Here is a 57,671-nt window from a genome sequence, read left to right as displayed (position 1 = left end):
TTTTCTTAATCGCCTTAACCAGCGCTTCCCATTCACCCGCGTTTTCATCTGACTCATCAATGTATTTACCGGAAGTATCAACAAAGATAGCTTCATTGGTAAACCAGCATTCACAGTTAGCGGTCGGCGTGCTTTCTCTGGAAACGCGCAGTAATTGTTCCGGTAACGGGAACTCCTGACCTGATGACAGAACCGCTGTGGTTTTACCGGCATCCTTCGAACCCAGCATCATGTACCATGGCAGGTCATAAACGACTTTTTTCGGACGCCAGAAATGACTCCAGCGGGAGATCTTACGGCTGGTATGCGCCACATAACGGGCGGCATTATTAATAACCGCAACAACTTCCCGGTAATGTTCACCTGCACGGACAGGATCAACGTTACTTTTCTTAAAGAAACGATCGAGTTTTTCCGGGTTGAACCGCAGCATGGAGATCAGCAGCCAGACACAATACAGCAGTGTCACCAGCGTAATGACCCCGATAACAATCAGCCGGGGTGTGGTTTCCTCAAACGGATAGGATTCCCCGAGCAGCAAATAGGGCGAGAATACCCAGAATGTCACGCAGAGTGTCAGTACCCCGAGCAGAAAACAGGGAACACGGCACCAGAGCCCGATAAAAATAACAGCCAGCAGAACAATGAAGATGATCCGCGGTACTGCATCTTCAAGCGGACGAATCTCACCATAGCCGAATGTCGGTCCCAGGTACCATATGATGGCGGCTGCTAATAAAAAGAAAATAAAGATCAAAAATCTTTTTAAAAACCGCAGTGCAAATGTTCGATTCCAGAATGACATTTTATAACTCACAGATAGGTAACATAAACGACAACGCGACGGTTAAGCGCACGCCCTTGTTCATCTTTATTACTGCTGATCGGTTGTGAAGCCCCCATGCCTTTTGTCTCAATACCCTGCGCCGGGATACCTGCTTTCGCAAAGAAGTCCCCCACAGATTCAGCACGTTTCAGCGAGAGCTCCTCGTTACTGGCAAATTTAGCCCGTCCGATAGGCACGTTATCCGTATGTCCGGTAATCACGACCTTACCGTCAACACGTTTGACTTCATCTGCCACCCGGGTGAGGATTTTGTCCATTTCAGGTTTGACTTCCCTGCGTCCGGAAAGGAACATGGCATCGCCGCGGAACGTCACAATACTTTGCGGACCGGTTTCATCCACTTCAACCAGACCTTTGGCTATTTCATCTTTAAGCAGAACAGCCAGACGTAAGCGCGGCATACTGACCGCCAGCTGAGTATGTTTCAGCTCACCGCGCTTCAGTGCTGCGGCACGATCGGTAAATTCCCCGAGATCAACGGAGAGCCAGTATTTAAAGAGGGCGAACAGACTAATCAGAATAAACGTGCAGATAATCAGAGAAATACGGACAGGCAGGTAGATCCGGCGCACTTCATTATCTTCCTGGGTCACTGTCGCATTCGGCGATAATGCCGCCGGCACCGAGTCACGGGTACTCTGCTGTAACGACAGCAGACGCTGGCGGATTTTATTCAGCTGGCGATCGCCGTTTTCGATAATACTGTAACGACCTTCAAACCCGAGGCCGAGAATACGGGACAAAATGTCCAGCACATCGGTATATTCCTGCGGGTTCATGGACAAACGGCCGATCAGAAGGAAGAATTTGTTCCCCCCGTCGTTATCCCCTTCAAAGTGGTTCAGCAGGTTACTCTGCGACCAGCCGGAAGCCAGCCCCCAGGCTTTGGAGTGAATAGATTCATCAATCGCGGTACAAATGGCATAACGGATAATGGCCATTTTCTGCCACGGAATACTTACCGCATCACAGACCGCCGTAAAGGTGGATATTTCATTTTTCAGGCTCTTTTTGAGGATTTCCACCTGCTTCAGGTCGGAAACCTGCTCAGGCAGTTCACTGAGAGCCCGCAGAAGCGGCTGTACCGCCTCAAGCAACGGATCTTCCGCCCGGCTGACACGCTGTATCCGGGCCTGGATGCTTTCACTTTTAATCGCAAGATCACGGTAATCAATTTCGTCATTGCGCAGCGGGTCGCTGTCCAGCGGTGCGAAAAAACTACCGTCATCATGCAGAAAAGCCCCCATTGACTGGGGGGACTGCTCTTCCTGATGATCCGCTAATGCGCCGTCAGGACCTTTTTTGTCCTGATCGTCATCATCACCGTAATTGTCATTGAACAGGTTCATTAATCCCTCACGCCCCAAAGCTCAAGCCGTATCCCCGGGAAGTCCCCTGCAACGTGAAGGGCAAGAGAGCCGCTGTTGAGAATATTTTCCCAGTAAGGTCCCTGCTTCATCAGTTCAAAGTACAGATATCCGGAGGTATAAGGTATTTGTCTCGGCGGAACCGGCAGATTGCGTAAAATCAGACCCGGCAGGTGGGAACGAACCAGATCCTGGAGTTTATGCGGCGAGCTGATTTTGGTCTGTGCCACAAACTGGTGCTGCATAACATCCTGCGGCAACTGCGATGACGCCGCGAGTACCAGATTGGAGAAACCGCGCAGTTCGCTCGGAATGACCGATGCCGTCCAGACACCATGCTCCTGGCGCACCAGCGGAATGCTCTGGCCGGAACGCACCAGCATCTGGTTCAGCAGGCCGTGCACTTCATCCACCAGCGGGCGGATTGACGCATACAGGTTGGCGTGGTCATAACCCGGCGCCACATTCGGCCGGCGTGTTTTTGCCCGCAGGAAAGTGGATAATTCACCGGCAAACTTAGCCAGCTCCTCATAAATCACAATCGGTGCGGTTTCCGGGATATGACGCAAATGGTTTAAAATCGGCTCATATTTGTTGAAGATCTGCAGTAACAGATAGTCAACCACTTCCGCACTGGCGCTGGCTTTGCCGTCACTGGACGCCAGACGTGACGCCAGCATATCCGCACGCATTTTTACCAGGCCGTTTAAGTGCGTGATCCACTCCATCAGCAGGTAGTTAGCCGCATAACCGGTAACCGGCGGGATATGATCCTCCAGATGCAGCAGCACACTGCCGTCCGGCTGGATAGCTTTGACTTTCGCCAGTGCAATACCAATCCATGATTCCGTCATTTCCGTTTCCGGCATCAGGCGCAGACGCATACGGGCCAGCTGGATCGGTTTCGGTCCCTGGCGCACAGCGTTGGTATCATTAATCTCTTCTTCATACGAGGAGAAACGGGCTAATGAGCTGCTGTCAAACTCATCAAAAATCGTTTCATCACTGTTATCAAGACGTAATGGCACAGCCAGATAAATCATCTTTCCGAGATGCTCGGCTGTAATGGTTAAAGGTTCAGGCTGCTCATCGTGGCCTGGGATCCCGAATGGCGTACCATCAGGAAAAACCCCCTGCCCTGAACGTAAGACCAGCTTGCCATAAGACAATGCCTCACGATCAATCTCGTATTGTGCAAAACCCCAGAAGAACGGACTAATGGTCGCTGCACGTTTATGAGCAATATATTCAAAATAACGTTCTTGCTGTTGGAATAGCTGAGGGCGCAGGAACAGTCCCTCACTCCATACGACTTTATTTGTTCTCACAACTCATCCATTCTCTTTGATTGACACAACTGAATTTGAAAATAAGACTTTAATTTCATGTTCAGGCTCGGTAAATAAAATATACTTTTCAGTCCATGTTGCACCGCGTAAATTTGATAAAGGATATACGGCACTCCATTTGGCATTACTGATATCTTTGTAAGCTGCTATGACCCCAATATAGGGAAATTCCGAATTAATTTTGTAATCAATGATTTTTGTCTCACCTGGTCTGATAATATATTCCAGGATAAGCATTTCATTTTCAGGATTAGGCTTGTTTTTATATAAATAGGTTAAATAATCCGTACTTAAAAATGATTGCTTAGATTTAACAGCATAAACAAATACATTTAGTGGTGATGGCAGATGGTTTTTGTTTTTATTAATTTCAGCGCTGGCCACTAAACTAATTTTTAGTTCTGATGCGGACTTATCTTCAGAAGAGGTTGATTTTGATGTACTAAAAAAACTGCACCCTGTAATCAGAAAGGATATGACCAGGACACACAGGATATTCACTACCTTAAACAGGGTATATTTTCTTTCTGTATTATTGGACATATAACCATGCCTGGCATTATGAAAATGCTTATATGTATAAACAACTAAGAGTCATTAATAATATTGTCCGCCACCGTAAATTGCAAACAATTAAATATTTATAAAAAAACTTCCCGGAGATAAAAACCTGCTGCCTGAAAGCAGCAGGTTTTATTCCAACATAAAATACTATCAGCTGATAAGGTTAGCTTTAACATCGTAGGTAGCTGCGATAGTACCTGCTTTGTTACCTTCAGCATTCTGGATAACATATTCCTGAGTCATCTTAGTGAAAGAGAATTTAACCACTTCACGCGGACGGCTTTCGTCTTCGATAGAACCCTGCATTGCAACATCAGTGACGATAACATCAGTGAATTTAATGACCAGGTATTCCAGTGGGGTACCACCCGCTTTACGGACAGTAAACTGGATGTCTTTGATGTGTTTACCGGATAAGCAGTAGCTCAGCAGGTTAGGACTTGCTTTATCGGTATAGTGAACAAATGTGAAATCTTCCACAGTTGCTTTACCGGAACCGCCGCCTGAACCACTGTGCATGTTAGACTGCTGGTTTACACCCCAGCGCCATGACAGAACTTCAATTTCATCCTTGTGCGCGTGATCCTGAGCTTCACCATCGATGCCTGCGATTCTTAAAAACATATCTTGAGCCATCAGTATTTCCTCTTATTAATGCATTAATCAAATTGCTTTGACAGGTAACCACACCCTGTGGTGACCACTTTTGTTATGCCGGATATCGGACCTGATATCCTTATGGTTCTCACCGGCAATGAACTGCTATTCCCTTTGTGAAGCGAGAGAATATTGTGTCAGGACGCGATTACGCAGCACCTTTCAGTGACGGTAATTTAGCGACCATACGTAAAGAAACGGTCAGACCTTCCAGCTGGAAGTGCGGGCGCAGGAAGAATTTCGCCTGATAGTAACCAGGGTTCCCTTCCACATCCTCAACCACCACTTCCGCGGCAGCCAGCGGACGGCGTGCTTTTGTTTCCTGAGAAGAGTTAGCCGGATCCCCGTCAACATAGTTCATCAGCCAGTCGTTCAGCCATTTCTGCATGTCATCACGCTCTTTAAATGAACCGATCTTGTCACGGACGATACATTTCAGATAATGCGCGAAACGGGAGCAGGCGAACATGTACGGCAGACGTGCTGACAGGTTGGCGTTAGCCGTTGCATCCGGATCATAGTATTCCGCAGGTTTCTGCAGAGACTGAGCCCCGATAAACGCAGCGTAATCTGTGTTTTTACGGTGGATTAACGGAATGAAACCGTTTTTGGACAGTTCTGCTTCGCGACGGTCAGAAATCGCAATTTCTGTCGGACATTTCATGTCCACGCCGCCGTCATCGCTCGGGAAAGTATGGCAAGGCAGGTTTTCAACCACACCACCACTTTCCACACCGCGGATAAGCGTACACCAGCCAAAATGTTTGAATGAACGGTTGATATTCACAGCCATCGCATAGGCCGCGTTTGACCATGAATATTTGCTGTGGTCGGAACCGTCAGTGGTTTCTTCAAAATCAAACTCGTCAACCGGGTTCGTTGCGATACCGTACGGCAGACGCGCCAGGAAGCGCGGCATGGCCAGACCGATATAACGGGCATCGTCAGACTGGCGCAGTGAGTTCCATGCTGCATATTCCAGGTTCTGGGTAAAGATTTTGGTCAGATCACGCGGGTTGGACAGTTCCTGCCAGGAATCCATCTGCATAACAGACGGTGATGCACCGGTGATAAACGGTACGTGTGCAGAAGCAGCCACTTTCGCGATAGAACCCAGCAGGTCAACATCCGGCGGAGTATGATCGAAATAGTAGTCAGCAACCAGGCAGCCGTACGGCTCGCCACCTAACTGGCCATATTCTTCTTCATAAACCTGTTTGAACAGCGGACTCTGATCCCATGCCACGCCTTTATAACGTTTCATGTTACGGCGCAGTTCGTCCTTGGACATATCCATGAAACGTAACTTCAGCTTCTCATCCGTTTCGGTGTTATTGACCAGATAATGCAGGCCGCGCCATGCACTTTCCAGCTGCTGAAACTCTTTGTGATGCAGGATCAGGTTAATCTGTTCTGACATCTTCAGATCGATTTCCGCAATGATTGACTCGATATTTTTATACGCGTCATAGGAAATCGTAATTGAATTAGCCAGCGCCTGTTCAGCCAGTGTTTTAACTGCATTCTGAACCGCCGTTTTGGACTGTTCAGTTTTGGATTTAAACTCCTGTGCAAGCAGGGAGCTGAAATCACTTGTTTCCTGCGTCTGCGTCGCTTTCGCACCGGCATTTTTCTGAGTATTTTGAGCTAACATATCTCTGTCACCTACAATTCTTAATCGTCCTGAGACGGATCTGAAACTTTGTCTTCACGCTTAGGTGCAGACGCCAGGGTTTTCAGCAGTTCTTTATCCTGCAGAATTTGCATGATCAGACCTTCCGCCCCTGCCTTACCATCCATGTAGGTTTGCAGGTTAGTTAACTGAGTACGTGCTTCCAGCAGCTCAGCCAGTGGCTCGATTTTGCGGGCAATCGCATCCGGCGCAAAATCATCCATGCTTTCAAATGTGATATCGACCATCAGCTGACCGTCACCGGTTAAGGTATTAGGTACAGCAAAAGCCACGCGCGGCTTCATACCCTTCATGCGGTCATCGAAATTATCAATATCGATGCTCAGGAATTTTCTGTCTGTAACAGGCGGAAGCGGCTCCAGCGGCTTACCGGATAAATCAGCTAATACACCCATTACAAATGGCAATTCGATTTTTTTCTCACTACCGTAAATTTCGACATCATATTCAATCTGCACGCGGGGAGCGCGGTTTCTTGCTATGAACTTCTGAGCACTACCGTTATTAATTCTCATACCGTGTTTCTCTTTTTTGTTTAATTTGATTAGTAAATTTACTAATATTACTTCACTCAAATTAGCCGCTTTCATTAGCCAAAAACAATACCAGACTGATGAGCAAAGGCGTCATTACATATTAAACATTACTACTGAATATAAACCGGGATAAATCTGTTTGTTGTGAACATATTACTTTCAAAAACCCTGAATATTACTTATAAATAACTTCAAGGATTGACTTCGACACTACATTTCCCGGTGACACTGCATTATCACCAGCAAAATAAGACACATAATAATCTTTGCTTACTGAGGAGTTCGCATCGGAAATAAAATAAGACTGGCCAGACTGTGAGTCATCAATACCAATATGCTTAAATTTAGCATCCCGGATACGCAGTTCAACATTTTTTGCAAAATTTGCACCGACACTATTTTTCAGATTTTTATTTACCGGGCTAAGATTACTATCACTTTTAAAAAAAAGCACAGCTTCAACGTCTTTCGGACAGTTATCCAGAGCAATGGTGAACTTAGTCGCCCCTGCTTCATTTCCGGCTGATGATAATGTTTTGTACGATATCGTCGGTAGAAATACCGTTCCTTCCGATGATCCGCCATTGACTGAAATAATACATGTACCTTCTTTGTATATACCCTGAAACTCAACTTCAATATTCTTGAGATCACAATTATCACATATAACTTCAGCACGGGAGTATGTAAATATTCCTAAAAGAATAAATAAAACCATTGCCCCGGGAAATAATGATATTCCGTATTTTTTAATGATGTTCATTAAATACATTTGACCTCCACCTGAATCACTGAGTTATCTGCAGCCGCAATTTTCTGTGCAATACCGGGTTCCGGATTGATCACACACTCACCGGCTGTTCCTGATTTCACAGATAATGCTCCGCTGCTGCCATCCCAGCCGCGTAAATAAGCCATTCCGGCCTGGCCGATAATAGTCTGGTATTCACCACTGCCGTTATAGATATTCGTACCGATTGGCAGGAAGTCGCCGTTTTTGTCTCTGACAACCAGGACAACCGGTTTACCGACATTCGTTTTTATTTTTACAGCGAGAACAGCACCATCACGCGGAACCACCACCGCCAGGTCATCAATCAGATCAACATCCGGCCCCACTTTACTGGCATCAAGACCCACACGGTTTTCTCTGTATGAGTTCAGATAAGGTACGATAGCGTACCCTCTGCCATCAATTTTACTACCGCTTCCGCTCAGTACCGGCGCCCCTTCAGCACCTTCCGCTTCAATAATGGCAAAAGCGGCACTACCGACAGGAGGTCCCATAGTTACCCCGCCGGCATGTGCCACAATACTGCCGTTTGCGGAAATAGACCCCTGGCGGTTTGATCTGTTATCCATAGACCCGGTGATACCATAGGTTCCCAGCCTTGTTCTGACACTCGCCGAACCATTCAGGCTGTCACTGACATCAGAATGTGAGTTTGCCGTTGCACCAATACCATAGCTGAACTCATTCTGCTCACCCTGTGATCCTGAAGCAGAGGTCTTGAACGCCGTATTACCATCCGCATTACGGGTCGCCGTCAGTGACAGGTTATTAAATGCAGGCTGATAGTTATATCCGCGATACAACGGAATACTGACATTGATCATATAGGTATTGTCATACGTATTTTCGTTGGTTTTTGCGCGCTGATAAGCCAGGCTGTATGAAAAATAATCCAACGATTGCTGATAGGACATTGTCCACTGGGACGACGGATCTCTGCCATTCCAGTAATCATAATAGTTACCCATCACAGAAACAGAACTGTTACTCCATAAACGCTGACTGAATGTCAGTGCATATTGGTTTTTGGCACTGACTGCCAGATAACTGTTAATTAACCGGCCATTTTCATCCGTTCTGCTATCCCTGTAGTTTTCACCACGTTCTCTGATCATTGTCGCATCACGGAAATTCAGATAACCATTATTTGAGTAACGATAACTGGATACCACCACGTTACTGCCCGTATTTTCAAACAGACGGCTGTAACTGATACGGAAAGATTCACCGGATTGTGATGTATCTTTCAGTTCACTGCGGGCATGTGTCATATCAACAGAAATACCACCAAGCGGGGTATTCAGCGCATTACCGATAGCAACGGACTGATAATTTTCCGATACCTGAAAACCGGTGTACCAGGTCAGGAAGTTATTGATCCCCTGGAGGAATTCACCTTCCGCCACCACAGGTGACGCCCCAGCTGAACTATCCCGCAATTCACCGGCTGAAATCGCATACTGCATAGTACCCGGATGTAACATCATGGGTGGCGCAGAAAAGACGATATCCTGAACTTTTTCGCGTCCGTCAGCTTCAATAATCACCAACTGCAATGTACCGTTATTTCCCAGAGCGCCATAATCACGCAATTCAAACGGTCCCGGGGTGACAGTTGTTTCATAAATGGTGTAGTTATTCTGACGCAATAAAACGCGGGCATTACTGTCGGCGATACCGGTAATAACCGGAATAAAATTATTAAGAGAGTCCGGCCGCATCTTGGTGTTTGTACCAAGAATTGCGCCTCTGATGCCATAAGAATCAAAAATACGGCCGCTGGTAAAGGTTTCCCCCAGCGTCAGCCGGCTCTGCCATGGTGTGATATCGGTTTCCGCATAGAGCTGAATATTTTTATTGCTGAAATTATTATTTTTTGACCATACGGAATTGCTCCGGTTTCTGAAACGCCAGCCACCGTAGTTAAAACCTGCAATCCAGTTAATATTCGTATTGTAATACGTATTTTTATTGTTTCCGTTTTTATTACTGGATAAATAGCTATTCAGATTATAATCAACAAACAGTGCGGTGACCCCTTCATCCCAGCGGGCAGGGTCAATATAATCTGAATATCCCTGTGCCAGGCTTGCCTGAGGCACGGTAACATTCAGCATCAAATCAGCGGTGTTATAATAAACTTTTGCATAGCTGACGAAAAACGAAAGCGGATTACAAATTCCTGTTTCGCTACCACCGCTGTTATTATCAGCCCCGATTTCATTATCAGGGATAATGCCTAATTCCTTAATTTGTTCCAGAGTAAAACACGCTTCCGCCTGCTTATTGTTTTTTATATTCTTAAAAGGAATACTGCGTTTCCCTCTGTTATTACCATTAATTATCACATCTGTGGTATAGGTACCTTCAGGAACAGGGTTGCCATAACTGTAATCACTGACATCAACATTCAGCCCCTGAATAAAACCAGCGTTATATTCCACTTTTTCATTATCAGTACCTGCTTCATCTGCCGATGGAGTAATGTTACCGAATGATACGGCCGGAAATAAAAAAGAACAGAGCATTAATCTCCATTGATATTGTCTCATACTAATACTCCTGTTATCGGCAGTTACATTCCCTGTGAACTGCCTGAATTAAATCCCTTTAAACAGTATTATTTTGCTACAGCGAATCCGGTCCCTGACTTAACAAATTTTGTTTCAACCTGCCCGCCAAACTCATTCAGAATGACAAAAGTAAACTCAGATATAGTTCCGCTTAATTTCTGAGATTTTTCGGTTTGAGTGTATACAGCTGAGGACATAGGCGGAATCATATCGCCATCAAGAGTAACTAGCTTCCCGTTCATTTTTGTGTTTACTGCTGCAACTGAAATATAAAGTGGTGACGGGTTTTCTGCTTTCAGACCGGTGCCTTTCCCCGGAATATTCACAACACTCCATTTCACATTACCCGCTTCATCTGAAGCTGATAATTTACGAAGAGATTCAGGGCGGTAAAAAAGCTTAATTCTTGTTTTAAATGCAATATCCAGACGCTGCGCTGCATTTTTAGCTTCAGCGGTTTCCTGCGGAATTTCCAGAACATTAAAATAAAAAGCCGATTCCTTATCCTGCGGTAACGTCATACCATTATAAACGAGCCGGATACTCTGACCTTTCCCCGGTTCAATACGGGTTATGGGCGGCGTGACGACAAAAGGAATCTTCGGGTTATTTATATTATTAATATCAACGCCATCATCAACCCACACCTGAATAAGTGCAGGCACAGTTTCATCTTTATTATTAATCCGGACAACCTGCTCTTTTTTTCCGCCATCAAATATAACGCGCGTTCCTTCCACAACAACAGCGCTGTAGGCAAAGCCGGAAAAAAGGCAAGAGATCAGCAGTGTTTTTACTGAGTTAAAAAACATAATAACCTCTGATAATTAAAAGACAGAGCCATGATATGACCCTGTCTTTCGTAACGATTACTTATACAGTAAGGTGTACATCACGGTTGCTTTAACTAAACCAACAGATGTCAGACCAACTGCGGAATAACCACCAACGTAAGTGAAGGTGAATTTGCCGTCACCTTTTGGTTCTATCATAGTACCTGTTGAGCCAATTTTCTGATGAGTCCGGATACCGCCGGTCGTGTCATAAATTTTGATCTGAACATTACTCGCTGCATTTGCACCCGTTAATTTATTTTTCAGGTTACCGGTACTTGTATCCCAGTCGGTTGTTTCGCTGATCGGTTCAAAGTGAATACCGACAGTTTTAACAGGCTGAGTCATTGGATCGGCATTTTCGTCAACAACACCCGGCTGAATTGGTACCGGACACTGAACATCAATCTGGAATGGTTCAAAACCACCTTCATCACCCACTTTAGTCAGCGTTTTAATTGATGCCGTTTTCAAAGTAACAGTCTGCTCTTTCTGGCTGGTTATTGTACAGGTTTCATCAATCAACCGGCCTTCAAAGTGAACAAGACCCTGTCCTTCCGGAGCATATGCAAAAGCCGAGGTGCTTGCACCGGCAACTAAAGAACCAGCCACTAATAATGCTAACTTGATTTTTTTCATATCTATATCCTTAATATATGATTATGTACTTCACTGCTTTCCATAAAACGGTTACCGCGTCTTACTCTGAGGTGACGGTAAATCCATTTTGATTATCGCAACTCAGAATGACCTTCTGAATTGCAGATTCCGTGTTCCGGTTTAAAATATGTAAACCGATTTTTGGTAAAATATTTTGCTCGATGAAACGAATCAGGATTCGCGCACCAGTTTCAGCCACGGAACATTGGCTGATAATTGAATCCACCACATCGTCACCGTATTCGAATGCCGCATTATGCTGTGCGGACAAACGATGACCGACCCGATCCAGGTGAATACGGACAATCCGGCCCAGTGACTCATCCTGTAACGGATAGTACGGCACCACACTCAGGCGTCCGAGGAACGCGGCCGGGAATACTTTCAGCAGTTCCGGCTGTAATGCGGTACGCATGCCATCCAGATCAGGGGTCGTATCCGGATCAGCGCTCAGGCTTGAAATCAGATCACTGCCGGCATTACTGGTCAGTAAAATAATGGTGTTTTTAAAGTCGATCACACGGCCTTCACCATCCTCCATACGGCCTTTATCAAAGACCTGGAAGAACAATTCGTGAACATCCGGATGAGCTTTTTCCACTTCATCCAGCAGCACGACGCTGTAAGGTTTTCTGCGGACAGCTTCAGTCAGCACACCACCCTCACCGTAACCGACATAGCCAGGAGGCGAGCCTTTCAGGGACGATACGGTGTGAGCTTCCTGGTATTCACTCATGTTGATGGTGATAACGTTTTGCTCACCGCCGTACAGCTGCTCGGCAATGGCCAGCGCGGTTTCGGTTTTACCGACACCGGACGGCCCGACCAGCATAAAGACGCCGATAGGTTTACGCGGGTCTGCCAGTCCGGCACGCGAAGTCTGGATAGACTCACTGATAATATCCAGCGCATGCTGCTGCCCGATAACACGTTCTGCCAGATGATTTGGTAATTCCAGAACGGCATTCAGTTCATCTTTCATCATCCGGCCGACCGGAATCCCGGTCCAGTCCGCGACAATCGATGCCACAACCGCTGCGTTAACTTCCGCCTGGATAACCGCATCTTCACGCAGGTTATGACGGATAGCCTCAAGTGCTTTTTCCTGCTCTGCCAGCTGTTTCTGCAACTCAGCCAGCTGCTCTTTTTCACTGAGCACAACAGTTTCCGTGACAGCTTCAGCCACCGCGGTATCACCGGTTTCAGCTGCAGCAGCGTGGGATTCTTCAGCAACCGATGCAACAGCGTCAGCCGGTTTGTCACCGCTGATTAACGCCTGAATCTGACTGCGGATTTCCACAATGGCCGCCACTGCTGATTTTTCTTTCAGCCAGCGGGCTTCCATTTCTTCAGCCAGGGCTGTCTGCGCTTTAATATTATCCTGCAGGGCATTCAGGGTATCGCTGTCTTCACGGCCGAAATTCAGAGCCTTTTCTGCCAGTGATAATTCCGACGATGCTGTCTGCGTTTTATACTGAAGTTCCTGCAAATCCTTCGGCGCAATATTCTGGGCAACCGCAACACGGGCACAGGCAGTATCCAGCAGACTGATCGCTTTATCCGGCAGCTGACGTGCAGGAATATAACGGTGAGATAAACGCACCGCAGACTGAAGTGCTTCTTCCATGATCCAGACGCTGTGATGTTTTTCCAGCATCGGTACCAGGCCGCGTAACATGGCCACACTCTTCTCTTCTGAAGGTTCGTCGACCTGTAATACCTGGAAACGGCGGGTCAGAGCCGGATCTTTCTCAATATGACGTTTGAATTCACTCCAGGTTGTGGCGCCGATCGTTCTCAGCTTGCCGCGTGCCAGAGCCGGTTTTAATAAGTTTGCCGCGTCACCGGTGCCGCTGTTACCACCCGCACCGACCAGTGTATGGACTTCGTCCACAAACAGGATGACCGGATTCGGGGAAGCAACCGCTTCTTCCAGTACGGATTTCAGGCGGGATTCAAATTCACCTTTCATGCTGGCACCCGCAGAGAGTGCAACAATATCCAGGTTCAGGAGACGGACTTTTGCCAGCGGCGGCGGTACATGACCGGATGCGATAGCCAGTGCCATCCCTTCCACCAGTGCGGTTTTACCCACCCCGGCTTCACCGGTCAGTAACGGGTTGTTCTGACGGCGGCGCAGCAGAATATCAATCATCGTGTTGATTTCCTGCTCACGGCCGATCACCGGATCAATTTTGCCTTCACGGGCCAGTGCAGTCAGATCAGTGGTGTACTGCGCCAGTGTTGCTTTGCCCTGCTCACCGGCCATGGCGCTGCTGGCTTCACCCGGCAGGCTGTTTTTACCGCCGAGATCGCTGTTATCCGTTGCATTTTGCTCTGCTTCCGGCGAATCTTTGGTAATGAATGCCAAATCTGACGCCAGAATATCCAGCGGAATTTTGTCAAATACCGGTGAAATCGCGGATAATGCCCGGCGCAACTCCGTTGTCGTCAGGCAGGCAAGTAATAAATGGCCGCTGCGGATAGCGCTCTCTGAATATTCCAGACTTGCACATACCCATGCACGCTCAATTGCCATTTCAATATGATAAGAGAAATCAGAAATAGAACTGGCGCCTGACGGTAACCGCAGAAGTGCCTGATCCATCCCTTTTTCCATTAACTGGATGTCGAGTTGAAAGTGACGGACAATTTGTCTCAGATCACTTTGTTCCTGTTGCCACAGCTGAACCATCCAATGGACAAGTTCAACATAGGGGTTGCCTTTTAATTTACATAAGGTCGTTGCACTTTCGATACTCCGGAATAAAGTCGTATCGAGCTTGCCAAATAAACTCTGTCTGCTGAAAGCCACAATTATTACCTAATCAAGTGTTGTTTATACTAACAATTCACCCTTAGCAGGTGCACGGTTTATAAACACAATATGTTATAAATACAATATGTATTACGCATAACCACGCATGCGTATAAATAACTAAATGAACACATATCCGGAATACATAAACATAAGTGTGTTTTCAGAAATGCTGATTCATAATAAAAGTAAATAATATTACCTGACAATAAGAATTAACCTTAAGTTTATTCTTAAGATAACATCCTGATGCTCTGCATTAATCCTTATATGCACTACACACTATCCTGAGGTTTACTTCGTGTCTTTACACCAAGACTATTATGTAAATAAAAAAAACACAACCACGAGAAAAAATAAATATATCAATTTAGAAAATTCTTATGACAATGGCCAGGAAAACAACTAATTAATCAATAAAAAACAACAAGATAAAAATAACACCAATCAGATTGATTCAAAAAAAGGATAAATAGGGAATTAATAAAAACAATGAACATCAAATAATAAAAAACAAAATAAAAAACCAGAACACCGTAAAAAAATCACCACAACACCCTAATAAATAATTAATCCAACTACAAATAAATCGATGAATAAAATGATTAAGCATATATCCCCGGATAATATACAATCTATATAATCAAAACCAAAAGACGCCCTCCGGAAAAAGATGAACACCCGGCATTCATAAACTAATCATATTATGTTCACATTGAAAATTACTTATTTTTTCATCATATAATTTCCTTACCACAAGGTAATAACACGGTAATACAGACTTATCCGATATCGGTATGAACGTATGACCTTTATTTTTAACCAGAGTTTATTCAGTGTCTTTTCATATTTAGATCTTTATTATTTTTTAAGGCTGATAATTGCCTTCATAATTCATTTCTTTTCAGAGGTATATCCGTGGATCAGAAATTTCTTGATTTTTACAATCGGGAACTTACGTTTATGAAAGAAATGTCCGGTGAGTTTGCGGAAAAGCATCCGAAAATCGCCGGTCGTCTGGGCATGAATGGTATTGAAGTTGCTGATCCTTATGTCGAGCGGCTGATTGAAGCGTTTTGTTTTATTTCAGCGCGTTCCCAGGTAAAACTGGATGCCGAATTCCCGAAATTTACCCAGCGTTTCCTGGATGTTATTTATCCCAATTATAATGCCCAGACCCCGTCAATGGGGGTCATTCAGCTGCATCCTAATACCAAAGAAGGTGATTTGTCGAACGGCTATCATGTTCCGAAGAACAGTCAGATGTTTACCCGGTTATTGCCGGGTGAACAATCACGCTGCGAATTCCGCAGCAGTCAGGATCTGACATTATGGCCGGTTGAAATCGAAGATGTCCGGCTGACGTCAATCCCGCCGGATATTTCCAGCCTGGAAAAATACAGAATATCTTATTCGCGCCTGAAAGGTGCGTTACGGATAAAACTGAAACTTGACGGCGATAACCTGTTTTCCCAGCTCGAAAATCTCGACAAACTGCCTTTTTATATTGATGGTGACGAACGTGTTGTCTCACATATTTTTGAGCTGATCCACGCGCATTATGTCGCCATGATTATCCGCAGCGGCGGCAGTGAGAAGAAAGATACCACTATCGTCAACGGTGGTGTCTCTTTTGAGGGCCTGCAGCCTGACCAGGCATTATTGCCGGTTCAGTGGAATATGTTCCATGGTCATAACCTGGTTCAGGAATATTTTTCCTGCCGCCAGCGCTTTTATTTCTTTACGCTCAATCATCTGCGCGATGCTCTGCGCCATAATGATACCAATGAAGCGGAAATTATTATTCTGCTGGATCGTTTTCCTCAGGATCTTATCAGTCATATTGATAAAGATCGTTTTCTGCTGTTCTGCACACCGGTTATCAACCTGTTTCCCAAACGAATCGATAAAATCGAAATTAACCGTGCGCTGAATGATTTTCACGTTGTACCGGATCGCAGCCGGCCGCTGGACTATGAAGTTTTTTCTGTCCGCAAAGTGATGGGACAACAGGCAGAAAACAGCAGTGAGGTCATTTTCAACCCGATTTATCAGACCCGCCACAGTGACTCCGGAAACTTCGGCCGTTATTTCTCGCTGCGCAGGGAAACCCGCGCCAACGGCAGTGCACGCCGTAAATATGAGACGCTGACACCGTATATCGGTACTGAAGTCTTTATTTCCCTCGTCGATCAGCAGGAAGCTCCGTTTGATGACGATATCCGTTATCTCTCCGTGGAAGCGCTGGTCACTAACCGTGACCTTCCCCGCCTGATCGACCGGAGCAATGATTATGATTTAACGCTGTCAGATTCTGTTCCGGTGTATGGTGCCAATTTCCTGTCACAGCCGAGTCCGCCGCATCCGCCGTTTGCCCGTGGTGAGTCTGCATGGCGGCTTATCCGTCAGCTCAGTTTTAACTACCTGCCGCTGCACGATATGGATCACAACCGGGGCGGGGAATCTCTGCGTAATCTGCTGCGTCTGTTTGTCAGTCCGGCAGATCAGGAGTCTATGACACAGATTGACAGTCTGGTCGGCAGTAAAACCAAACCGGTTGTCCGCCGGTTGCCGGGCAATGAATTGCTGGTCTACGGCCGTGGTGTTCAGTGTGTTCTGACTGTGGATGAAGTCGGCTTTTCCGGGTTAAGTCCTTATTTATTCGGGTTAGTGATGGAAAACTACTTATCCCGTCACGCGGCAGTTAACGTCTTTACCGAGACAGAACTGCATTCAATGCAACGCGGCCTTGTTGCCAAATGGGCGCCAAGGCCGGGTAAACGCGGGATTCTGTAATGAGCCATCTGCATCACAATATGTTAAGCGACCTGTCGCGCTGGTATAACGAAGAAGAGCCGTGGAAAAGCGGCTTTATCAGCCTGATGCGGGCCGTCGCGGCGAAATATCCCGATATGCCGCCCGTCGGAACAGCAGCACGTCCCCAGCAGGAGCCTTACCGGCTGGGACAGACACCCAATATGGCTTTCGCACCGCGTGAGATAGCCGATATCTATCACGAAGGTAACTTGTGCCATATCGATCTCTACAGCCTCGGCATTTGGGGGCCGCAGGGAGCGATGCCGGTTAACTTTACCGAACAGGCCTTTATCCGGCTGGAACATCAGGACACCCTGCTGCGTGATTTTGTGAATATCTTTCACCACCGCGCACTGTCTCTGTTTTACCGGAACTGGTTTGTTTCACAGGACGTCGCCACCCTTGATCGCAAGGATGATGAGCAATTTTCTTTTTATATCGGCGCTCTCATCGGCCTGGTACCGGATGAAATCTGTAACTCCGTTCTGCCGACACACGCCCGCCTCTCCTCTTCATCTCATCTGATCCGGGAGGCGCGCAATCCTGAAGGACTGTCCGGTGCGCTGGAGTATTACTTTGGTATCCGGGTTCAGTTGCAGGAATACACCAAACAATGGATTTTTCTGGAAACGGCCGATCAGACCCGGATGGGGGATCTGAACTCCTCATTACTGTTGTCAGAAGGCGCCATTCTGGGCAATACCGTTCAGGACAGGCAACACAAATTCAGTCTGATCCTGGGTCCGTTAACGCTGGAACAATATATGCGCTTCAGTTTGTGGGGAGAGGATCTGCCGATTCTCAAAGAGTGGGTCCGTAACTTTGTTGGCTTTGAGTATGCCTGGGATGTTCAGCTGGTGCTGGCACCTGACGCGGTACCTGAAGCTAACCTCGACGGCAGCCATCAGCTGGGTTATGCCGCCTGGCTGCCGCGGGAGAAACAGGATGAACCGATATCCGGTATGAGTTTTGATCCTGAAACTCACCTGAACTGAGCCGTTACATTTAACCGATAATGGAATAATGACCGTGAGCGAAGAACTGCAATCTACTTTTCAGTCTGATTTTTATACAGAAATCCTTACGCCGCTGGAAGGGAAATTCGTCTGCGGCGAAAGTATCGAATATGACCCGTTATACATCACATTACAGTCCAAAATGGCACCCAAAATGGGCGCGGAATACGGTGATTTTGTCGAAACAACAGAACCGGTTAACTGGCGGGAAATTGAAAGTGACTGTCTGGAACTGCTGAAAAAAAGTAAGCATATCCGCCTGATCGTTCTGTTAATCCGTGCCCGCAGCCGCCAGATTGGTCTGTTTGCTCTGGAAGAAGGGCTTATCGCGCTGTATCAGCTGCTGAAAGACTTTCCGAATGAAATTCATCCTCAGCTTTATGATGAGGGTGAATTTGAGCCGTTTATGCGTGCCAATGCCATTTCCGAACTGGAAGATACGGATGGCTTTATGCTGGATTTACGGCAGATGACACTGCCTAAGATCAACGGACTGCAACTGACCATCAAAGACGTTGAACGCGCCTTTGCCATCCCGAAAGAAGAAAATGCCCTCGCGGAAGAGAGTGTCACCGGTATCCTGAATGAATGGCGCCTGAATAATGATAAAACACTCGCCTCCCTCAATAATGCAGCCCTGATACTGGATGCCATCAAAAAACTGACCCGGGAAACGCTGGAAAATGAAACACCGGCACTTCCGGCACTGACTCAGGTACTGTCGTTATTCAATAAAGATCTGACCGCTAACGGCAAAAAACTGCCAACCGGTGTCTCCCCTGATGGTGATGCCGATTTAACCTCTGAATTAGTCTTTGCCGGGGATGACCCGGCGGATGAAGCCCGCAGTCAGTCATCGGATTCTGTCCGCAGCACAACAGAAACCGTCGTTGACGGCGATAGTACGACGGTGACAACCGAACGGATTGTCTATCGCGACAAAGTCATTAACACCCGGCAGGATGCCCTCGAAAGGATCCGTGAAGTGCGGGCATGGTTTCAGCAAACCGAACCCGGTAACCCGATTATTTTACTGCTGAGGTATGCCGAAGAAGCGGCAGGGAAAAACTTCTTTCAGCTCAGTAAATTATTCCCCGCTGACATGCTCGCTGTTTTGGATATCAATAAGGATATGTCATGAAGATAAAATTACTGGCCACACTGGCCGCACTGGGAATATCAGGTAATGCGCTGGCTGCGACATGTACCCCGGACTTACCACCTAATTACCAGGCCGAAAGATTAGACACACCGGATACACTCATTGAATTACGGGCTGATGCGCTGGTTGCCCCGGATACGCCGATCGGAAAAACAATCGCTTCTAAATCACTGAGTCAGAATGTCGAGTACATCTGCGATACTACCATTCTCTACGGTAATCGTCCGATTATCGGGCTTACTCCTTACCCTGGTTATCCGAATATGTACAAAACGAATATCGAGGGTATCGGTGTAAAATTTACGGCATCATTTCCGGATGGCAGTTCTGCCCGTGAGTTACCAAGATTCAATTTAGAATATCGGGGTGAAACAATTCCTGAAGGTGGCAGTCGTTACGTAGCAGTGCCGGGACGTTTTAATGCCTCATTCTATAAATTAAGTGATAACATCAGCCTTAATACAAAATTCCCTCAGCAGACTTTATTATTTGATGCCGGAACAATTGGTCATAATAGTATTGAGAATGCCATTGTTTCAACTTATTACATGAATCAAGTTCATATTATCAGTACGCCTGTGTGCACCGTTGATAACCCTCTGCCGGTCGACTTTGGCACCGTCAATGCAGATAACGTCCGGAGCGGGGTGGCAAAGCCATTTCAATTCGGTATAGTATGTAAAACAGATTACAACAGTTACAATGTTACAGCATCAATTAAAGGTAATAAAATAACAGCTGATGGTAAATATATTAAAGTCAGTGACATTAAAAATAATGATGACTCGCTAATCATCGAAATAACTGATGACCAGAAAAAACCGGTCATGGTTGATAACTCAACAAAAATAGATATAACAAATTTAAAGAGCGGACAAAAAGCTAATTTCGGATGGACTGCAAACCTCAAAAAGCAGGATGGAAAACCATATCCGGCACAGGGAAAATTCACAGCATCCGCTATTATTACTCTGGATATTAAATAGCAGAAATGCATTATGAAAAATACAATCTTTATCAGTATAGCCAGTTACCGGGATTCCGAATTAATCCCGACACTGAAGAATATGGTTGAAAACTCCGCCAGTCCGGAGAAATTATTTATCTCTGTATGCTGGCAGGATGAAAAATGTGATTTTTCTGTTTTTACTGATACAGGTGCAACAGAAAAAAACTATTCTGAAAGTAATCCGGATGTTATCCGTCTGAATTATCAGGGGGCAACAATCAATGTTCACTTTGTACAATATTATCAGGCTCAGGGCGCATGCTGGGCCAGAAACTGCTGTGAACAATACTATACCGATGAAGACTATTTTCTTCAGATAGATTCTCACTGTCGTTTTATTCCGGACTGGGATAGCAGACTGATTGAATACTATCTGTCTTTGAAAAATGATTTCAGAAAACCAATTATATCCGGCTATCCGCCTGCGTATACCCCGGCGACAGAAGATAAAGAAGAAGTCCGTCATGAGACCTTTGCCAGAATGGTATTTAATCAGTTTAATGACGGTGACATTCCTTCCTTTAATCCGATCGCATTCCTTGATAATAAACAGTATACCCGGGGATGTTTTTTAGCCGGTGGTTTTACTTTTTCTGCGGGTCAGTTTGTACTTGATGTCCCCAATGACCCGCAGATATTTTTCCTCGGGGAAGAAATATCAATGTCCGCAAGAGCATTTACTCACGGCTATGATGTTATCTATCCCAACAAAATATTTTTGTATCATTTTTACAGCCGCTCTGGTTGTGACCGAATCTGGGGAGACCATACCCAGGAGAAAAAAGAAAAAAAAGTGGTTGAAAAAAGCTGGTTTGAACGGGATCAATTATCAAAAGAGCGGGTTCGTCAGGTATTAGGTATTCAGCATTCTGATGATATCACCCTCGGGAAATACAGTTTAGGTACAGAGCGGACACTGGAAGAATATGAATACTTAACCGGTATAATGTTCAGTGAACAACTGATAGTCAAAGAACTGCTGAATAATACTAAACCGTGTTATTTTGATTATATTCCGGAATCACGGGAAGCATGGATAGCTCAGTTATACAGTGACTACTACCAGACGATTAAAATTAACAAATCTGAATTAAGCGCAAATGACGATAATATTGATTACTGGTCATTAGGTATTTTTACCGAAGACAATCAGCTTATTGCCATGCAACGACTGACATCCGAAGAGTTAACCAGGCAGGAATCCGGTGATGATCAAAATATCTATCAGTTCGAAATAAAACTGAAAGATAAAACCCACCTTGTTCCTAAAAAACTCCGGCTGGCACCTTTCTTTACAGAGTGCGGCTGGGGAGAAACCGTGGAGAAAGTATGGTAAACAGTCAGGATGTCTTCAATAAGATAATGTGTATTGATTCACTTATTGATTTGGAGGCAATTATCCCCTCTTTATCAGAATTACAACTGAACTTATCTACATCGGTTCAGCAGTTCCGTGATTGTCTGGAACTGGAAGATCCTTATTTTACACATTCTGAGAACTTCTGCCGGCTGCTCTGTATTTATCTGGATAAAATCATCCTCAAATACACCGACAGCCAGCAGCTCTCCTGGGCGCCTTATTTACTGGAAAATTATTTCTACGGTTTTGATCGGGAACCTTTTGATGTTGCGGAACAACTGACACTTTTTTCTGATGTAAAACGCAACGCGGTTTTTTTACCGGCTTATCAGATGGCGCTGCGGTTGTCCGGATTAGCGGAATATAAAACCGTACTGAAACCGGTTATTCCGTTATTTGAAAAACGGCTGCCTGTACTGCCGGCCGCTGAACCAGTGGCACTACCGGTACCTGAAACACCGCCGGCACCGGAATATCCGGCACCGGTAACCTACCGGACAGTCAATATGCCGCTTATTTTTGCCGCAGAGATCCTTTGCCTGATATCGATTCTGATTTTTACCGGGCTCTATATTCGTGACACACTGGATACCCTGATTTAAATGAAAAATTTTGCCACTGTAAAAAAATGGCTGATTATTTTATTCAGTCTTCTTGCTCTCACGCAGGCAGGGCTCGCTGTTTATGATAAAGCGCATCTGTTTATCTGGCTGAGCGGATTGTGTATCGTACTGTTTATCATCGCGGTTCTTTTTGCTGTCCGTCTCAGAGAACATTCAGAGGTGGTGATTCATGATGACAACGACGCAGATACCACAACGGCACCGGAAATTGTCTTTATTCTCGGGCCCTATGCCAAAGCCTGGTTCAGCCGGCAGGATGAGGCTGACACGCTCCGGTTTGATAACCGGATTATCTGGATGCTGATAAACAAGCCTGAGGATATTCACAAACAGGTTGCGGCTATCAGTCAGAAACACCGCCATTATCAGATTAGTGCTGTCTTCCCGGTATTACCGGATGGTAATGATTCCGATGCCCTTTTGCTGAATAAATTGACGGGCTGGAAAAATTCCTTTTCCCGCAGTCAGTTTGAACAGCAAATTCCCTGCACGTTAATCATTTATTCACGCCTGAGCAGCCAGCGGTTTGCCCATGATCCGGATAACGCGATCTGGATCGGACAATTTAATCTTTATGATACTCAGTCAAAACCATTCCGTGATGAGATCATCGTACTGCGCAAAGAACTGAATACGGTTTACCGGCGGCCCCATCCGGTTGCCGCACAGCACCGTAATGCACTGGCACTGTCCACACTGAACTGGCTGGATGAAGCCGGCCTGATGGCAGAAATAGAATCCCTGTTTTCTGAAAGCGTCCTCAGCTTTACCAATCTGATGTTTTCTGATTATGGAAACGGCCCGACACGCCATGGTGCCTGGTCTCGCTGGGTTCAGAAAAAATTTGCACTGCTGCCGCTGATATCGTCTTATCTCACGCTTCCGCCATTACCGGTAAATATCGGGGAACCACCGCCGCAGATCAAAAAACAGATGATTGAAATGACGCCGGTTCCTTATAAAAAACAGCACTATTTATTGCTGCTTATTCCGGTACTGATTGCCGGAGTAATAACAGGAAGCCTGCTCTGGTCACTCGAGTTTAATATTCAGCGTAATGCAATAGTTAATGACCTTGTCAGTAAATTTGAGGCCACACCACCCAATGCATTACAACAGCGTGTTGCTATTATTCAGCAGATGAAAAAATTATCCGCTGCTATTTCTCAGCATGAAAAACCGCATTTCTTTATCATGGAATTAACGTCTCCTGCTCTTTTTATCAATAAACTGGATAAATCAATTACAGAGTTTTCCCGTAGCCCGCTCTATGTGGCCCATGATAAAAATATTGTCTTTGACACCGGTAGTTCACAGTTAAAAAAAGAAAGCACAGAATATCTGATGCCGTTATTAACGTTTATCAAACAAAATCCGGATGTGAAAATTTTAATTGAAGGTTATACCGATAATACCGGCAATGACAAAATTAACATTAATTTATCACTGAACCGGGCTGAGCAGGTAAAACACTGGTTACAGGAATCCTCCGGATTTCCTGATACCCATTTTGTTACCCGCGGCTTAGGTTCCCAAAATCCGGTTGCAGATAATGATTCTCAGGATGGCAGAGAAAAAAATCGCCGTGTTGAAATCAAAATTTATCAGGAAAATCAGTAATTACATATTTTGAGGATTATTATTTATGAGTAAAAATAACGAGTACATGATTCCTGAAGGCAGTTTTATCACATCAACGCCTGACCTTGACAATACGATTAATATTCTGATTTATCGTGATCCTACGCTGAATGAGTATAATATTATCGTTCACCGTGCCTTTTTAGCTGAAGATGAAACTGTTGAAGAATTTTGTGAAAATGAAGTGACTAATTTTACCCGTGATTTACCCGGTTTCCAGGAAGAAGGTAAAATGATTACCCATGAACTGGGTCCGATGAAAATGAAAGTTGTTCAGATTGCCAACAGCTATCTGAAAGAGGGTGAACGTATGCAGCAGGTACAGTCTATGATTAAACTGCCATATCATAAAGATACCAACCCGAACAACAATCGCCTGATTATTTTTACTCTGAACCGTACCGGTGAGTTTACCGAGTATCAGCGCAAGCATTATGTTCGTGTATTAAACAGCTTTACACCAAATTCAACTTTTGGATTATTAGGCTGATTTATCTCCCCTATTACAAAAATAGGGGAGTATTTTTTCTCTGCAGTAATAACTCGGCGATAACAATTCAGCGACAATTACATTTCATCCAGCGTTCTGGTAAATGAAGTTGTACGATCGGTTATTATATTTTCAATATCACTCTGATCGACTAACTGATATCCCACACACGGATAAGCTGCATACCAATTATCTTCTTTCATTAGCGAATTCCAGTGAAGATCCAGACTACATTTATGTCTGGGTACATCAGCACTCAGTTCTTCTGCCGATTTAATGAATACATTTCTCAGTGTCTGATAGTAGTGCTGATTAACAATATAACTGTTCGTTAAATATGAAAAGTAAAGACGATAAAAGCAGCCATGCTCCTGCTTAAGCTGAAAGTAACTTCCAGATAATAATCCTGCATCCCATGATGAAAATGTCAGGCTGCTGAAAAAATAATTTATCCTGTCCAGTGATTCATCATCATCATTGAAAATCATATCATCTTCCAGAACAAGAACATTATTCCAGTTGTTTCCTTTCGCCATTATCATAACACCGATATGAGAAAGTGCACATCCCAATGCACCATTCGTATTTTCCACTGCTTGAAAGCGGATGATTTTATCCTGCGGCACACCTATTTTCTTCAGCTGAAATTCAATACTTTCCCGGCGGTCAGTTCTTTTCGTCAGGTTAATATAGACAACTTTATCAACAAAACTCCAGTTAATTTTAATCATTAGATTGTCCTGATATTATATTAAATAATAATTATAGCGTCCTTGTTTCAGCTTAGATAATATGCTCCGGATAAGGATTTTTCATATTATTCCACAGAGTAGATGTCATTTTCAGAGGATAAATCTGTTATTTCCGGCATAAAAAACCGCCCGAAAACGGGCGGCTGAATAAGATGACAATAAATATATCAGTCCGATTATTTTTTGTTTTTAAAATCAATAACCATGCGACCGGTAAATTTACCCTGCTCCATCTCTTCAAAGATAGTGTTGATATCTTCGAGCGGACGCATTGCCACTTTCGGCACAACTTTCCCTTCCGCGCCGAAACGGAAAGCTTCCTTCAGATCTTCACGGGTGCCCACCAGCGAGCCGACGACTTCAATGCCGTCCAGTACCAGACGCGGAATACTCAGATCCATCGTTTCGACAGGCAGACCTACCGCCACAACACGGCCGGCAGCGCGGACGCCGGCAACCGCAGAGTTAAATGCGGATTTGGCTACTGCGGTTACCACGGCAGCATGTGCCCCCCCCAGTTCTTTCTGAATGATCTCATCGACATTATCTGTCTTCGGATTCAGGGTCAGATCAGCGCCCATCTCTTTTGCCAGCGCCAGTTGTTTATCGTTAACATCAATAGCGATCACCTTGGCATTAAAGACATTTTTGGCGTACTGCAGCGCCAGGTTTCCTAATCCGCCAAGGCCGTAAATCGCCAGCCACTGGCCCGGTTTGATTCCGGAAACTTTAATCGCTTTATAGGTGGTGACACCGGCGCAGGTAATGCTGCTCGCTGCGGCTGAATCCAGACCATCCGGCACTTTTACCGCATAATCGGCAGTAACGATACACTCTTCGGCCATACCGCCATCCACGGTATAACCGGCATTTTTCACTTCACGGCAAAATGTTTCTTTGCCGCTGTTGCAGTATTCACAATGGCCGCAGCCACGGAAGAACCATGCAACGCTGGCACGATCACCAACTTTCAGCGAAGTGACACCTTCAGCTATCTCCGTTACCACCCCGATACCTTCATGTCCGAGGATCACACCGGATACATCACCGAAATCAGCGTTTTTCACATGCAGGTCAGTGTGACACACACCGCAGCATTCCATTTTCAGCAGGGCTTCCCCATATTTCAGCGGGCGTAATGTTTTCTCTTTGATTTCTACGGTCTTATTTTTTGCGACAACAGCTGCTTTCATAGTTAACCTCAATAACGGAATAACAGAAAAGTTATGTTCAGTTCAGTAACATAACGACCATTAGCCCTTTTATTTTAGCGTGAAATACGAAATGATACTGCACATTGAATGCCAATGATTATGACTACCATTAATAAGAAATATTGTATTCGACGGAATATCCGTCATTATCTGTTACTGACGCGATACCGGATACTGAGGTGCAGGCAGCGGCTCCCGGGGTTCATTTTCTATCGTGCCGAACCGGATATCTCCGTTGTTCCAGTCACTGACTGCCTGCTGCAGTGTCTGTGTGTCATAACCAACAAAATTCCACCACATCATAATTCTTTCCTGTACCGGTGTTCCGCCCAGTAACAGCAGCCGTGTCCCTTTCATCAGCGTCAGTGTGACGGAAGACAGTCCCTCACCGGCATATACCAGTTCATTGACGGAATAGTCCTCATCACAGTATGTCAGGCGCCCTTCCAGCACAAAAATGCCATATTCAAAATCCGGCCGGGTATTCAATGTGGTTGTCGTTTCCTGCTGAGCCTGCAAATCCATACCGATCAGCGGAGAAAAATGCAGAACCGGCGAACGGCGGTCATCATATTCGCCGGTCAGTAATGTGAAACTGATCTGGTCGTGATGCCAGACAGGTAACTCCGGATAATGGTCAAAACGCGGTGCAACCATACTGTCCGCAGGCGGTAAGGCAATCCAGAGCTGAGCGGCATGCAGGCGGGCATTTTTGCCGGCGGAATCCTCAGTATGTGTGATACCGCGCCCTGCAGTCATCAGATTAACCTGGCCGGGACGGATAATCTGTTCCGATCCGAGGCTGTCCCGGTGCAACACTTCACCCTCCAGCATCCAGGTGAAGGTCTGTAAACCGATATGCGGATGCGGCCCGACTTTCATGCCGTCATCCCCTTCAAAAACCGCCGGACCGGCATGATCCAGAAAACACCATGCACCTATCTGACGGCGCTCTTTTACCGGCAGTACCCGGGATACCGGTACGCCACCGACATCTTTAATTCTCGCGCTGATGCGCCGGGGTAAGACTGCGTTTTTGTCTGTCATGCTGCCTCCTGCCTTATCAGTGAGTGGACACCGTCAGCACCGCGGACGGCGGTCTTAAGGTATTCAGTATACTGAGAAAGCGCCCCGTGTCACGGTGTCCGGCAACAGGATTAACGCATCCGTCACCATCCGCGGAAAGATATAAATAATAAGCGACAGACAACGAAACAGGTAAAAATTCTATTTTTCCGGACTTAATAAAGCGATGTTTTCAAACGTAACTCTTTGCAAACGCAGCTATCTGCAAATTAACGATTAAAAACAGCCGTTATTATAAGATGAATAGCATTTATATTTTACCATTCATCTTATAGCGACCTGCTGAAGCAACGTATCATAATGCAACAGCTTTAATTATCTTCCGCAGTAATGTTTTGCTGCATTATAACTATCTGTATCAGGGAATACCGTCAGTTTTTCAACTTTACCGATATCTTTATGGCTGGTATCCAGTTTGCGGGAGTAAATAATACTATCATTCATTATGTACACTCTGGAAAGCCGGTGGCCGGAAAAATTCAGGCAGTCCAGTGACCAGGTTTCAACAATCCTGTTAAAAAACATGCCATTCGGTTTTCCTTTATCTGACATTTCCACTTTTTTATCGCCATTCATCTGTATCATAAATGAAAATGTAACATTGAGTTTACTATCAATCTTCGGATTTTCTCTGGTGAAAAAAAGACTGTATTCCTCTTTTTGATCATGAATACCGGAATCGACCCATTCTGTCTGTGCAACAATGATAATATCATCGCCATCCTCCGGTTGTGATGTTACAACCGGACTGACCTGCACCGCGGTATTGACAGCTCCCGGCACTGATTTAAGAAATTTCTCTGCTGATGAAAAAAAACTGATCGCTGACAATGATAACAAAACCATACCATTCAGCATTATATTACTTGCTCTTTTCATAAGTGTTAACATCCCTGTTTGTTATTTATTATTTCATCCGTAAATAAAAGTTTATTATTAACACATCCGGATATGACAAATAAAATAAATTCCAAAAATTAGGATAAACACCCGGAAATATCATAATAGTTATAATCTGATCGATAATAAAAACCCCTATGTGGCAATTATTATCTCCGGTTATATCGGTAACAGATTTATTTACTCTTTTTCCCGTCCAGGGAAATAACCCTGTCCGCTGACTCAATGGTCGATTCACGGTGAGCGATTATAATCCGGGTGATCGGCAACTGGCTGATCGCCTGGTTGACGTAAGATTCACTCTCTTTATCCAGCGCACTGGTCGCCTCATCCATAAACAGGATACGCGGCCTGCGGTACAGCGCCCTGGCGATAAATATCCGCTGTTTCTGCCCGCCGGAAAGCCCTTCACCCAGTTCACCGATCAGCGTTTCATATCCCATCGGCATCGATGTAATCACGTCGTGAATATAGCTGGCCTGTGCACAGGCTATCATTAACTCCTCGTCGGGATTTTCGGTGAATCCGCAGATGTTCTCGCGGATCGAGCCGGAAAACAGTTTGTCATCCTGCATCACGCAGGCGATCATTTTATGGTAGTTATTGACCCCGAGCTGGCGGATATCGATGTTATCAATAAACACTTTGCCGTCAGAAGGTTCAAACAAACCGCACAGCACTTTCATCAGTGTGGTTTTCCCCGAACCGGACGGCCCGGTGATCGCCACACTTTCACCGGGCGCGACCGACAGATTAATATCATGGAAAATCGGTGCGGACTGGCTGTCATAGCTGTACGCCAGACTGCGGGTTTCCAGCCCGGCGGCCTGCATCTGCGGCTCGTACGGCACATCCGGCTTTTTATTTTCCTGCTCATTCAGAGCGATATCAGAAATACGCTCGTTATGCAGGCTCATGATCCGCAGTTGCAGCAGGAACTCAATGATGGAGGCCGCGCGGCCGGAAAACTGCTCGCGGTAGGCACTGAACGCAACAAACATCCCGAGGGTCATGGTGTTATCGATCACCATGGTGGCACCGATCCACAGAATAACTACCTGATCGCAGGCCATAATAAAAGTATTCACCCCGCCGAACATCAGGTTCAGTTTGGTCAGGCGGATGCCGGTGTTGATGGAATCCACTTTCAGATTCAGCCAGTGATTACCCCGGCGCTCGCTCATGCCCTGGGTTTTTACCGTGGTGATCCCGTAAAGGGATTCCATAAAGTACGACCCGGCGCGCGCCTCTTTAATCAGCGACTCTTCCGACAGCTGGCGGTAATAGCCGTACGTTGCCAGCCGCAGGCCGATATACACCGCGGTAAAGGCCAGCACAATCCAGGTAAGACTGCCGCCGTAAAGGATCATCATGATAAACACGCCGATCAGCATGATGCCGTCCATGATTGCCCCGACCACGCTGGTGGTAAAGGTGGTCCGCAGGATATCGAGCGAGCCGAAACGGGACTGAATGTCCCCGAGTTTACGCCGCTCAAAGTAGCTGAGCGGCAGACGCAGCAGATGCGTGAACAATCCGGACTGCCACTGGACGTTGATCAGCGTTTCCATCACCAGGCTCGCCCAGGCACGGCACATACTCACGGCCGCTTTCAGCAGAATAAAGAACAGCAGCCCGATACAAATCAGGGACAACAGCCCCTGATCCCCGGCGGGGATCGCGTGGTCCATTACCAGCTGGGTACCGACCGGCATAATCAGCCCGATGGCCTCAATCACCACCGAAAACGCGAAGATTTTCAGCAGGGCTTGTTTCAGCCCGTGAATATTACCGATAAGCTTGCGCAGGCTGAGTTTTTTCACCACCTCCTGTTTGGTGAAGGTGCTGCCGGGCCAGGCTTCCAGGGCCACGCCGGTGAAATTGCGCGACATCTCCTCAATGCCGGCCACCCGGCGGCCGTATGCCGGGTCGTGCAGAATAAATTTATTACCGCTGATTTTGACCAGTACCAGGAAGTGATTGAAATTCCAGTGTAAAATACAGGGAAGCCGCAGATTCGGCAGATCATCCATATCCAGCGACAGGGCGCGGGTGGTCATCCCCAGCTCCGACGCCATGCCGGTCAGTCCGGTCAGTGTCGCGCCGCGGGCCGAGAGATTGAACTTCTGACGCAGGGAAATCAGATCAATACTTTTACCGTAATGCGCGGAGATCATCGCAAGGCTGGCGAGGCCGCACTCGGATGACTCGGTCTGGTGAATAACCGGAATGCGTCTGTGCAGGCTGAGGTCGAGCTTTTCCAGCAGGTTTTTTAAGGATAAACGGCGCATACGGCCTCCCGGTCAGATAACAGAATCCGTTCTGTCATGGTGTGTCTGCTCCTGCCGGCCCGGAGGCACTCTGCTTCATGTTATAAAACGGCGAGACCATCCACTGATAGATTTTGCGCTTTTCCAGAAACAGACTGGTATTGGCTTTCATACCGTTTTGCAGGCTGAGTTCACGGCCGTCATACGCAATCTTTTGTTTTTCCGGGCGAACAATGACTTTGTAGTATGGGATGGACTGCGGCATCTGACTGACTTTTGGTGCACCGGCGTAGGTCATCATTTCCTGCGGTGAGGCCGGGGTTTTGGAAATCATCTGAATGGAGGCGGCGAACTGGCCGAATTTTTCCGCCGGGAACGCCTCATAGCGGATATTCACGGCATCACCGATGTTCAGATAAGGGAGTGCATCATTGGGTACCCAAAGCACCAGCCAGTACTGACTGATATTTTCCGGCAGGATCTGGAGCAGGGTATCCCCCGGATTAACCATCTGCCCGACCGTCACGCTGAGGGAGTCCACACGGCCGTCAGTCAGGGCACGGACAATAATTCCGCTGCCGGCTTCGTTGGCCACCTGTTCTTTCATCAGTTCGGATTGCTGTAATTCCAGCTGATAAATCCGGTTATCAAATTCCGCAGATTGAGTCAGAATCTGACTTTCCAGTAACGTCACCTGCAAAATATTCTGCTCATTCTGGCCGCTTAATCCCAGCAGGCTGTTTTGCTGGGAATAGTAAAGTGCGGCCTGATTCATCCACTGATCTTTATTTATCAGACCTCTTTCCCGGTAGTGGTGATAATTATCCATATTCAGTTTCATAATACGGATACCTTCCTGTGCCCGCTCAATAATACCGGCAGAGCGTAACTGTGCCTGTGCATAAAGCGATTTTTGTTTTTCAAGCGAGGTCAGTGTGGTGTATTTGTTCTCTCTGAGGCGGATGATCATGTCGCGGATATGCTGTAACTGATGTTCAATTTCACGGCGCTGATTATCACTGACCACACCGCTGTCAGTCGCTTTACTGGTATCAATACTGTAAACCGGTTCTCCCTTGCGGATAACCTGCCCTTCAGTCACATATTGCCGGGTAATAAACCCCTGTACACCGGCAAATACAATGACAGCCCGCGGATTTGTGGTGATTTCCCCTGTCACACTGACCCGGCGTGTATAACTGCCGGATAAGATAAAGACCAGAAAAGCAGTTAAAAACAGGACACTGCATAATAGGATCAGCCACAGCGGAATACCGGGTAACAATAACGCCTTACCCCGCCACTTCATTTTTCTGTTATCAAGTGCAGCTTTGCGGAACACAATAAACCCTGCCTGCGGTTATCCGGTGAAATAAAAGGCAGACAGTATCAGGGAAAAAATAAAAAAAAGGGAATTCATAAAATAATGAATTCCCATAAAATAAAGTATTGACATCAGGAATACGGTGATTCCGTATTAATCAGCCCAGGATTTTTTTAAATAATCCGCCAACACCAGGTAATAATGTTAAGCCAGTTTCGATTGTGCCACCAACTTTACCGCCAATCTGAGAACCCAGGTTCTTACCTAAATCCGGGTATTTTTGCCCGATATTCATCTGGGCAAGCAGAGGTACTTTTACATTCACAAATGAAACGAATGCACGGAATGTAGCATCACCAACTTTGCCGCCGACACTGGTCAGGCTATCTTTGATAAAACCGGCACCTGAAACTGCTTCAATTTCCTGAATACTTAACTCTTTCATAGTAGACTTTCCTTTCATTATTAGTTATTCCATCCGAGCACCTCAGAAGAATATTTATTTTATATGAATTAACACCCGACAATGAATAGGTAAAATAACGTAACAAAAACAAATTCGCATTATTAACGATGTGATAACACCATCCGGTTATATATTGAAATTTATCTTATTTATCATACTGTTGAGTTGTTAATATATTTTCATTATCACTAAAAAGGAACACACGTACTAGGTATTAATAGTATCTTTTATGCTACAATAGTACCTGATACAGTTAAATTTTAATCACGGTTATGCTCCCGATATATTTCAGCTATCAAGGTAAAGAAAGGAGTTGTAATAAAACAAGCCATATCATGACGCAGGAATAATAAAAATATCTTAACTAACGGGGAGTGGCGTAATTATTTTCGGATTCAGATTAAATACAGAGTATTCTTATGATTAACAGCGATAATATTAATGATCCTCCGCTATCACACCAGCAGAGGATCATCACTGAGACAGATTACTTTCTCAGATTAATTATTTACAGATAGTACCGAGATCAATTACACGACCCAATGTTTTTTCAATAAGACCACCGACAACAGAACCCACCTGACCACCGACATCTTTTCCCAGATCAGGAACAAAGTCTTTCAGGCTTACTTTTCCGATAACAGGAAGATCAACTTTCAGAAATGGTGAGAGCAGCCCGAAACCCAAATCGCCCAGTTTTTCACCAATGCCGGTGAGTGTATCCTGGATACAACCTGCGCCGGAAACTAATTCAATTTCTGTATGATTTAATTCTTTCATTATCAATCCTTTTAATAATCAATGGTTTTATTTGAATAATAAAAAATTCACAATGACATTATTTCTAAATTATTTATTATTCAGGATATATCCTACTGATTTTTTTAAAGACCAGATAATTCAATGTTTATTCCGGGGATATCAAAAAAACAATAATAATGGTAAGACAGGAATGAACTCTGTCTTCCTGCCTTACCTTATAGCTGATATTATTTATTGCTGAGAACGCATGTCCATGATCATTTTACCGTCATAGTCTGCACCCACAACAATATTAGGGACTTCACCTTTATATTTCTCCGCTTTGATTTGTTCAATTTCAAGCTGTTTCCAGTTAATCATTTCGCGGGTGATTGTCTGCTGCAGTACAGTGTTAGCTTCAGATTCTTTCTGAGCCGCATATAAACGGGCATCAGCCTCCTGACGCAGGGCATAAGAGCTCGCCTGGGCATTACGTTCACGGGCAAGCGCCTGCTGCTCTGCTGACTCACGCTCAGCCTGTGCGATTACGACTTTTTTCTGTGCCAGTTCACGCTCTTTTTCAGCTTCTGCTTTTGCCTGGTTTATCTGCTCCTGGCGCATTTTGGTATTCACAACCTGCTCCTGAACCACTTCCGGCAGCGTAATATCCTGGATCATAATTTCTTTAATCGTATAACCGTACGGTGAAGCGTAACCCTGAATGGCATCACGGATAGAATCCTGTAATTTCCGCTGTGTATCTGCGGTATACAGATCCTGGGCGTTGGCAACATCTTTCCCGAACTCCAGAATCGTGGAAATCAGTTTCTGGCGGACATATTTATCCAGCGCTTCACTTTCTGTACCACCATTAATACGGAGAACCGGCGCTTTGGCGCCATCAAACTGAAGCATCACTGTAATATCAACGATAGATTTCAGTTTATCCTGCGATGGTACACGTAACTCTTTCAGTGACACACGGATATCTTTTGTCGAGTACGTATCGAATGTCATAAAAGGGTTAATCGGGAAATGCAACCCGGCATCATATGCCACCGGATTAACCTTACCTAAAAAAGTCCCGACTTTTACTGAACCATCCTGAACAATAGTGTATGAATTAAAGGTAATTATTCCTGCAAACAGGAGAATAACAGCAACAATAATTAATTTGACCACTGACTTCAGTTTCACCGGATTTACTGCCTGCATCATTTGCATGTCCCATCCCTATAAGATAATTCTTAGTTAATATTGTTTTTTATAAATACTGTCTTTTTCATCGTTCACTTTCATCTTTCATCTTTCATCGCTATTATTCATAAAATACTGCTGATGAGCAAATTCCGGTATGTATGTCCGAATTTTCTTTAACCGGCAAAGAATCAGAAGAAAATAATACCTGTGACCATTACCTGTAATATGAATAAAAATACAGAGATTATTCTGTCACATCAGTCCGCCGTGATAATACACCTTTCGCTAACTGATTATAATTAGTAGTATGGGAGAGCACGTAATAGTGCTAACTTTGCAAGTCCGGACATCTGCCGGAAGGAATCCGGCAGATGTTCTTTTATATAAAAAAGCCCCCGGAACGGAGGCAAAGGACTTTCGTCAACAAGATTCAGTATTATATTGCGGATAATGCAATATTAATTATTCACATCCACCACCACACGGCCGCGGATTTCACCGTTCAGTAAACGCTGTGCTGCCGGAATCGCTTCATTTAACGGAATAACCCGGCTGATGGTTTCCAGCTGCGCCGGATCTGTCAGTTCTGCCAGCTGTTTCCATGCCGCCACACGGTCTGCCTGCGGACGCATCACACTGTCAATCCCTATCAGACTCACACCTCTGAGGATGAACGGTGCAACAGTACCGTTAAAATCCATCCCCTGTGCCAGACCGCATGCCGCCACAACACCGCCGTACTGCGTACCGGCACAGACACCGGCCAGAGTATGGCTTCCCACGCTGTCAACCGCAGCCGCCCAGCGCTCTTTGGTCAGTGGTTTACCCGGTGCGGATAACTCGCTGCGATCCATAATTTCGGATGCACCCAGCGTATCGATCAGGTACGCGGTATCTGTAGTGCGGCCGGTGGATGCGATAACGTCAAAACCTAATTTTGACAGCAGAGAAACCGCAAAGCTGCCCACACCGCCGCTGGCGCCGGTGACCAGAACTTTACCGGATTCTTTGGTGATCCCCTGCTTCAGCAGAGCCTGAACCGCCAGCATAGCGGTATAACCGGCTGTCCCGATCATCATTGCCTGTTTTGTGCTCATTCCGGCCGGTAACGGCGTCAGCCAGCTGTCTTTCACTTTTGCCATTTGTGACAAACCGCCCCAGTATTTTTCACCGACGCTCCAGCCGTTAAGCAGTACTTTATCGCCTGCTTTATAATGCTCAGAGCTGCTTTCAGTGACAGTACCGGCAAAATCAATACCCGGAACCATAGGGAAACTGCGGACCACCGGGCTTTTACCGGTGATCGCCAGACCATCTTTATAGTTCAGCGTGGAGTAATCAATCTGAACCGTCACATTGTGTTCCGGCAGTTGTGATTCATCGAGCTGAGCCAGTTTGGCGGTATAGCCGTCGGTGTTCTCAATCAGAATACAGTTAAACATGGTGTTATCCTTTTATGAATATAGACCAGATGTCTACTTAATTGTAAAAAAATTTATTAAATACGCACCAGGGTGTTAACGGCGGTGATATTTAATAAATTATTCTGCAACATTCCCCGGGGCTGTTATGTTTTATCCGCCAGTATCTGCGTCATAAAAACAGTGATAAACAGATCCAGTGGTTCACTGTTACGCGTCAGTTTGGCTCGCATTACCGCACCTTCCCAGCCCGTCCAGAAAAAAGCGGCCATCTGCCTGCAATCTGTTTTTCCGGAAATAAGCTGCTGTTTCTGTGCTTCCAGAAGACAGATTTCCACTTTTTTTTGCCAGCCGGTAATAATGTTATCGAGTATTTCGCAATACCCGGCCGGCAGGCTGGCAACCTCCTGACCGAGATTTCCCACCAGGCACCCGCGCTGCCAGTGATATTTTTCCATTCCGGCTTTGGCCGTCCGGTAAAATAACCGCAGTCGTTCCGGTGGCGGCAGCGTGGTATCAGACAGGCATTTATCCAGAAGGCGGGAAAAGTAGCTGTCGTAATTACGCATAATTTCCAGACCAAACTGCTCTTTACTGTCAAAGTAATAGTAAAAAGAGCCCTTCGGCACACCAACTTTTTTCAGGATACCGTTGATATCCGAAGTCATATAGCCTTTTTCGGTAAACATCTCCATGCCACTGCGGATCAGCATTTGTTTTACATCTGCACCCGCATCATGATTTTTCGGCGGCCGTCCCCGTTTTGGTTTTATGATTTCTGATGTCATCGCGTCTTTACCTCTGTCATACGAAACAATATAGACCGGTTGTCTTGTAAATGCCATATCTTTTTCCGGGTGCCACGGAGCCAGAATTTTACCGACCTGCTCTTTGGTATCCTGCGACTGACCGGCAATCATGTTGTACATGGCCTCTGCCTGCCGGGCCCGACAGGGTTTTCTGTGATCCGCACATTGGACTCATGCCCCTCTGCTCAGGCGGCCAAATTTATTAAACCACGACAGAAATCAATAGCGGACTGTCATCACGATAAGCCGGCAATACGGGAGACAGAGGCGCATTGCATTTCCGGAGCTGATTATTAAGCACCACCTGACAACTGTATAATTATACAGCTCAATGGGAGCCAGATATCAAAAAGGAATTATCATGACTCAAGTAACAAAGGAAGCATGTTGTGAGAACGGGCAGACAGTTATTAAGATTATCGTGAATAACTGTTGCAAGTGCTGCTGCAAATGTGAGGAACCGGAAAAGCCGAAACCAACGTGTCCGCCAGTAACGCCGAAACCGACATGCCCGCCTGTGACTGTATGTCCGCCCGAGCCAACATGTCCGGTGACAACCCCGTGCGTAACAACACCAACAGTGACGACACCAGACCCAACAACACCAACAGTGACGACACCGTCATTTACCGTACCCGTGGTGACAACACCAACGCCAACAACTCCGCCATTAACTACACCAGTTATAACAACAGATCCTTGATTCAAAAACGTATATTAAGAAAACAACGCCTCGCTAAATAGCGGGGCTTTTTATATCTGATTTCTCATAGCCTTAGATAGTACGCACTATATCGACAGGGAGGATGACCCACATCCTGACCACCGGGAACAAACCGGTCGTGACCAGGCAACGCAGGTAACGTGGAGTCTGATGAACAGGTTCACTTTTTTATAAGGTTTACACCATGACCACTGCCGTAGTTTTACCCGGGTTCAATTTTCAGAAAATGGTACCGGCCTCTGATAGACAGGTATTCACAACCGGCAGGAAGATTGCTGACTATTTTGGAAAAACCATAAAAACGTGCTGAGGAAAATAAAGCAAACAATCAGCGATTGTCCTGATAAATTTGCAGAGACCAATATTTAGTTCATTAATTACATTGATAAAAATAGCGGTATTCAGCCAATGTATAAGTTATCGAAAGATGGCTATATGCTTCTGGTAATGAGTTTTACCGGCAAGAACGAAAGGCGGACTTTTTTGGGATAGACAGAAGTTGAGTACGAAAGATGGGCTTGGTCACAAAAAGATAAAGATACCCGTTAAAACACCCGTGCTTTTATTATTGATAGTAACTGTGCGGGTAATTCTTTGTTTTATATGGTACGCCCTACAGGATTCGAACCTGTGACCTACGGCTTAGAAGGCCGTTGCTCTATCCAGCTGAGCTAAGGGCGCGCTGAGGAAAAAAACAGCGGGTTAACTGCTTGATGCACCGTGGATTATACGGCTGAGGAGCGGCGAGTCAATCAGAAAATAAGTTATCTTCGGCAGTAACTTTCCGCCACCTCAATAAAACATAACTGACAGACGGAAAATGTTCTGACAGAATAGTGCCCATCTTTTATCTGTTTTATGGATTTTTACACGATGTCAGCAAAAATTATAGACGGGAAAACGATTGCGTCGACCATCCGTGCCGAAGTTGCCGCAAAAGTTCAGCAACGGATTGCTAACGGAAAACGTGCTCCCGGTCTCGCCGTTATCCTGGTCGGTGAGAACCCCGCATCTCAGATTTATGTCGCCAGCAAACGCCGTTCCTGTGAAGAAGTCGGATTTATTTCACGTTCTTATGACCTCCCCGATACCACCAGCGAAGCCGAACTCCTCCATCTCATTGATAAACTGAATAACGATAATACTATCGACGGGATACTCGTTCAGCTTCCGCTGCCAGCCGGTATTGATAATGTCAAAGTCATTGAGCGTATTCATCCGGATAAAGACGTAGACGGTTTTCATCCTTATAATATCGGCCGCCTGTGCCAGCGTGCGCCAAATCTGCGCCCGTGCACACCGCGCGGTATTGTGACGCTGCTTGAGCGCTGCAATATCAATACATTTGGTCTGAATGCTGTGATTGTCGGCGCATCCAATATTGTCGGCCGTCCGATGAGTCTGGAGCTGCTGCTGGCCGGTTGCACCACGACGGTCACTCACCGCTTTACCACAAATCTGCGTCATCATGTCGAAAATGCGGATCTGCTGATTGTGGCTGTCGGGAAACCCGGTTTTATTCCGGGCGAGTGGATCAAACCCGGCGCGATCGTTATCGATGTGGGTATTAACCGCCTGGAAAACGGCAAAGTGGTCGGTGATGTGAATTTTGCCGAAGCCGCCGAACGCGCAGAGTGGATCACCCCGGTACCGGGTGGTGTCGGCCCTATGACGGTTGCCACACTGATTCAGAATACATTACAGGCCTGCGAAGAATTTCACGATAAGGACGAATAACCATGGATATTTTTAATCTCGACGGGCACCCGCATGTTGAACTGTGTGACCTGCTCAAAATTCAGGGCTGGGCAGACAGCGGCGCTGCCGCCAAACAGTTTATCGCTGATGGTCAGGTGACTGTTGACGGTGAAACAGAAACCCGCAAACGCGGCAAAATCACTGCCGGTAAAGTGGTGGAATTTGCCGGTCAGCAGGTAAAAGTGGCTGAATAATATCAATTTGTGAATAAACCAGAGCATCGACTCTGGTTTTTTTATCCGCATAATAAAAGAGCCGCAAAAAATGGAAACACAAAAATTCAGGCCTGTGCAAATTGCGCTGCACTGGTTTATTTTTCTGCTTGTGATTGTCGTTTATATCAGTGGTCTGTTACGGGATTCTGCTGATGAGCCGCTGCGGAGTATCTTGTCCGGGTTGCATTACAGCTGCGGTATCTCTGTCGGTATACTGATGATTGTCCGGCTGGCGGTCAGAATAAAGCATCGCGCACCGGCTATTATCCCCAAACCGTCCCCGGTGATCACCGGATTATCTCATCTGGTGCATCTGATGATCTTTGTGATATTTATTCTGTTACCGGTGCTCGGTTTCAGTATTAAATATCTGAACGGTTATGACTGGTCATTATTTGGTATTCCGATGCCGGTATCTGCCACACCGGATGAAGATCTCGCGTACAGCATACAGAATATTCATGAGATCATTGCTAATACCGGTTATTTTATTATCGGCCTGCATGCTGCAGCCGCACTGGCACATCACTATTTCTGGAAAGATAATACCCTGCTGCGCATGATGCCGCGTAAACGGCACTGATTATCCGCCGCTGAAATATAAAACGCCCGGCAGTCATAACCGGGCGTTTTTAATACTGAAGAACGGTATCTGTATAATTTGTTAACGGTATTTTTTGTGGTATTCACCGCGGGTGACTTTAAATTGTTCAGTCATCGCTTTTGCTTCCTGAATTTTACCCTCTCCCGCCAGTTTCAGTGCCTCGTCGATTTGTCCGGTCAGAACATCATAACCGTGATGGTAATCCTTCACTTCTGCGCTGTCCGCCGCTTTACCTTTCAGTTTGGCGGGTAATTCCTCTTTGGCACTCTGTGCCGCAGCACGCATTTCTGTCAGCGCATCTTTCAGCGCTGCCGCGTCATCTGTTTTTTCAACAATCTGTAAATTTGCGTTCAGCGTTTTCATATTATCTGACAATCCGGCGGCTGACGCCGTGACTGTACCAAACGCACAAACGGAAACGAGCAATACCGCTAACATATTTTTACTCATCAGATGCTTCCTTTATTTTTTTAATAAAAATACGACAAGAAACTCACGTATAAAATCAGCTACGCTGACAGAATAGCTGATAATTTGCGGTTATACCTGCACCGTAAGAATAAAACGAAATAAAAAAGCCCGGCAATAAATCATGCCGGGCTTTTCAGTCAGAATGTAATAATGATTACTTACGGCGCCAGGTGGTGCCCTGCGGGCCATCTTCCAGCACAATACCCATATCGGTTAAGGCATCACGGGCCGCATCAGCCTGCGCCCATTCCTTTGAGGCACGGGCATCGTTACGCTGTTTGATCAGTGCTTCGATTTTTGCTGTATCTTCATCACTTTCGCTCTGCGCACCGCTTTGCAGGAACTGCTCAGGGTCCTGAGTCAGCAGACCCAGCACTCCCGCCAGCTGGCGCAGTTGTGCCGCCAGGCCGTTTGCTGCGGTCATATCTTCCTGTTTCAGGCGGTTCAGTTCACGCGCCATATCAAACAGCACAGAATAAGCTTCCGGGGTGTTGAAATCATCATCCATCGCATCGCGGAAACGGCTGGCGAATTCCTCATTAACCACCACTGCCGCGTCTTTATCTGTGCCGCGCAGAGCAGTATAAAAACGCTCCAGCGCTGTACGCGCCTGCTTCAGGTTCTCTTCCGTGTAGTTAAGCTGACTGCGGTAATGTGCGGACAGCAGGAAGTAACGCACTGTTTCCGGGTCGTAATAACCCAGCACATCGCGGATGGTGAAGAAGTTATTGAGGGATTTCGACATCTTCTCTTTATCGACCATCACCATACCGGAGTGCATCCAGTAATTCACATACGGGCCGTCGTGGGCACAGGTTGACTGCGCGATTTCGTTTTCATGGTGCGGGAACATCAGGTCAGAACCGCCGCCGTGAATATCAAAATGCGTACCCAGCTGTTTGCTGTTCATCGCAGAACACTCGATGTGCCAGCCCGGACGGCCTGCGCCCCACGGCGATTCCCATGACGGCTCACCCGGCTTGGACATTTTCCACAACACGAAATCCATCGGGTTGCGTTTTACATCCGCCACCTCAACACGTGCACCGGCCTGGAGCTGTTCCAGATCCTGACGTGACAGCAGGCCGTACTCCGGATCACTGCTGATATCAAACATCACATCACCGTTATCCGCCACATAGGCATGATCGCGGTCGAGCAGTAACTGCGTGATCTCAATAATTTCTTTGATGTGATGCGTGGCACGCGGCTCTGAATCCGGGCGCATCAGGTTCATGGCATCGAAATCGCGGTGCATCTCCGCCACCATGCGATCCACCAGCTGATCACAGGTTTCGTGGTTTTCATTCGCCCGTTTGATAATTTTGTCGTCCACATCCGTGATGTTGCGGATATAGTTCACATCATACCCGGCGTGACGCAGATAGCGCACAATGGTGTCAAACGCAACAAATGTCCGCCCGTGTCCGATATGACACAGGTCGTAAACAGTGATACCACACACGTACATCCCGATTTTACCGGGGTTAATGGGCTTAAATTCCTCTTTTTGTCTTGATAAGGTGTTATAAATTTTCAGCATAGGACTATTCCATTAAAAGTCTGTACGTGTTGATGGTGACTTATGTTAATTAATTGATAATAAATACTTTATTTTTTATATCTGTCTGCGGGGATCATAATCTGAGACAGGTCAGGTTATTGAAACGCGAATACCCTGCAAATGCAAGAAAGACCCTGTAAAACCCGGTGATTATAACAAATACTGACGCAGATTAGTGAGTATGATATAACACACCCCGGAGATAAAAACGGCAGATTATTGCCTTTATAATATAAGCAGCAGGAAATTATTATGGTAACTTTTCATACAAATCATGGTGATATCGTCATTAAGATGTTCGCGGACAAAGCACCGGAAACGGTCGCAAACTTCCTGAGATATTGTGAAGACGGTTTCTACAATAACACCATTTTCCATCGTGTTATCAATGATTTCATGGTCCAGGGCGGTGGTTTTGAGCCGGGCATGAAGCAGAAGCCAACCCTCGGTATGATTAAAAACGAAGCCAACAACGGTCTGAAAAATAACCGCGGCACCCTGGCGATGGCCCGTACCAACGACCCGCATTCCGCCACTGCACAGTTTTTCATCAACGTTGTTGACAACGACTACCTGAACTTCCGTTCAGAAACACCAAGTGGCTGGGGCTACTGTGTGTTTGCTGAAGTGGCTGAAGGTATGGATGTTGTGGACAAAATCAAAGCAGTCAAAACCGGCAACAGCGGTATGCACCAGGATGTGCCGCGCGAAGATGTGATCATCGAAAGCGTGACTGTTTCTGAGTAAGTATGACCACGCTTATTATTGCAGATTTGCATTTAAATGAGCACGAGCCGGCGATCACCGCCGGCTTTCTTCGTTTTCTGCGCGAACAGGCGGTTCACGCATCACAACTCTATATTCTCGGTGATTTTTTTGATTACTGGATTGGTGATGATGACCCGAACCCGCTGCATAAAACCGTGGCTGATGCGCTGAAATCCCTCAGTGACAGCGGCGTGAAGATCTTCTTTATCTGCGGTAACCGTGACTTTCTGCTGGGCAAACGCTATGCCCGTCAGTGCGGAATGACACTGCTGCCGGATACACAGGTAATTGAAGCCGAAGGGCATCAGATCCTGATCCTGCACGGTGATACTCTCTGTACCGATGACACGGATTATCAGCATTATCGTCAGCGCGTTCACACTCCGTGGATACAGCGCCTGTTTCTGTGGCTGCCGCTGTCACTGCGCCTGAAAATCGCGAAGAAAATGCGGGCGGGCAGTCAGTCTGCCAATCAGCGCAAAAGCGAAGCGATTATGGATGTAAATCAGAACGAGGTGATGAAGGCATTCCGTCAGTACCGGACACGCTGGATGATCCACGGTCACACCCACCGTCCTGCGGTACACGATGTTTCCGCTGACGGCGAAACGCACTTTCGCGGTGTTCTCGGTGCGTGGCATTCTCAGGGTTCCGCCTTTAAAATCACCCCGGACAGTATTTCACTGATCTTCTTTCCGTTCTGAACCATTACCTGCCCGTATTTGTGAAAAATCCGTGACGCAAACGTTTTCCTTCGTGATTTACCATGATATTATGCCCGTCTTCTTCACCGGCTCACTGCCGGACGTCTGTCAATTTTCGTGACGCGGGATGTACAGGAGCACCGAAAACATGAACGCCGCCTCTTCGCAACAACACTCACCGGCAGCCAAAGTGGCTATTGTTATGGGTTCCAAAAGTGACTGGAGCACCATGGAGCACGCCGCTGCGATCCTCGACCTGCTTCAGGTGCCTTATCACACCGAAGTGGTTTCCGCGCACCGCACGCCGGACAAACTGTTTTCTTTCGCTGAAACCGCAAAAGAGAACGGGTTTGATGTGATTATCGCCGGTGCCGGTGGTGCCGCGCATCTGCCGGGTATGCTGGCGGCCAAAACCCTCGTTCCGGTGCTGGGTGTGCCGGTGCAGAGCGCCGCACTCAGCGGCGTCGACAGTCTCTATTCCATTGTGCAGATGCCGAAAGGTATTCCGGTCGGCACGCTGGCGATCGGTAAAGCCGGTGCCGCCAATGCCGCTCTGCTCGCGGCACAGATTCTTGCCCTGCATGATGAGGCTCTGCTTGTCCGTCTGACAGAATGGCGCACAGCACAGACCGAGGATGTGCTCAGCAACCCGGATCCGCGGGAGGCCTGCTGATGAAACCGGTGTGCGTTCTGGGAAACGGCCAGCTGGGCCGGATGCTGCGCCAGGCCGGTGAGCCGCTGGGCATTTCTGTTTATCCGGTCGGGCTGGATGCCGAACCGGAAGCCGTTCCTTATCAGCACAGTGTGATCACCGCTGAAATCGAACAGTGGCCGCAAACCGCGCTGACACAAGTGCTGGAACAGCATCCCGCCTTTATCAACCGGGATATCTTTCCGCGTCTGGCTGACCGCCTGCCGCAGAAAAAACTGATGGATGATCTGCATCTCGCCACCTCACCATGGCAGCCGCTTTCTTCCCCTGATGAATGGCCTGATATTTTTGCCCGCCTCGGGGACTTTGTCATCGTCAAGCGCCGTACCGGCGGCTATGACGGCCGCGGCCAGTGGCGTGTGCGTCCCGGGGATGAATCCGCCCTGCCGCCGGAAATTTACGGTGAGTGTATTGCCGAGAAAGGCATTCTGTTTTCCGGTGAAGTGTCGCTGGTCGGTGCCCGTAACCGCGCCGGAGAATGTGTGTTTTACCCGCTGACGCATAATCATCACGAAGAAGGCATTCTGCGTATGAGCGTGGCCTTCCCGCAGACACAAAATCCGCTTCAGGAACAAGCTGAGCAGATGCTGGGCGCGATCCTCACAGAACTGGATTATACCGGTGTGATGGCGATGGAATGTTTTGTCACAGAGGATGGTCTGCTGATCAACGAGCTGGCACCGCGTGTGCACAACAGCGGCCACTGGACACAAAACGGTGCATCAGTCAGCCAGTTTGAGCTGCATCTGCGGGCGATTCTGGATCTTCCGCTGCCGCAGCCGGTCGTGACCGCCCCGGCGGTAATGGTGAATATTATCGGTACTGAACTGAATACGCAGTGGCTGGCACAGCCGCTGGCGCATCTGCACTGGTACGATAAAGAAGTGCGGCCGGCGCGCAAAGTCGGTCACATTAACCTGTCACATCCGGAACCGGCACAGCTTATTGCGGCACTCAGTGAGCTGGCACAGAATTTACCGGCGGAATATCAGTCTTCTGCGGACTGGGCAAAAACAATATTAAGCTGGTAGTCGGCACCGTTTCCGGCGACAATAGTTCCATTCTGATGCCCGGCGTTCAGCCGGGCATTTTGCTTTTTACGCCTTTTCCGGAGCCGGGATGTTTTCGTCAGATCGCCGCTTAGGCCCTGTTTATCAATGGACTATACTCACCCTGCTGGGGCTGGTTTATTTTCTGACCACCGCCACCACCTTTACCTCATTAGGCGTGGTTTTACCCGGCATGCTCAGAGAGCTGAACTGGAGCTGGACGGATGCCGGTTTTGGATTCACCCTGCTCGGGCTGACCTGCGGATTATCCAGTTTTCTGCCCAGTCTTCTGATCCGTAAAACCAATGTGCGCCTGACCCTGCTGACCGGACTGCTGCTGTTTCTGGCCGGGTTTTACAGCCTGTACACCACACAGTCGATTCAGCGCTATTTTATCGGTACGGCTTTCCTCGGGATTGGCTTTACCTTTATGGCCACCGTTCCCGGTACCTATGTGATTTCACGGCTGTTCAGCCGCCAGTCACTGGCGTTTGGTTTTTACTTTACCCTCGGCGGACTCGGCGGTGTGGTCGGGCCATGGATCTATTTTCTCGCCGCCCATGTGTTCGGTTCATGGCGGGTACACTGGCTGATCTCCGCGCTGACGCTGGCTGTTGTCACACTGATTACCCTGCTGGTGATGCGGGAAGGCCGCCGTGAAATCACGCATGCCCGAGCAGTGATGTGGCAGCAGAAGAAACAAAGTTCCCGTATCTACCGCAGTCAGGCGCGCTGGAGCGCCCGTCAGGCGCTGAGAACCTGGCAGTTTTATGTGATTGCCGCGTCTTATACCGCCTTTTTATGGTGCGGATTCACCGTGAACAGTTTTGCGGTGCCGCATATCATGGACAAAGGATTCAGCGAAACCATCGCGGCCACACTCCTCAGTACCATGGCCTTTATCAACGCCTTTTCCCGTCTGGCAGGCGGAGCGATAGGCGAGTGGCTGGAGCCGAAAAAGCTGCTGATTATCAGCCTCGCCACCATCACGTTTGGTGTGCTGACGCTGAGTATCGCGACCAGCTGGCCGCTGCTGATCCTGTTTACGGTGCTGGTGGGGATTGGTTACGGTATGACATTCCTGGCCTCCAGCGTGCTGCTGGCAAACTATTTTGGCCGCGGCCCGTATCTGGAGCTGTTTTCTGTTGTGAATCTGATTTCCACCTTTGCCTGTCTGGCACCGTTTTTTGCCGGTGCCGTCAAGGATTACAGCGGCAGTTTTACCCCGGCGTTCCTGCTGATCGCCCTGCCGGTGATCGTGATTCTGGCAGCCACATTCTTTATGCGGCCACCGCAGCACAAACCGGTCAGGGCATACACGCCGTCGCCGGACTAACTCTGTAAACGGCGGTGCTGCTGAGAATCCCCGAGCAAACGGAGCCCCAGCACACTGCCGCAGAGTGAAAGCAGAAAACCTCCGGCCAGCGGCAGCCCTATCCACAGCGGCCACTGCAATTGCCACGGGAAATCAAACACGCGGGTCTGCAACAGCCACAGGGCAATCTCCGCACCGAGTGCCGCAACCACGCCCGCCATCACGCCCAGCAGCGCAAATTCACTCCACAGCGTACGCCGCAACAGGCGTTTTCCGGCACCGAGGGTGCGGTATACCACCAGTTCAGTCCGGCGCTGATTCATACCCACCTGGATCTGCGCCAGTAATAACAGCACACCACAGATCAGCACCAGTACCACCATCGCTTCCAGCGCACGGCTGACCTGCGCGAGAATGGTCTGGATCTGTTTCAGCATCGATCCGGTATCAAAAATGCTGATAGACGGATACTTACGATTCATCTGGGTGATTAATCCATCATTACCGTCATAGTGAAAGCTGGTCAGCCACATGGCACTCTGATTTTCCAGGGACGCCTGATTAAAAATAAAGAAAAAATTCGGCCGCATACTTTCCCAGTCCACCTGCCGCACACTGCTGACGGTCGCGGTAAACGGCCGGGTATCCCCGGTGAATGTCAGGGTATCTCCCACTTTCAGGCCGAGCTGTTTGACGACTTCCATCTCAATAGAGACTTCCCCGGGTTTCGGCGGCCAGGTGCCGTCCTCCAGCTCGTTAAGCGGCGGCAGGGACTCCGTCCAGGTGAGACTCAGTTCACGGCGGACCGTATTGTTGCCGGGATCACGCGCATCTGCCCATTCCAGCGCAGTTTCGCCGTTAATACCGGACAGCCGGGCCAGCACCACCGGATAATATTCCGTTGGCGTCACGTTGTGCGCTGCCAGCAGCTGATTGACAGGTGCTATCTGATCTTCGGTCATATTCACCAGAAAATAGTTCGGCGTATCCGGCGGCAGTTGCTGCTGCCAGCGCCCGATCAGATCACCGCGAACCATCACCAGCAGTCCCAGCAGCATAAAAGAGAGCGCAAATGCACCGGTCTGAACCAGCGTCTGACCGGGCTGACGCAGCAGGCGGCGGACAGCCAGCCGCAGACTCAGTGCACGAAACGGGATTTTGGCCAGCAGCCACAATCCGCCGTATCCGGCCACTGCCAGCAGCGCAGCGATCAGAACCACACCGGCCAGTACTGCCCAGAGCAGAAAAGAGGCGTTGGTCAGCACCGCCAGCCCGCCAGCCACAATCAGTGCTGTCAGCGGCAGATACCAGCGCAGCGGCCAGACCGGTGCCACCACGTCATCGCGCAGCACGCGGGTCGGTTGTGTCAGCATCAGCTGGCGGTACGGCCGTGCACCCACCAGCAGAGTGATAGCCACCAGGGTCAGCAGTGCCCATGCCCACGGCCATAATCCCGGCGCGGGCAGCGCTTTCGGCAGCAGCGGAGAGAGCAGGCTCATCAGTACGGCATCAAAAATCAGCCCCAGCAGCGACCCGGCGACCATCGCTGCAGCCATCAGTACCGCCCATTGCCCGACAACCCAGTAACGCAGCTCCCGCCGCCCTGCACCCAGCGTTTTCAGTACTGCAATCAGGGTATGACGACTGCGGCAGTAGTGCGACATCGCAACGGCCACGGCGGCAATCGCCAGTAACAGGGTCAGCAATGCGGAGAGCACCAGGAACTGCTGAGCGCGATCGATCGACTTCGCCAGCGCCCCGCCCTCCTGCTGCAAAGTGACCCAGCGCTGATCGATCCGCAGGGCATCCTCATACTGCTGTTTAAATATCGATACCGCATCCGGCGCACCGGCAAACATATCGCGGTAAGTCAGGCGGCTCCCCGGCTGTATTGCCCCGGTGGCTTCCGCATCCTGCAAACTGATCAGGACGCGGGGAGCCATCTGGAACGGATTAAAACCGCTGTCCGGCTCCTGAATAAGAAAACCGGCAATTTTCAGGTCGGTATCCCCCACTTCCAGCATCTGTCCCGGTTTTACCGAGAGCAGTTCTGCCAGGCGCGGCGCGATAAGAATCTCCCCTGGTGCAGGTTTCAGGCCGGGCGGATCGGTTTCCAGCTCACCGTACAGCGGATAAGCCTCATCAGCCGCTTTGACATACACCAGCTGCGGCACATCATTGGCAAATACCATGGTGTTGAAGCTCATCTGCTGACTCAGCGTCAGGCCGCTTTCCTGCGCCTTTTTCAGCCAGCTTTCATCAGCCGGATGCGAGCCGCGCAGCACCAGATCACCGGCCAGATAATCACGGCTCTGATAATTCACACTCTGATTAATACGATCACCGGTACGCCCCAGCGCCAGCACACAGGCAACCGCCAGAGTCAGCGACAGCCAGACCACCAGCAGGGACGGCGTGCGCCACTCCCGCCAGAACCAGCGCCAGATCATGTCAGTTCCTCCAGCTTGCCGTCAGACAACTTCAGCCGCCGCTGACAGCGGGCAGCGAGGGTCAGATCATGTGTGACCAGAATCAGCGTGGTGCCGTAATCACGGTTCAGTGAGAACAGCAGATCCGCAATTTTGTCGCCGGTACGGCGATCAAGGTTACCGGTCGGTTCATCGGCAAACAAAATTTTCGGCCGGGTCGAGAATGCCCGGGCGATCGCCACCCGCTGCTGTTCCCCGCCGGAAAGCTGGGCAGGCATATGTTTCAGGCGTTTTTCCAGCCCCAGCTGAATCAGCAGCTGCTCCGCATTTTCGCGGCTGGCAGATTCGGATTCACCGCGTAACAACGCAGGCAGCTGGACATTTTCCAGCGCATTCAGTGTCGGGATCAGCATAAAGGACTGAAACACAAAGCCGACATCCCGCGCCCGCAGTTTTGCCCGCGCTTCCTCATCCAGCTGCGGCAGTGACTGTCCGAGCAGTTTCACCTCACCGGATGTGCCGTCATCCAGACCGGCAATAATTCCCAGCAGGGTCGATTTTCCGGAACCGGACTCCCCCACCAGCGCAATTGTTTCTTCAGGCTCGACAACTAATCCGACACCCTGCAATATAGTGATCTCATTTTCACCCTGACCGACGCGCTTAATAAGATGATCAATTTCAAGAATAGGCTCCGGAGCCATCTCTGTTTCCTTTTTCTGCTGCTGTTCAGCGGGAATCTGTATGCCGCCGGAACATTACTGATACTGGGGGACAGCCTGAGTGCCGGTTACCGCCTTCCGGCCGGAGAGGCGTGGGCGGCACAGCTGGGACAACGCTGGCAACAGGCCGGTAACGGCATCACACTGATAAACGGCAGTATCAGCGGAAATACGGCCGCTCAGGGACTTGCCCGTCTGCCTGCACTGCTGGAGCAGCACCGGCCGCAATGGGTACTGATTGAACTGGGTGCCAACGACGGCCTGCGCGGCCTGCCGCTGACACAAACCCGCACCGATCTTCAGGCAGCGATTGATGCCGTGAAAGCCGCCGGTGCGAAGCCGCTGCTGATGCAGATCCGTATTCCGCCGAATTACGGCAAACGCTATACAGAGCGGTTCTCTGCGCTCTATCCGGCGCTGGCACAGGAAAATGCCGTTCCGCTGCTCCCGTTTTACATGGAAGCGGTCATCACCAACCCGCAGTGGATACAGGATGACGGCATACACCCGAACGCAGCGGCACAGCCCTATGTGACAGACTGGATGGATAAAACGCTGCTGCCTTACTTACAATAACAGGCGTCAGACTATCCTAAATGATTTGTCCATGACTTATAAGCAGTTAAGCAGGTAAAGAAATGCAAAAAGCAGTTTTGATCACCGGCAGTTCCAGCGGTATCGGGTTATGCGCGGCAAAGACACTGAAACAGCGGGGCTACCGTGTGCTGGCCGCCTGCCGCAAACCGTCGGATCTGGCCGAAATGGCACGCCTCGGGTTTGAACCGGTGGAACTGGATCTGGACTGCCCGCAGAGTGTTGCCCGCGCTGCGGAACAGGTACTGGCGCTGACGGATAACCGCCTGTACGGCTTATTCAATAATGCCGGTTTTGGCCTGTACGGTCCGCTGGAAACGGTCAGCCGTGAAGATCTGGAAAAACAGTTTTCCGCCAATCTGTTCGGCACACATCAGTTAACCACGCTGCTGCTGCCTGCCATGAAACAGGCCGGCGAAGGCCGGATAATCCAGACCAGTTCCGTGATGGGTCTGATTTCCACCCCCGGACGCGGTGCTTATGCCGCCAGTAAATTCGCGCTGGAAGCCTGGTCCGATGCACTGCGGATGGAACTCGCCGGTACCGGAGTCCGTGTCAGCCTGATTGAGCCGGGACCCATCACCACCCGGTTTACGGAAAATGTCACACAAACGCTGCAGGATAAACCGGTCAAAAATCCGGGTATTGCCCGCCTGTTTACCGGCAAACCGGAGGATGTGGTGAAAAAAGTCATCCGCGCCCTGGAGCACCGGCACCCGAAAATACGCTATCCTGTTACAGGTCTTACCGTAATCGTGATGTGGCTCAGACGCCTGCTGCCGCTGTGGCTGATGGATAAAATACTGAACAAAAAATCCTCTGCCGCTTGAAATGCCGCGCTGCGCCCAGATGTTAATAAAAAGTCCGCCAATTTATTAAGAGAATGAATATGTTATCAAATGCACATATCACAGACGTTAACGAAACCAATTTACGCCAGGTTATTGAATCTTCAATGCAGGTACCGGTGGTCTTTTTCTTCCATTCCGCGCAGTCCCCGCAGTGTCAGGAACTGGGCGCTATTCTGGAAAAAGTGGCCGCTGACTATGCCGGGATGATGATCCTTGCCAAAGTAAACTGCGATACCGAGCAGATGATCGCCTCACAATTCGGTCTGCGTGCGGTGCCGACCACCTATCTGTTCCATCAGGGACAGCCGGTCGATGGCTTTGAGGGGCCGCAGAATGAAGAGACAGTCCGTAACTTCCTGGCAAAATTCCTGCCGTCCGAATCTGAAATCAAAACCGGTCAGGCCATCGAACTGATTGAAGCCGGTGATTTTCAGGCTGCTCTGCCGCTGCTGCGTGAAGCGCATCAGGCAGACGACCGCAACAGCGAAATCACCCTGCTGCTGGCACAGACGCTGCTGGAAGTGAATCTGTCAGAAGAGGCAGAGAAAGTATTGAAGTCTGTCCCGATTCAGGATCAGGATACGCGCTATCATGGTCTCTTATCTCAAATTGAGTTACAAAAACAAGCCGCAGACACGCCGGAAATCCAGGAGCTGCAAAATGCCTTTGCCGCAGATCCGGAAAATGCAGAACTCGCGGTACAACTGGCGCTGAAACTGCATGAAGTTCACCGCAATGATGAAGCACTTGCACTGTTATTCAGCTTCCTGAAGAAGGATCTGGCGGCTGCAGAAGGTCAGGTACGCAAAACCATGATGGATATTATGGCGGCAATGGGAACCGCAGACAGTACTGCCGCATCTTACCGTCGTAAGCTATACTCGTTACTGTACTAATTATTACTTTACTGAATTATTTAACCCACTCATTACTGATAAGGATTTTGGCTCATGGATTTGTTCTCACTGGGTTTTGTCCCGATTATTATTCTCATCGCCGTCATTATTGTCGCGACCGGTGTCAAAACTGTACCGCAGGGCTTTCAGTGGACTGTTGAGCGTTTTGGCCGCTATACCCGGACACTTCAGCCGGGTCTGCATATTATTGTGCCGTTTATGGATCGCATCGGCCGTAAAATTAATATGATGGAACAGGTTCTCGATATTCCGTCACAGGAAGTTATCTCCCGCGATAACGCCAACGTCACCATCGACGCCGTCTGCTTTATTCAGGTCATTGATCCGGTACGTGCTGCGTATGAAGTCAGCAACCTGAATCTGGCGATTATCAACCTGACCATGACCAACTTCCGTACCGTGCTCGGTTCGATGGAGCTGGATGAAATGCTGTCTCAGCGCGATTCCATTAACTCCCGCCTGCTGCATATTGTGGATGAGGCAACCAACCCGTGGGGGATTAAAATCACCCGTGTTGAAATCCGTGACGTGCGTCCGCCGAAAGAGCTGGTATCTGCGATGAACGCCCAGATGAAAGCGGAACGTACCAAACGTGCCGATATTCTCGAAGCGGAAGGTATACGTCAGGCGGCTATTCTGAAAGCGGAAGGTGAAAAACAGTCTCAGATCCTGAAAGCAGAAGGTCTGCGTCAGTCCGCATTCCTGGAAGCAGAAGCCCGTGAACGTGCGGCTGAGGCGGAAGCCCGCGCCACACAAATGGTATCGGATGCTATCGCTGACGGTAATATGCAGGCTATCAATTACTTTGTGGCGCAGAAATATACCGATGCACTGACCAAAATCGGTGCAGCGGAAAACAGCAAAGTCATTATGATGCCGCTGGAAGCCAGCAACCTGATGGGTGCTATCGGCGGTGTGGCAGAAATGTTCAATGTGTCAAAAGACACGAAAGGTCAGGGTAAATCCGCATGATTGAGATGATCGCATCACAGGCGGTCTGGTTCTGGCTCTGTTTCGGCGGCATCCTGCTGATTCTGGAGATGCTCGGCACCGGGGGTTATCTGCTCTGGAGCGGTGTGGCGGCACTGATTGTCGCACTGCTGACGTGGATAATACCGGGGCTGAGTCCCGAGTGGCAGGGCATTATCTTCGCAGTGATGACGGTGATTTGTGCGGTGCTGTGGCGTAATTTTCAGCGCCGCCGCCAGCGTGATGACAGCAGTTCACCGAATCAGGCCAATCACAAGCTGATTGGTTTGCGCGCCGCGCTGCTGACAGAGACGGAAGAGGGTTACAGCCGTATCCGCCTTGCAGACGGAAGCTGGCGTGTTTACAGTCAGTCACCGCTGCCTGCCGGTACGGAAGTTGAAGTGATTGCCGTTGACGGTATTACACTGACCGTCCGGGCTGTCAGTCGGTAACTGACCGGAAAGACAACAGCAAAACGGCCTCTGGTGACAGAGGCCGTTTTTATTTATCTCAATAATTTTATCTCAATAACCTTACCGCATCACGCGCCTTTAAAACGGTAGCGTTCATTCACGGAATTGGTCAGATCCTGCATAATAATATTGGTCAGTTTATCGGTGGTATTTAATGCGTCCTGCATCACTTTATTCTGGAAGTCCTGTAACAGCTGTTTGGCCTTAGCCGGGTCTGTTTTATAAATACTCAGATACTCTTTTTCCATTGCCTGCTGTTCTTTGGCAAACTGAGCTTCCTGTTTGCTGTATTCCGCCTGCACAATTTTCGAATATTTATTAAAATCGATCATCGCCAGAGTCTGTAATTTACGGAATTTCCAGTGAGCAGAGGCATTATCAGCCTGCGGTGAACCGATGGTATAGGCTTCCACATAACTATCCGGGCCGTAATAAACCGGAACATAAACGGATAATGTCGGCATACCGAAAGCGATATAACGGACATTGCCGATTTCTTTCGGTAAATCTTTGCGAACCTGTAAAATATGGGAATGCTGGGTTCTGAATACCGAGATTGGACGTTTGGTAGTATCCGGATAGGTGGTGGCATACGGGGATGTGCCGACATTTTCATAATGGTTGCGCAGCCCGGCTTTAATATCTTCCAGCCCCAGTTTTTTCGCCGGTTTTAAGAAGACAGGGAAATCATTCGATTTCACATCTTTAAAATCAGTCTTAATTTCCGGGTTATACATTTTTTGCAGCACTAAGACACGCGGATAGTTGTAATAACCGTCACTTTTTGCATCATCTTTGGTATAGGCTTTTTTGAAATTAAATTCACCGTCTTTCTTCGGATCATATAAGCCGTTTTTCTCGGCAAAGGAAATCAGTGTCGGAGATGACAGGTAATTCTCTTTGTCATTGATATCAAATTTTTCCAGGCGCCCCTGGTTGGCGGTGACATAATAGGTATTGGCCGGAATTTTCGCTGCCATCCACTGGTGGCCGCTGCCGGTTTCCAGATACCAGATGCCGTCTTTATCAATAAAGGCCACACCGAAACCTTCACCGGCGCCTTTTTCCTCAATAATTTTCCCTAACCGCATTACTCCCTCTTTCGCGGAAGAGACATACGGTAATACCACATCCGGAATGGCATCTTCAATAATCCCGGTATCTTCGACATACGGGTCAATTTTTAATGATGCATCATTGGCAAAAATCGTTTCTGTGGCACTGATCCCGACACCGGCGTCATTAAAGCCGTTGGAACTGAAACGGAACTGACCTTTATCATTCCATTCCGGGATAGTGGTATAACGCATTGCCTTTTCCGGCAGCGTATAGGTAAATTTATTTAAGTTGGTTTTAAACTCAGTGTCTTTATTGATTTTTTCCTGATTCACCTGCAAAACTTTCGGGTTTGCCGGATTCATATCTTCATTGCGGGCAATATATTGCGCACCATCTGAAGACGCATTTTCACCGACAAAAATAGTGGTACATGCCGTTGCATCAGAAATCACCAGTGCAGCACCCACAGCAAGAGATAAAACACTACGTTTCATAGAGAACACCTTCCATTGAGTTATAAATTGCGTTTACGCTATCTATTACCCACTGATTTTTCTTTTACGCAGATCGCATAATACAAAGTCAATCACTGGATTATTCTCAAAACATGGTTTATTTCACTAAATTAATTATTTTTTACGGATAAGTGTTTGGGTTAAAATTACGGATTATTTTTTCAGCGGGGAATTGATCGGGACAGGGGATCGTGTGAATTGTTATTTTATTTCTTTTTTACTGATCACAATTAAGCGGTGTGTGTGGGTATCCGGATCATTCCCCCAACAAAAATCACTCCAGTATTCAAAAAAAGATTCAATATCCTGAATAGTAAACAGTGGCCTTTCCGGCTCTCCGCCATCTGAAGCATAAACATAAAAACCGGCAGCCAATGCCCATGAAATCATCACTTCCCAAAAACGCCGTCCGTCACCGGTTTGTTCTTCATCGGTAACCACAATATGATAAGTATCCAGCAGCCAGCGGAAAAAGTGCCGCGGCAGGTCTGCAACAGCAGACTGATGTTTGTCATTGGTTGTCCGCCATACTTTAATTTGTGTGCAACTTGTCTGACCGGCAACAATGTCATTGCGGAAGCAAAGCTCAACCAGATAAACGGTTTCGGGTAAATCCCCGGTAGTCACCAGCCTGTACTGCTGCTTTTTACCTGATTTAATAAATTGATAGCCCTCTTTTACCTCATAGCCCGGCAATGAAAACTGATGCGTACCGGCAGCCAGAAACAGCGTTGTCAGCTCACTGTTTTCAGAGGGCAGATTTAATTTGCGGTTAAAGCCCGCAGCGGGGATCAATTTCGGCATGTCGGCGTGAACCTGTCGTCGTTGTAACTTTTTATCGTTCATATTAGCGCCTCATTGCCGGTGATTTATAAACACAGTATACACAGATATCACACGCTATTTCTTATTGCGGTAATTTAACTTTACATTAAATAATGCACTTTCCCATTCCCTTTTTAACGATGATTAAAATATTAAAATCAATTAGTTAAATAATTAATTAATTCAAAAATAGAGCCGAGATAAAAAACGGCTCTTATTCAGAGCCGTTTACACTACGTTATACGTTATCGCTCGTAATAATTACTTCACTTTACTGTTTACACTGCCGTGATCATTAGTGACAGAAATTCCCACCGGGGATTTTCCGTTTACGATCCCGTCCTTAACCGCACTGACAGCCTGTCCGGCATTGAGCGGGAGTTCGCCGTGAATGCGGGTGCCGGTTTCTTTGACCGCCACAGAACGCATTTCGGTGTTCCCGCCATCCGGCAGACCGTCCAGCACCGCACCTGTCAGAATGGTGCTGCCGCCGGTGCGCAGTTTACCCTGTTCACGGGCTGTCAGACCGGATTGCTGTCCCACCTGCTCAGAAGAGCGGGTTTCAAAGGACGCTTTCACCTTGCCGTTCATGCCGGCAGGAGATGTCAGACCGGATTTCACTTTATCTGCCACCGTACCCGCACCGGTTCCGGCATTTTCACGGACAGAATCAGCTGCTTTATCGAGACCGTTTTCCAGACCGGCTTTGATATCATCCGCAAACTTCGGCGTACCGGCATTCGCCAGTTTCGAGGTGGTACTGCTGCCCTCATCATTGGTATGTGCCGCCGACAGATCCGCATCCGCTTTCAGAACCGATTCCGTGTTAGTCCGGCTTTCAACCACCAGATCACCGCCGACACGTCCGCTGATAGTATCCGCGCTCAGTTTTCCGCCCTGAATCCGCGTGTCATTGCGGCTGTTCAGCGTGAGATTTTCGCTTTCAGTCAGGGCATTTTTCTGTGTGACTGTCTGCTGATTATCAATCCCGCCTTTCAGACCGGCGCTGATATTATGCCGTGAACCGGTTTCCGGATTTTCTGTACTGCGCGAGGTCCCGATATTCAGTTTTCCGCCCGCATTCCAGTTGGCTTTATCCGTGGTTTTCTGTGCGGATTCAATCACAATCCCGCCGTCACGGGCTGTCAGTGCGATATTTTTTGCATCGGTCTGTGTGCCTTTCAGATGCAGTGCATCATCCCGCATGCCATCTGCTGAAACAGCAACCGTACCACCGCTGCGCAGACTGCCGCCGCGCTGATCCGTCACGTTTTCAGACTGTTTGCTGATACTGAAATCCGCACCGCCGCCCAGTTTGCTGCCGGTTTCTGTTTTACCGCCGCTGACCTGCACACCGCCGTGCCACTGATGGCCGGAAATGGTATTTGTGCTCTCCGCACTGTTCAGCAGGGTATTGTGCCCGCTTTTCACCGTGATATCCC

At 47.8% G+C, this 57,671-nt stretch carries 51 protein-coding genes and 1 tRNA gene (2 of these 52 only partly in view); 21 read left to right on the top strand and 31 right to left on the bottom strand.

What is annotated here, in order from left to right; all coding sequences use genetic code 11:
• The 12 genes from tssM to tssH form a co-directional block, all read right to left on the bottom strand.
• Positions 1-757, bottom strand: the beginning of a protein-coding gene (gene tssM, locus AAZR23_RS11780; RefSeq protein WP_434692750.1) for a type VI secretion system membrane subunit TssM. 3,098 nt of this gene lie to the left of the window's left edge; the window shows 757 of its 3,855 coding nt (coding positions 1-757); it begins with the start codon at positions 755-757; its stop codon lies beyond the left edge, outside the window.
• A gap of 56 nt (positions 758-813) precedes the next feature.
• The gene (gene tssL, locus AAZR23_RS11775) at positions 814-2,196 is read right to left on the bottom strand and encodes a type VI secretion system protein TssL, long form (RefSeq protein WP_107680660.1); all 1,383 of its coding nucleotides are present in this window, start codon (positions 2,194-2,196) and stop codon (positions 814-816) included.
• The gene (tssK, locus tag AAZR23_RS11770) at positions 2,196-3,542 is read right to left on the bottom strand and encodes a type VI secretion system baseplate subunit TssK (protein ID WP_107680661.1); all 1,347 of its coding nucleotides are present in this window, start codon (positions 3,540-3,542) and stop codon (positions 2,196-2,198) included. The genes tssL and tssK overlap by 1 nt, the downstream gene beginning before the upstream one ends.
• A gap of 3 nt (positions 3,543-3,545) precedes the next feature.
• Entirely contained in the window at positions 3,546-4,106 is a 561-nt protein-coding gene (tssJ, locus tag AAZR23_RS11765) for a type VI secretion system lipoprotein TssJ (RefSeq protein WP_046893918.1), read from the bottom strand.
• 171 nt (positions 4,107-4,277) lie between these two features.
• Complete coding sequence (locus AAZR23_RS11760) at positions 4,278-4,763, bottom strand: Hcp family type VI secretion system effector (RefSeq protein WP_107680662.1); 486 nt, start codon at positions 4,761-4,763, stop codon at positions 4,278-4,280.
• A 169-nt stretch (positions 4,764-4,932) separates the two neighbouring features.
• The gene (gene tssC / locus AAZR23_RS11755; protein WP_046893920.1) at positions 4,933-6,438 is read right to left on the bottom strand and encodes a type VI secretion system contractile sheath large subunit; all 1,506 of its coding nucleotides are present in this window, start codon (positions 6,436-6,438) and stop codon (positions 4,933-4,935) included.
• Between the two features lie 20 nt (positions 6,439-6,458).
• Positions 6,459-6,992, bottom strand: a complete 534-nt coding sequence (gene tssB, locus AAZR23_RS11750) for a type VI secretion system contractile sheath small subunit (protein ID WP_029991537.1) — start codon at positions 6,990-6,992, stop codon at positions 6,459-6,461.
• Positions 6,993-7,188: 196 nt separating this feature from the next.
• The gene (locus AAZR23_RS11745; protein WP_434692743.1) at positions 7,189-7,785 is read right to left on the bottom strand and encodes a fimbrial protein; all 597 of its coding nucleotides are present in this window, start codon (positions 7,783-7,785) and stop codon (positions 7,189-7,191) included.
• Positions 7,776-10,358: a fimbria/pilus outer membrane usher protein gene (locus AAZR23_RS11740; RefSeq protein ID WP_434692741.1), complete on the bottom strand. Its 2,583-nt coding sequence runs from the start codon at positions 10,356-10,358 to the stop codon at positions 7,776-7,778. Before AAZR23_RS11740 ends, AAZR23_RS11745 begins: the two co-directional genes overlap by 10 nt.
• 68 nt (positions 10,359-10,426) lie before the next feature.
• Positions 10,427-11,191, bottom strand: coding sequence for a fimbrial biogenesis chaperone (locus AAZR23_RS11735; protein ID WP_434692738.1), 765 nt, complete (start codon positions 11,189-11,191; stop codon positions 10,427-10,429).
• Between the two features lie 57 nt (positions 11,192-11,248).
• Positions 11,249-11,851 carry a fimbrial protein gene (locus AAZR23_RS11730; RefSeq protein WP_434692736.1) on the bottom strand — a complete coding sequence of 201 codons (603 nt, stop codon included), beginning with the start codon at positions 11,849-11,851 and terminating at the stop codon, positions 11,249-11,251.
• Positions 11,852-11,912: 61 nt separating this feature from the next.
• Positions 11,913-14,687 carry a type VI secretion system ATPase TssH gene (gene tssH / locus AAZR23_RS11725; RefSeq protein ID WP_166708420.1) on the bottom strand — a complete coding sequence of 925 codons (2,775 nt, stop codon included), beginning with the start codon at positions 14,685-14,687 and terminating at the stop codon, positions 11,913-11,915.
• 921 nt (positions 14,688-15,608) lie between these two features.
• Here tssH and tssF point away from each other — a divergent pair.
• From tssF to AAZR23_RS11685, 8 genes are read left to right on the top strand one after another with little or no spacing between them, the layout of a single operon-like run.
• The gene (gene tssF / locus AAZR23_RS11720; RefSeq protein WP_046893926.1) at positions 15,609-17,486 is read left to right on the top strand and encodes a type VI secretion system baseplate subunit TssF; all 1,878 of its coding nucleotides are present in this window, start codon (positions 15,609-15,611) and stop codon (positions 17,484-17,486) included.
• Entirely contained in the window at positions 17,486-18,502 is a 1,017-nt protein-coding gene (gene tssG, locus AAZR23_RS11715; protein ID WP_434692731.1) for a type VI secretion system baseplate subunit TssG, read from the top strand. The genes tssF and tssG overlap by 1 nt, the downstream gene beginning before the upstream one ends.
• A 34-nt stretch (positions 18,503-18,536) precedes the next feature.
• Positions 18,537-19,664, top strand: coding sequence for an ImpA family type VI secretion system protein (locus tag AAZR23_RS11710; protein WP_218454498.1), 1,128 nt, complete (start codon positions 18,537-18,539; stop codon positions 19,662-19,664).
• Entirely contained in the window at positions 19,661-20,671 is a 1,011-nt protein-coding gene (locus AAZR23_RS11705; RefSeq protein ID WP_434692729.1) for a fimbrial protein, read from the top strand. Before AAZR23_RS11710 ends, AAZR23_RS11705 begins: the two co-directional genes overlap by 4 nt.
• 12 nt (positions 20,672-20,683) lie before the next feature.
• Complete coding sequence (locus tag AAZR23_RS11700; protein ID WP_434692726.1) at positions 20,684-22,030, top strand: GlcNAc-transferase family protein; 1,347 nt, start codon at positions 20,684-20,686, stop codon at positions 22,028-22,030.
• Positions 22,024-22,656, top strand: a complete 633-nt coding sequence (locus AAZR23_RS11695) for a hypothetical protein (protein WP_434692724.1) — start codon at positions 22,024-22,026, stop codon at positions 22,654-22,656. The genes AAZR23_RS11700 and AAZR23_RS11695 overlap by 7 nt, the downstream gene beginning before the upstream one ends.
• The gene (locus AAZR23_RS11690) at positions 22,657-24,297 is read left to right on the top strand and encodes an OmpA family protein (protein ID WP_434692723.1); all 1,641 of its coding nucleotides are present in this window, start codon (positions 22,657-22,659) and stop codon (positions 24,295-24,297) included.
• 25 nt (positions 24,298-24,322) lie between these two features.
• Positions 24,323-24,808 (top strand): DcrB-related protein, encoded by a 486-nt coding sequence (locus AAZR23_RS11685; RefSeq protein ID WP_046893932.1) that lies wholly within the window; start codon positions 24,323-24,325, stop codon positions 24,806-24,808.
• 77 nt (positions 24,809-24,885) lie between these two features.
• Here the strand turns inward: AAZR23_RS11685 and AAZR23_RS11680 are convergent, their stop codons facing one another.
• The 12 genes from AAZR23_RS11680 to AAZR23_RS11625 all read right to left on the bottom strand — a co-directional run bounded on the left by AAZR23_RS11680 (position 24,886) and on the right by AAZR23_RS11625 (position 38,396).
• Positions 24,886-25,539, bottom strand: a complete 654-nt coding sequence (locus tag AAZR23_RS11680; protein WP_434692721.1) for a glycosyltransferase family 25 protein — start codon at positions 25,537-25,539, stop codon at positions 24,886-24,888.
• A 197-nt stretch (positions 25,540-25,736) separates the two neighbouring features.
• A complete protein-coding gene (adhP, locus tag AAZR23_RS11675) occupies positions 25,737-26,753 on the bottom strand; it encodes an alcohol dehydrogenase AdhP (RefSeq protein WP_166708428.1) in 1,017 nt (338 codons plus the stop codon).
• Positions 26,754-26,927: 174 nt separating this feature from the next.
• On the bottom strand, positions 26,928-27,821 hold the full coding sequence (locus AAZR23_RS11670; RefSeq protein ID WP_434692719.1) for a pirin family protein: 894 nt from the start codon (positions 27,819-27,821) through the stop codon (positions 26,928-26,930).
• Positions 27,822-28,175: 354 nt separating this feature from the next.
• On the bottom strand, positions 28,176-28,739 hold the full coding sequence (locus AAZR23_RS11665) for a hypothetical protein (RefSeq protein WP_434692717.1): 564 nt from the start codon (positions 28,737-28,739) through the stop codon (positions 28,176-28,178).
• Between the two features lie 197 nt (positions 28,740-28,936).
• A complete protein-coding gene (locus AAZR23_RS11660) occupies positions 28,937-31,051 on the bottom strand; it encodes a peptidase domain-containing ABC transporter (protein ID WP_434692714.1) in 2,115 nt (704 codons plus the stop codon).
• Between the two features lie 34 nt (positions 31,052-31,085).
• A complete protein-coding gene (locus AAZR23_RS11655; RefSeq protein WP_434692712.1) occupies positions 31,086-32,372 on the bottom strand; it encodes an HlyD family secretion protein in 1,287 nt (428 codons plus the stop codon).
• A gap of 139 nt (positions 32,373-32,511) precedes the next feature.
• Positions 32,512-32,799 (bottom strand): hypothetical protein, encoded by a 288-nt coding sequence (locus tag AAZR23_RS11650; RefSeq protein ID WP_166708433.1) that lies wholly within the window; start codon positions 32,797-32,799, stop codon positions 32,512-32,514.
• A gap of 525 nt (positions 32,800-33,324) precedes the next feature.
• The gene (locus tag AAZR23_RS11645; RefSeq protein WP_434692710.1) at positions 33,325-33,600 is read right to left on the bottom strand and encodes a hypothetical protein; all 276 of its coding nucleotides are present in this window, start codon (positions 33,598-33,600) and stop codon (positions 33,325-33,327) included.
• A 213-nt stretch (positions 33,601-33,813) separates the two neighbouring features.
• Positions 33,814-34,785, bottom strand: coding sequence for an SPFH domain-containing protein (locus AAZR23_RS11640; protein ID WP_046893218.1), 972 nt, complete (start codon positions 34,783-34,785; stop codon positions 33,814-33,816).
• A 434-nt stretch (positions 34,786-35,219) separates the two neighbouring features.
• Positions 35,220-36,203 carry an acrylyl-CoA reductase (NADPH) gene (acuI, locus tag AAZR23_RS11635; protein WP_166708435.1) on the bottom strand — a complete coding sequence of 328 codons (984 nt, stop codon included), beginning with the start codon at positions 36,201-36,203 and terminating at the stop codon, positions 35,220-35,222.
• Positions 36,204-36,328: 125 nt separating this feature from the next.
• Complete coding sequence (gene acuR, locus AAZR23_RS11630; protein WP_434692868.1) at positions 36,329-36,970, bottom strand: acrylate utilization transcriptional regulator AcuR; 642 nt, start codon at positions 36,968-36,970, stop codon at positions 36,329-36,331.
• A gap of 1,349 nt (positions 36,971-38,319) precedes the next feature.
• Positions 38,320-38,396, bottom strand: a tRNA-Arg gene (locus tag AAZR23_RS11625).
• A gap of 192 nt (positions 38,397-38,588) precedes the next feature.
• Between AAZR23_RS11625 and folD the strand changes: the two genes are divergently transcribed.
• From folD to cybB, 3 genes are all read left to right on the top strand, one after another.
• Positions 38,589-39,452: a bifunctional methylenetetrahydrofolate dehydrogenase/methenyltetrahydrofolate cyclohydrolase FolD gene (gene folD / locus AAZR23_RS11620; protein WP_046893234.1), complete on the top strand. Its 864-nt coding sequence runs from the start codon at positions 38,589-38,591 to the stop codon at positions 39,450-39,452.
• Between the two features lie 2 nt (positions 39,453-39,454).
• Positions 39,455-39,667, top strand: coding sequence for a ribosome-associated protein YbcJ (gene ybcJ, locus AAZR23_RS11615; RefSeq protein WP_046893216.1), 213 nt, complete (start codon positions 39,455-39,457; stop codon positions 39,665-39,667).
• A gap of 70 nt (positions 39,668-39,737) precedes the next feature.
• A complete protein-coding gene (gene cybB, locus AAZR23_RS11610) occupies positions 39,738-40,271 on the top strand; it encodes a cytochrome b561 (protein WP_218426570.1) in 534 nt (177 codons plus the stop codon).
• 81 nt (positions 40,272-40,352) lie between these two features.
• On the opposite strand, the gene cybC is transcribed toward cybB, so the two are convergent.
• Together cybC and cysS are read right to left on the bottom strand one after the other, a co-directional pair.
• On the bottom strand, positions 40,353-40,742 hold the full coding sequence (cybC, locus tag AAZR23_RS11605; RefSeq protein ID WP_434692707.1) for a cytochrome b562: 390 nt from the start codon (positions 40,740-40,742) through the stop codon (positions 40,353-40,355).
• 175 nt (positions 40,743-40,917) lie between these two features.
• Complete coding sequence (cysS, locus tag AAZR23_RS11600; protein ID WP_434692704.1) at positions 40,918-42,306, bottom strand: cysteine--tRNA ligase; 1,389 nt, start codon at positions 42,304-42,306, stop codon at positions 40,918-40,920.
• A gap of 273 nt (positions 42,307-42,579) precedes the next feature.
• On the opposite strand from cysS, the gene ppiB reads away from it, so the two are divergent.
• The 5 genes from ppiB (at position 42,580) to AAZR23_RS11575 (ending at position 46,896) form a co-directional block, all read left to right on the top strand.
• A complete protein-coding gene (ppiB, locus tag AAZR23_RS11595) occupies positions 42,580-43,074 on the top strand; it encodes a peptidylprolyl isomerase B (RefSeq protein ID WP_434692701.1) in 495 nt (164 codons plus the stop codon).
• Positions 43,075-43,076: 2 nt separating this feature from the next.
• Positions 43,077-43,799: a UDP-2,3-diacylglucosamine diphosphatase gene (locus AAZR23_RS11590; RefSeq protein WP_046893211.1), complete on the top strand. Its 723-nt coding sequence runs from the start codon at positions 43,077-43,079 to the stop codon at positions 43,797-43,799.
• A 148-nt stretch (positions 43,800-43,947) separates the two neighbouring features.
• Complete coding sequence (gene purE / locus AAZR23_RS11585; protein ID WP_371005051.1) at positions 43,948-44,472, top strand: 5-(carboxyamino)imidazole ribonucleotide mutase; 525 nt, start codon at positions 43,948-43,950, stop codon at positions 44,470-44,472.
• A complete protein-coding gene (gene purK, locus AAZR23_RS11580) occupies positions 44,472-45,542 on the top strand; it encodes a 5-(carboxyamino)imidazole ribonucleotide synthase (RefSeq protein WP_166708443.1) in 1,071 nt (356 codons plus the stop codon). The genes purE and purK overlap by 1 nt, the downstream gene beginning before the upstream one ends.
• 88 nt (positions 45,543-45,630) lie before the next feature.
• A complete protein-coding gene (locus tag AAZR23_RS11575) occupies positions 45,631-46,896 on the top strand; it encodes an MFS transporter (protein ID WP_046893208.1) in 1,266 nt (421 codons plus the stop codon).
• On the opposite strand, the gene ybbP is transcribed toward AAZR23_RS11575, so the two are convergent.
• Both ybbP and ybbA read right to left on the bottom strand, forming a co-directional pair.
• On the bottom strand, positions 46,893-49,325 hold the full coding sequence (gene ybbP, locus AAZR23_RS11570) for a putative ABC transporter permease subunit YbbP (RefSeq protein WP_434692697.1): 2,433 nt from the start codon (positions 49,323-49,325) through the stop codon (positions 46,893-46,895). The two genes, AAZR23_RS11575 and ybbP, sit on opposite strands and share 4 nt — an antisense overlap.
• Positions 49,322-50,008, bottom strand: coding sequence for a putative ABC transporter ATP-binding protein YbbA (gene ybbA, locus AAZR23_RS11565; protein WP_046893206.1), 687 nt, complete (start codon positions 50,006-50,008; stop codon positions 49,322-49,324). The genes ybbP and ybbA overlap by 4 nt, the downstream gene beginning before the upstream one ends.
• Between ybbA and tesA the strand changes: the two genes are divergently transcribed.
• The 5 genes from tesA (at position 49,976) to AAZR23_RS11540 (ending at position 53,809) form a co-directional block, all read left to right on the top strand.
• A complete protein-coding gene (gene tesA / locus AAZR23_RS11560) occupies positions 49,976-50,602 on the top strand; it encodes a multifunctional acyl-CoA thioesterase I/protease I/lysophospholipase L1 (protein WP_371005043.1) in 627 nt (208 codons plus the stop codon). The genes ybbA and tesA overlap by 33 nt on opposite strands.
• 62 nt (positions 50,603-50,664) lie before the next feature.
• Complete coding sequence (locus AAZR23_RS11555) at positions 50,665-51,450, top strand: SDR family oxidoreductase (RefSeq protein ID WP_166708447.1); 786 nt, start codon at positions 50,665-50,667, stop codon at positions 51,448-51,450.
• A gap of 59 nt (positions 51,451-51,509) precedes the next feature.
• Positions 51,510-52,367, top strand: coding sequence for a co-chaperone YbbN (locus AAZR23_RS11550; RefSeq protein ID WP_046893203.1), 858 nt, complete (start codon positions 51,510-51,512; stop codon positions 52,365-52,367).
• A 54-nt stretch (positions 52,368-52,421) separates the two neighbouring features.
• Positions 52,422-53,360 carry an SPFH domain-containing protein gene (locus tag AAZR23_RS11545; RefSeq protein WP_024475083.1) on the top strand — a complete coding sequence of 313 codons (939 nt, stop codon included), beginning with the start codon at positions 52,422-52,424 and terminating at the stop codon, positions 53,358-53,360.
• Positions 53,357-53,809, top strand: a complete 453-nt coding sequence (locus tag AAZR23_RS11540; RefSeq protein ID WP_107678475.1) for an NfeD family protein — start codon at positions 53,357-53,359, stop codon at positions 53,807-53,809. Before AAZR23_RS11545 ends, AAZR23_RS11540 begins: the two co-directional genes overlap by 4 nt.
• An 89-nt stretch (positions 53,810-53,898) precedes the next feature.
• Here the strand turns inward: AAZR23_RS11540 and AAZR23_RS11535 are convergent, their stop codons facing one another.
• The 3 genes from AAZR23_RS11535 to AAZR23_RS11525 form a co-directional block, all read right to left on the bottom strand.
• The gene (locus AAZR23_RS11535) at positions 53,899-55,383 is read right to left on the bottom strand and encodes a C69 family dipeptidase (protein WP_434692691.1); all 1,485 of its coding nucleotides are present in this window, start codon (positions 55,381-55,383) and stop codon (positions 53,899-53,901) included.
• Positions 55,384-55,605: 222 nt separating this feature from the next.
• Positions 55,606-56,250, bottom strand: a complete 645-nt coding sequence (locus AAZR23_RS11530) for a hypothetical protein (RefSeq protein WP_434692689.1) — start codon at positions 56,248-56,250, stop codon at positions 55,606-55,608.
• 240 nt (positions 56,251-56,490) lie between these two features.
• A protein-coding gene (locus AAZR23_RS11525) for a hemagglutinin repeat-containing protein (protein WP_434692687.1) crosses the window boundary here: on the bottom strand, positions 56,491-57,671 show its end. It continues 3,454 nt past the right edge of the window; 1,181 of the gene's 4,635 nt are visible here — the last part of the coding sequence; its start codon lies beyond the right edge, outside the window; the stop codon is at positions 56,491-56,493.

This window comes from Morganella sp. Je.2.23 (genome assembly GCF_051129855.1).
GTDB lineage: Bacteria > Pseudomonadota > Gammaproteobacteria > Enterobacterales > Enterobacteriaceae > Morganella > Morganella sibonii.
The sequence above is the reverse complement of the archived record's forward strand: the minus strand, read 5'-3'. Positions and strand labels throughout refer to the sequence as shown.

Excerpts from the sequence above, each read along its gene's own strand:
- tssL (WP_107680660.1), bottom strand. The coding sequence starts at position 2,196 with ATGAACCTGTTCAATGACAATTACGGTGATGATGACGATCAGGACAAA.
- tssJ (WP_046893918.1), bottom strand. The coding sequence starts at position 4,106 with ATGTCCAATAATACAGAAAGAAAATATACCCTGTTTAAGGTAGTGAAT.
- AAZR23_RS11760 (WP_107680662.1), bottom strand. The coding sequence starts at position 4,763 with ATGGCTCAAGATATGTTTTTAAGAATCGCAGGCATCGATGGTGAAGCT.
- tssC (WP_046893920.1), bottom strand. The coding sequence starts at position 6,438 with ATGTTAGCTCAAAATACTCAGAAAAATGCCGGTGCGAAAGCGACGCAG.
- tssB (WP_029991537.1), bottom strand. The coding sequence starts at position 6,992 with ATGAGAATTAATAACGGTAGTGCTCAGAAGTTCATAGCAAGAAACCGC.
- AAZR23_RS11745 (WP_434692743.1), bottom strand. The coding sequence starts at position 7,785 with ATGTATTTAATGAACATCATTAAAAAATACGGAATATCATTATTTCCC.
- AAZR23_RS11740 (WP_434692741.1), bottom strand. The coding sequence starts at position 10,358 with ATGAGACAATATCAATGGAGATTAATGCTCTGTTCTTTTTTATTTCCG.
- AAZR23_RS11735 (WP_434692738.1), bottom strand. The coding sequence starts at position 11,191 with ATGTTTTTTAACTCAGTAAAAACACTGCTGATCTCTTGCCTTTTTTCC.
- AAZR23_RS11730 (WP_434692736.1), bottom strand. The coding sequence starts at position 11,851 with ATGAAAAAAATCAAGTTAGCATTATTAGTGGCTGGTTCTTTAGTTGCC.
- tssG (WP_434692731.1), top strand. The coding sequence starts at position 17,486 with ATGAGCCATCTGCATCACAATATGTTAAGCGACCTGTCGCGCTGGTAT.
- AAZR23_RS11705 (WP_434692729.1), top strand. The coding sequence starts at position 19,661 with ATGAAGATAAAATTACTGGCCACACTGGCCGCACTGGGAATATCAGGT.
- AAZR23_RS11700 (WP_434692726.1), top strand. The coding sequence starts at position 20,684 with ATGAAAAATACAATCTTTATCAGTATAGCCAGTTACCGGGATTCCGAA.
- AAZR23_RS11695 (WP_434692724.1), top strand. The coding sequence starts at position 22,024 with ATGGTAAACAGTCAGGATGTCTTCAATAAGATAATGTGTATTGATTCA.
- AAZR23_RS11690 (WP_434692723.1), top strand. The coding sequence starts at position 22,657 with ATGAAAAATTTTGCCACTGTAAAAAAATGGCTGATTATTTTATTCAGT.
- AAZR23_RS11685 (WP_046893932.1), top strand. The coding sequence starts at position 24,323 with ATGAGTAAAAATAACGAGTACATGATTCCTGAAGGCAGTTTTATCACA.
- AAZR23_RS11680 (WP_434692721.1), bottom strand. The coding sequence starts at position 25,539 with ATGATTAAAATTAACTGGAGTTTTGTTGATAAAGTTGTCTATATTAAC.
- adhP (WP_166708428.1), bottom strand. The coding sequence starts at position 26,753 with ATGAAAGCAGCTGTTGTCGCAAAAAATAAGACCGTAGAAATCAAAGAG.
- AAZR23_RS11670 (WP_434692719.1), bottom strand. The coding sequence starts at position 27,821 with ATGACAGACAAAAACGCAGTCTTACCCCGGCGCATCAGCGCGAGAATT.
- AAZR23_RS11665 (WP_434692717.1), bottom strand. The coding sequence starts at position 28,739 with ATGAAAAGAGCAAGTAATATAATGCTGAATGGTATGGTTTTGTTATCA.
- AAZR23_RS11660 (WP_434692714.1), bottom strand. The coding sequence starts at position 31,051 with ATGCGCCGTTTATCCTTAAAAAACCTGCTGGAAAAGCTCGACCTCAGC.
- AAZR23_RS11650 (WP_166708433.1), bottom strand. The coding sequence starts at position 32,799 with ATGAAAGAGTTAAGTATTCAGGAAATTGAAGCAGTTTCAGGTGCCGGT.
- AAZR23_RS11645 (WP_434692710.1), bottom strand. The coding sequence starts at position 33,600 with ATGAAAGAATTAAATCATACAGAAATTGAATTAGTTTCCGGCGCAGGT.
- AAZR23_RS11640 (WP_046893218.1), bottom strand. The coding sequence starts at position 34,785 with ATGCAAATGATGCAGGCAGTAAATCCGGTGAAACTGAAGTCAGTGGTC.
- acuI (WP_166708435.1), bottom strand. The coding sequence starts at position 36,203 with ATGTTTAACTGTATTCTGATTGAGAACACCGACGGCTATACCGCCAAA.
- acuR (WP_434692868.1), bottom strand. The coding sequence starts at position 36,970 with ATGACATCAGAAATCATAAAACCAAAACGGGGACGGCCGCCGAAAAAT.
- folD (WP_046893234.1), top strand. The coding sequence starts at position 38,589 with ATGTCAGCAAAAATTATAGACGGGAAAACGATTGCGTCGACCATCCGT.
- ybcJ (WP_046893216.1), top strand. The coding sequence starts at position 39,455 with ATGGATATTTTTAATCTCGACGGGCACCCGCATGTTGAACTGTGTGAC.
- cybB (WP_218426570.1), top strand. The coding sequence starts at position 39,738 with ATGGAAACACAAAAATTCAGGCCTGTGCAAATTGCGCTGCACTGGTTT.
- cybC (WP_434692707.1), bottom strand. The coding sequence starts at position 40,742 with ATGAGTAAAAATATGTTAGCGGTATTGCTCGTTTCCGTTTGTGCGTTT.
- cysS (WP_434692704.1), bottom strand. The coding sequence starts at position 42,306 with ATGCTGAAAATTTATAACACCTTATCAAGACAAAAAGAGGAATTTAAG.
- ppiB (WP_434692701.1), top strand. The coding sequence starts at position 42,580 with ATGGTAACTTTTCATACAAATCATGGTGATATCGTCATTAAGATGTTC.
- AAZR23_RS11590 (WP_046893211.1), top strand. The coding sequence starts at position 43,077 with ATGACCACGCTTATTATTGCAGATTTGCATTTAAATGAGCACGAGCCG.
- purE (WP_371005051.1), top strand. The coding sequence starts at position 43,948 with ATGAACGCCGCCTCTTCGCAACAACACTCACCGGCAGCCAAAGTGGCT.
- purK (WP_166708443.1), top strand. The coding sequence starts at position 44,472 with ATGAAACCGGTGTGCGTTCTGGGAAACGGCCAGCTGGGCCGGATGCTG.
- AAZR23_RS11575 (WP_046893208.1), top strand. The coding sequence starts at position 45,631 with ATGTTTTCGTCAGATCGCCGCTTAGGCCCTGTTTATCAATGGACTATA.
- ybbP (WP_434692697.1), bottom strand. The coding sequence starts at position 49,325 with ATGATCTGGCGCTGGTTCTGGCGGGAGTGGCGCACGCCGTCCCTGCTG.
- tesA (WP_371005043.1), top strand. The coding sequence starts at position 49,976 with ATGATCAATTTCAAGAATAGGCTCCGGAGCCATCTCTGTTTCCTTTTT.
- ybbA (WP_046893206.1), bottom strand. The coding sequence starts at position 50,008 with ATGGCTCCGGAGCCTATTCTTGAAATTGATCATCTTATTAAGCGCGTC.
- AAZR23_RS11555 (WP_166708447.1), top strand. The coding sequence starts at position 50,665 with ATGCAAAAAGCAGTTTTGATCACCGGCAGTTCCAGCGGTATCGGGTTA.
- AAZR23_RS11550 (WP_046893203.1), top strand. The coding sequence starts at position 51,510 with ATGTTATCAAATGCACATATCACAGACGTTAACGAAACCAATTTACGC.
- AAZR23_RS11545 (WP_024475083.1), top strand. The coding sequence starts at position 52,422 with ATGGATTTGTTCTCACTGGGTTTTGTCCCGATTATTATTCTCATCGCC.
- AAZR23_RS11540 (WP_107678475.1), top strand. The coding sequence starts at position 53,357 with ATGATTGAGATGATCGCATCACAGGCGGTCTGGTTCTGGCTCTGTTTC.
- AAZR23_RS11535 (WP_434692691.1), bottom strand. The coding sequence starts at position 55,383 with ATGAAACGTAGTGTTTTATCTCTTGCTGTGGGTGCTGCACTGGTGATT.
- AAZR23_RS11530 (WP_434692689.1), bottom strand. The coding sequence starts at position 56,250 with ATGAACGATAAAAAGTTACAACGACGACAGGTTCACGCCGACATGCCG.